Annotated in this window: 50 protein-coding genes and 1 pseudogene (1 of these 51 running past the window's edge); 4 read left to right on the forward strand and 47 right to left on the reverse strand. The window is 40.9% G+C overall.

All coding sequences use genetic code 11. The annotated features are described in order from the left end of the window. Nucleotides 1-168 precede the first annotated feature (168 nt). The 10 genes from OVN23_RS06490 to OVN23_RS06535 all read right to left on the reverse strand — a co-directional run bounded on the left by OVN23_RS06490 (nucleotide 169) and on the right by OVN23_RS06535 (nucleotide 13,385). Nucleotides 169-726: a GNAT family N-acetyltransferase gene (locus OVN23_RS06490; protein ID WP_240149616.1), complete on the reverse strand. Its 558-nt coding sequence runs from the start codon at nucleotides 724-726 to the stop codon at nucleotides 169-171. Continuing rightward, the gene (locus OVN23_RS06495; RefSeq protein ID WP_173253301.1) at nucleotides 723-1,184 is read right to left on the reverse strand and encodes a GNAT family N-acetyltransferase; all 462 of its coding nucleotides are present in this window, start codon (nucleotides 1,182-1,184) and stop codon (nucleotides 723-725) included. The genes OVN23_RS06490 and OVN23_RS06495 overlap by 4 nt, the downstream gene beginning before the upstream one ends. Before the next feature lie 9 nt (nucleotides 1,185-1,193). Continuing rightward, nucleotides 1,194-2,528, reverse strand: a complete 1,335-nt coding sequence (gene murC, locus OVN23_RS06500) for a UDP-N-acetylmuramate--L-alanine ligase (RefSeq protein WP_173253300.1) — start codon at nucleotides 2,526-2,528, stop codon at nucleotides 1,194-1,196. 10 nt (nucleotides 2,529-2,538) lie between these two features. Then, complete coding sequence (locus OVN23_RS06505) at nucleotides 2,539-3,156, reverse strand: cystathionine gamma-synthase (RefSeq protein WP_173253299.1); 618 nt, start codon at nucleotides 3,154-3,156, stop codon at nucleotides 2,539-2,541. 47 nt (nucleotides 3,157-3,203) lie between these two features. Beyond that, nucleotides 3,204-6,302, reverse strand: a complete 3,099-nt coding sequence (locus OVN23_RS06510) for a DEAD/DEAH box helicase (protein ID WP_267240845.1) — start codon at nucleotides 6,300-6,302, stop codon at nucleotides 3,204-3,206. A gap of 91 nt (nucleotides 6,303-6,393) precedes the next feature. Next, nucleotides 6,394-7,560 (reverse strand): MalY/PatB family protein, encoded by a 1,167-nt coding sequence (locus OVN23_RS06515; RefSeq protein WP_267240846.1) that lies wholly within the window; start codon nucleotides 7,558-7,560, stop codon nucleotides 6,394-6,396. 7 nt (nucleotides 7,561-7,567) lie between these two features. Further along, a complete protein-coding gene (locus OVN23_RS06520; RefSeq protein WP_267240847.1) occupies nucleotides 7,568-8,662 on the reverse strand; it encodes a cystathionine gamma-synthase in 1,095 nt (364 codons plus the stop codon). 164 nt (nucleotides 8,663-8,826) lie between these two features. Next, nucleotides 8,827-9,282, reverse strand: coding sequence for a hypothetical protein (locus OVN23_RS06525; RefSeq protein ID WP_267240848.1), 456 nt, complete (start codon nucleotides 9,280-9,282; stop codon nucleotides 8,827-8,829). A gap of 317 nt (nucleotides 9,283-9,599) precedes the next feature. Continuing rightward, nucleotides 9,600-11,558, reverse strand: coding sequence for a peptide ABC transporter substrate-binding protein (locus OVN23_RS06530; protein WP_267240849.1), 1,959 nt, complete (start codon nucleotides 11,556-11,558; stop codon nucleotides 9,600-9,602). Between the two features lie 204 nt (nucleotides 11,559-11,762). Continuing rightward, nucleotides 11,763-13,385 (reverse strand): oligosaccharide flippase family protein, encoded by a 1,623-nt coding sequence (locus tag OVN23_RS06535; protein ID WP_267240850.1) that lies wholly within the window; start codon nucleotides 13,383-13,385, stop codon nucleotides 11,763-11,765. A 105-nt stretch (nucleotides 13,386-13,490) separates the two neighbouring features. On the opposite strand from OVN23_RS06535, the gene OVN23_RS06540 reads away from it, so the two are divergent. Then, nucleotides 13,491-14,936, forward strand: a complete 1,446-nt coding sequence (locus OVN23_RS06540; RefSeq protein ID WP_267240851.1) for a UDP-N-acetylmuramoyl-L-alanyl-D-glutamate--L-lysine ligase — start codon at nucleotides 13,491-13,493, stop codon at nucleotides 14,934-14,936. A 45-nt stretch (nucleotides 14,937-14,981) separates the two neighbouring features. Here the strand turns inward: OVN23_RS06540 and OVN23_RS06545 are convergent, their stop codons facing one another. From OVN23_RS06545 to OVN23_RS06625, 17 genes and pseudogenes are all read right to left on the reverse strand, one after another. Further along, entirely contained in the window at nucleotides 14,982-15,176 is a 195-nt protein-coding gene (locus OVN23_RS06545) for a CsbD family protein (protein ID WP_000051195.1), read from the reverse strand. 99 nt (nucleotides 15,177-15,275) lie between these two features. Continuing rightward, a pseudogene (locus OVN23_RS06550) lies at nucleotides 15,276-15,925 on the reverse strand (DUF1803 domain-containing protein). Continuing rightward, nucleotides 15,909-16,421 (reverse strand): YiiX/YebB-like N1pC/P60 family cysteine hydrolase, encoded by a 513-nt coding sequence (locus tag OVN23_RS06555; RefSeq protein ID WP_267240857.1) that lies wholly within the window; start codon nucleotides 16,419-16,421, stop codon nucleotides 15,909-15,911. The pseudogene OVN23_RS06550 and the gene OVN23_RS06555 overlap by 17 nt, the downstream one beginning before the upstream one ends. Nucleotides 16,422-16,509: 88 nt before the next feature. After that, nucleotides 16,510-17,445, reverse strand: coding sequence for a manganese-dependent inorganic pyrophosphatase (locus OVN23_RS06560; RefSeq protein ID WP_267240858.1), 936 nt, complete (start codon nucleotides 17,443-17,445; stop codon nucleotides 16,510-16,512). Between the two features lie 85 nt (nucleotides 17,446-17,530). Beyond that, nucleotides 17,531-17,815 (reverse strand): GIY-YIG nuclease family protein, encoded by a 285-nt coding sequence (locus OVN23_RS06565; protein WP_261011552.1) that lies wholly within the window; start codon nucleotides 17,813-17,815, stop codon nucleotides 17,531-17,533. Then, the gene (locus OVN23_RS06570; RefSeq protein WP_267240859.1) at nucleotides 17,805-18,554 is read right to left on the reverse strand and encodes a tRNA1(Val) (adenine(37)-N6)-methyltransferase; all 750 of its coding nucleotides are present in this window, start codon (nucleotides 18,552-18,554) and stop codon (nucleotides 17,805-17,807) included. Before OVN23_RS06570 ends, OVN23_RS06565 begins: the two co-directional genes overlap by 11 nt. Before the next feature lie 53 nt (nucleotides 18,555-18,607). Further along, a complete protein-coding gene (locus OVN23_RS06575; protein WP_016398574.1) occupies nucleotides 18,608-18,967 on the reverse strand; it encodes a S1 RNA-binding domain-containing protein in 360 nt (119 codons plus the stop codon). 1 nt (nucleotide 18,968) lies between these two features. Then, a complete protein-coding gene (locus tag OVN23_RS06580; RefSeq protein ID WP_267240860.1) occupies nucleotides 18,969-20,369 on the reverse strand; it encodes a bifunctional Cof-type HAD-IIB family hydrolase/peptidylprolyl isomerase in 1,401 nt (466 codons plus the stop codon). 272 nt (nucleotides 20,370-20,641) lie between these two features. Then, nucleotides 20,642-20,881 (reverse strand): 30S ribosomal protein S18, encoded by a 240-nt coding sequence (gene rpsR, locus OVN23_RS06585; protein WP_267240861.1) that lies wholly within the window; start codon nucleotides 20,879-20,881, stop codon nucleotides 20,642-20,644. A gap of 31 nt (nucleotides 20,882-20,912) precedes the next feature. After that, on the reverse strand, nucleotides 20,913-21,383 hold the full coding sequence (ssbA, locus tag OVN23_RS06590) for a single-stranded DNA-binding protein SsbA (RefSeq protein ID WP_261026331.1): 471 nt from the start codon (nucleotides 21,381-21,383) through the stop codon (nucleotides 20,913-20,915). Nucleotides 21,384-21,394: 11 nt separating this feature from the next. Further along, nucleotides 21,395-21,685 carry a 30S ribosomal protein S6 gene (rpsF, locus tag OVN23_RS06595; RefSeq protein WP_267240862.1) on the reverse strand — a complete coding sequence of 97 codons (291 nt, stop codon included), beginning with the start codon at nucleotides 21,683-21,685 and terminating at the stop codon, nucleotides 21,395-21,397. 163 nt (nucleotides 21,686-21,848) lie between these two features. Further along, on the reverse strand, nucleotides 21,849-26,948 hold the full coding sequence (locus OVN23_RS06600) for a YSIRK-type signal peptide-containing protein (RefSeq protein ID WP_267240863.1): 5,100 nt from the start codon (nucleotides 26,946-26,948) through the stop codon (nucleotides 21,849-21,851). 441 nt (nucleotides 26,949-27,389) lie between these two features. Then, the gene (asnS, locus tag OVN23_RS06605) at nucleotides 27,390-28,733 is read right to left on the reverse strand and encodes an asparagine--tRNA ligase (RefSeq protein ID WP_084923122.1); all 1,344 of its coding nucleotides are present in this window, start codon (nucleotides 28,731-28,733) and stop codon (nucleotides 27,390-27,392) included. A gap of 18 nt (nucleotides 28,734-28,751) precedes the next feature. Then, nucleotides 28,752-29,117, reverse strand: a complete 366-nt coding sequence (locus OVN23_RS06610) for a VOC family protein (protein WP_267240864.1) — start codon at nucleotides 29,115-29,117, stop codon at nucleotides 28,752-28,754. Further along, complete coding sequence (locus OVN23_RS06615; RefSeq protein ID WP_267240865.1) at nucleotides 29,110-30,297, reverse strand: pyridoxal phosphate-dependent aminotransferase; 1,188 nt, start codon at nucleotides 30,295-30,297, stop codon at nucleotides 29,110-29,112. Before OVN23_RS06615 ends, OVN23_RS06610 begins: the two co-directional genes overlap by 8 nt. Next, the gene (locus OVN23_RS06620) at nucleotides 30,294-30,782 is read right to left on the reverse strand and encodes a DUF5590 domain-containing protein (RefSeq protein WP_049512551.1); all 489 of its coding nucleotides are present in this window, start codon (nucleotides 30,780-30,782) and stop codon (nucleotides 30,294-30,296) included. Before OVN23_RS06620 ends, OVN23_RS06615 begins: the two co-directional genes overlap by 4 nt. A 292-nt stretch (nucleotides 30,783-31,074) precedes the next feature. After that, complete coding sequence (locus OVN23_RS06625; protein WP_267240866.1) at nucleotides 31,075-32,271, reverse strand: MFS transporter; 1,197 nt, start codon at nucleotides 32,269-32,271, stop codon at nucleotides 31,075-31,077. A gap of 427 nt (nucleotides 32,272-32,698) precedes the next feature. Here OVN23_RS06625 and OVN23_RS06630 point away from each other — a divergent pair, with 427 nt between their 5' ends. Then, nucleotides 32,699-33,247 carry an NADPH-dependent FMN reductase gene (locus OVN23_RS06630; protein ID WP_173274628.1) on the forward strand — a complete coding sequence of 183 codons (549 nt, stop codon included), beginning with the start codon at nucleotides 32,699-32,701 and terminating at the stop codon, nucleotides 33,245-33,247. A 121-nt stretch (nucleotides 33,248-33,368) separates the two neighbouring features. Here the strand turns inward: OVN23_RS06630 and yaaA are convergent, their stop codons facing one another. The 7 genes from yaaA to OVN23_RS06665 form a co-directional block, all read right to left on the reverse strand. Next, a complete protein-coding gene (yaaA, locus tag OVN23_RS06635; RefSeq protein WP_267240867.1) occupies nucleotides 33,369-34,097 on the reverse strand; it encodes a peroxide stress protein YaaA in 729 nt (242 codons plus the stop codon). A 184-nt stretch (nucleotides 34,098-34,281) separates the two neighbouring features. Beyond that, complete coding sequence (locus OVN23_RS06640; protein ID WP_173234764.1) at nucleotides 34,282-34,446, reverse strand: DUF3953 domain-containing protein; 165 nt, start codon at nucleotides 34,444-34,446, stop codon at nucleotides 34,282-34,284. Nucleotides 34,447-34,627: 181 nt separating this feature from the next. Beyond that, complete coding sequence (locus OVN23_RS06645) at nucleotides 34,628-36,223, reverse strand: hypothetical protein (protein ID WP_267240868.1); 1,596 nt, start codon at nucleotides 36,221-36,223, stop codon at nucleotides 34,628-34,630. Nucleotides 36,224-36,234: 11 nt separating this feature from the next. Further along, nucleotides 36,235-36,645: a peptide deformylase gene (locus tag OVN23_RS06650; RefSeq protein ID WP_173234768.1), complete on the reverse strand. Its 411-nt coding sequence runs from the start codon at nucleotides 36,643-36,645 to the stop codon at nucleotides 36,235-36,237. Between the two features lie 113 nt (nucleotides 36,646-36,758). Beyond that, nucleotides 36,759-39,455, reverse strand: a complete 2,697-nt coding sequence (locus tag OVN23_RS06655; protein WP_267240869.1) for a cation-translocating P-type ATPase — start codon at nucleotides 39,453-39,455, stop codon at nucleotides 36,759-36,761. A 234-nt stretch (nucleotides 39,456-39,689) separates the two neighbouring features. Further along, a complete protein-coding gene (locus tag OVN23_RS06660) occupies nucleotides 39,690-40,661 on the reverse strand; it encodes a glycosyltransferase family 2 protein (protein WP_173253277.1) in 972 nt (323 codons plus the stop codon). Nucleotide 40,662: 1 nt separating this feature from the next. Further along, nucleotides 40,663-42,096: a hypothetical protein gene (locus tag OVN23_RS06665; RefSeq protein ID WP_240149615.1), complete on the reverse strand. Its 1,434-nt coding sequence runs from the start codon at nucleotides 42,094-42,096 to the stop codon at nucleotides 40,663-40,665. A gap of 159 nt (nucleotides 42,097-42,255) precedes the next feature. Between OVN23_RS06665 and mntE the strand changes: the two genes are divergently transcribed. After that, nucleotides 42,256-43,440, forward strand: a complete 1,185-nt coding sequence (mntE, locus tag OVN23_RS06670; protein ID WP_112445507.1) for a CDF family manganese efflux transporter MntE — start codon at nucleotides 42,256-42,258, stop codon at nucleotides 43,438-43,440. A gap of 37 nt (nucleotides 43,441-43,477) precedes the next feature. Here mntE and OVN23_RS06675 read toward each other — a convergent pair whose 3' ends face one another. The 8 genes from OVN23_RS06675 to cdaA form a co-directional block, all read right to left on the reverse strand. After that, nucleotides 43,478-45,349 carry an ABC-F family ATP-binding cassette domain-containing protein gene (locus OVN23_RS06675; RefSeq protein WP_173253276.1) on the reverse strand — a complete coding sequence of 624 codons (1,872 nt, stop codon included), beginning with the start codon at nucleotides 45,347-45,349 and terminating at the stop codon, nucleotides 43,478-43,480. Further along, nucleotides 45,346-46,545 (reverse strand): CCA tRNA nucleotidyltransferase, encoded by a 1,200-nt coding sequence (locus OVN23_RS06680; RefSeq protein ID WP_319946284.1) that lies wholly within the window; start codon nucleotides 46,543-46,545, stop codon nucleotides 45,346-45,348. The genes OVN23_RS06675 and OVN23_RS06680 overlap by 4 nt, the downstream gene beginning before the upstream one ends. Further along, on the reverse strand, nucleotides 46,542-47,309 hold the full coding sequence (gene dapB, locus OVN23_RS06685; RefSeq protein ID WP_173253275.1) for a 4-hydroxy-tetrahydrodipicolinate reductase: 768 nt from the start codon (nucleotides 47,307-47,309) through the stop codon (nucleotides 46,542-46,544). Before dapB ends, OVN23_RS06680 begins: the two co-directional genes overlap by 4 nt. A gap of 276 nt (nucleotides 47,310-47,585) precedes the next feature. Continuing rightward, entirely contained in the window at nucleotides 47,586-48,434 is an 849-nt protein-coding gene (locus OVN23_RS06690) for a DegV family protein (protein WP_173253274.1), read from the reverse strand. A gap of 1 nt (nucleotide 48,435) precedes the next feature. After that, nucleotides 48,436-48,810 (reverse strand): DUF1149 family protein, encoded by a 375-nt coding sequence (locus OVN23_RS06695; protein ID WP_001050087.1) that lies wholly within the window; start codon nucleotides 48,808-48,810, stop codon nucleotides 48,436-48,438. A 73-nt stretch (nucleotides 48,811-48,883) separates the two neighbouring features. Continuing rightward, on the reverse strand, nucleotides 48,884-50,236 hold the full coding sequence (gene glmM, locus OVN23_RS06700; RefSeq protein ID WP_173253273.1) for a phosphoglucosamine mutase: 1,353 nt from the start codon (nucleotides 50,234-50,236) through the stop codon (nucleotides 48,884-48,886). Nucleotides 50,237-50,260: 24 nt separating this feature from the next. Next, nucleotides 50,261-51,040: a YbbR-like domain-containing protein gene (locus OVN23_RS06705; protein WP_173253272.1), complete on the reverse strand. Its 780-nt coding sequence runs from the start codon at nucleotides 51,038-51,040 to the stop codon at nucleotides 50,261-50,263. Continuing rightward, nucleotides 51,027-51,884 carry a diadenylate cyclase CdaA gene (cdaA, locus tag OVN23_RS06710; RefSeq protein ID WP_050089436.1) on the reverse strand — a complete coding sequence of 286 codons (858 nt, stop codon included), beginning with the start codon at nucleotides 51,882-51,884 and terminating at the stop codon, nucleotides 51,027-51,029. Before cdaA ends, OVN23_RS06705 begins: the two co-directional genes overlap by 14 nt. A gap of 135 nt (nucleotides 51,885-52,019) precedes the next feature. Between cdaA and OVN23_RS06715 the strand changes: the two genes are divergently transcribed. Continuing rightward, on the forward strand, nucleotides 52,020-52,988 hold the full coding sequence (locus tag OVN23_RS06715; protein ID WP_173226792.1) for an NAD(P)/FAD-dependent oxidoreductase: 969 nt from the start codon (nucleotides 52,020-52,022) through the stop codon (nucleotides 52,986-52,988). A gap of 1,058 nt (nucleotides 52,989-54,046) precedes the next feature. Here the strand turns inward: OVN23_RS06715 and whiA are convergent. The 5 genes in view from whiA to yihA are tightly spaced (at most 51 nt apart) and all read right to left on the reverse strand, a layout consistent with a single transcriptional unit that may run on beyond the window. Beyond that, nucleotides 54,047-54,958 (reverse strand): DNA-binding protein WhiA, encoded by a 912-nt coding sequence (whiA, locus tag OVN23_RS06720; protein ID WP_267240871.1) that lies wholly within the window; start codon nucleotides 54,956-54,958, stop codon nucleotides 54,047-54,049. Further along, on the reverse strand, nucleotides 54,955-55,932 hold the full coding sequence (locus OVN23_RS06725) for a YvcK family protein (RefSeq protein WP_001231075.1): 978 nt from the start codon (nucleotides 55,930-55,932) through the stop codon (nucleotides 54,955-54,957). Before OVN23_RS06725 ends, whiA begins: the two co-directional genes overlap by 4 nt. Continuing rightward, entirely contained in the window at nucleotides 55,929-56,819 is an 891-nt protein-coding gene (gene rapZ / locus OVN23_RS06730; RefSeq protein ID WP_166736759.1) for an RNase adapter RapZ, read from the reverse strand. Before rapZ ends, OVN23_RS06725 begins: the two co-directional genes overlap by 4 nt. Before the next feature lie 51 nt (nucleotides 56,820-56,870). Next, on the reverse strand, nucleotides 56,871-57,251 hold the full coding sequence (locus OVN23_RS06735) for a RidA family protein (protein ID WP_001140420.1): 381 nt from the start codon (nucleotides 57,249-57,251) through the stop codon (nucleotides 56,871-56,873). Between the two features lie 10 nt (nucleotides 57,252-57,261). After that, nucleotides 57,262-57,671 carry the 3' portion of a ribosome biogenesis GTP-binding protein YihA/YsxC gene (yihA, locus tag OVN23_RS06740; protein ID WP_267240872.1) on the reverse strand. It continues 178 nt past the right edge of the window, so the window shows 410 of its 588 coding nt (coding positions 179-588); the start codon falls outside the window, past its right edge; the stop codon is at nucleotides 57,262-57,264.

Below are 57,671 nucleotides of genomic sequence, written 5' to 3' on the forward strand. Positions count from 1 at the left end.
GCGATGAAATCAAGCATGTTTAAAACCAGTAGAACTTACCCTGACACGGATTTCCACTGGTTTTTACGATTTTTATCAGACTAACTTCCACTTGGATTAGCAGTGGAAGTTAGTTTGGGAATTTACCATTTTTTATACTCAATGAAAATCAAAGAGCAAACTAGGAAGCTAGCCGCAAGCTGTACTTGAGTACGGTAAGGCGACGCTGACGTGGTTTGAATTTGATTTTCGAAGAGTATTAGCTTCCCAGACCATATCATACCATGTTTCCCCTGCAAAGGTTGACTGAGACAAGCCTTCATTGACAAATCCATGCTTTTCATAGTAGACGATGAGATAGTCATGACAGGTTAGGTTAATGCCATCTCTCTTATCCTCAAGAGCAACTTCTTTCAAGGCTGTTAGTAATTTTTGACCCAGTCCTAGTCCCTGTGACTCCTTGGCAATAGAAAGACAGGTCACAGAGATATAACCACCAGGCTCATGACTATAGTCTTTTATTTCTTCTGTAAAAGACTGGTCTTGCAGATGACGATGGGGACCAACTGGCCCTTCAATATAACCCATGATTCTCCCCTCTTTTTCTGCAACCAGAAACGAGGTCTGAATTTCTCGCAAATGCGATTCAAAAACAGAATGAGGAATGGCTTCTTCAACCGAGAAATTTTCTAGTTCAATCTCAACGATACGTTCTAAATCTTCTAATCTTGCTTGTCTGATTTTCATTGTGCCTCCAGATAAAAGGGATTAAACCAAATCATACTAAATCCCTGGCTAGTTGCATAAAGCGAAGTTTCTTCATCAATAAAACCGTTCATTTCAAAATAGGAAAGCAGCTCATCAGGACTCTCCAAACGAATCCCTTTGTAATCCAGCTCAACTGCCATCTCTTTCAAGGCTGCAAGAAGAAGTGTTCCCAAGCCCTGTCTCTGATGGTCAGCCTCGATGACCAAAGAATGTATTTTTAGACATTGCGGATTGTCTGACTGCGGACTTGATAGAATATAGCCTAAAAGTTGATTTTCATCCCTAGCTAGAAGAAAGGTATCCGCACACTTACGGATACTTTCTTCTAAAATATGGGAAGGTTGCTGCTTTTCAGCTGGAAAAGATGAAGTTTGAAGTACCACTACCTCAGCCAAATCAGACTGACTTGCCTGAATGATCTTAATTGGAATTTCCATGAGAATAACCTATTGAACATTGCTTGTCAAGTTTGACAAGAGACGCTCAAATGAGTATTCATAGGTTTGGATGTCTCCTGCTCCCATAAAGACGTAGACAGCATTATCATGGTCTAGGAGTGGAGAAACATTTTCGACAGTGATGACTTGGTGTTTCTTGTTGATTTTATTGGCTAGGTCTTCTACCTTGACATCACCATTGTCTACCTCACGAGCAGATCCATAGATTTGCGCTAGGTAAACAGCATCTGCTTGGTTTAAAGCATGAGCAAAGTCATCTAACAAGGCAATGGTTCTTGTAAAGGTATGCGGTTGGAAGACCGCTACAATTTCCTTGCTTGGGTATTTCTGACGAGCCGCATCCAAGGTCGCAATAATTTCTGTTGGATGGTGGGCAAAGTCATCGATAATAACTGTGTCATTGACAATTTTCTCAGTGAAACGACGCTTAACACCGGCAAATGTTTTCAAGTGCTCACGCACCAAGTTCAAATCAAATCCTGCTGTGTAAAGAAGACCAATAACGGCTGTCGCATTCATGATATTGTGACGACCAAAGGTTGGAATGTGGAATTGCCCCAAGTCTTGTCCACGGAAATGAACGGTGAAGGTTGAACCAGTTGTTGAACGAAGAAGTTCACTAGCTACAAAGTCATTACCTTCTGCTTCAAAACCATAATAATAAATTGGTGCATCAGACGTAATTTTACGCAATTCTGCATCTTCACCATAGACAAAAAGACCCTTGGTAATTTGTTTGGCATAGTCATTAAAGGCATTGAAAACATCCTCGAGACTTGTGAAATAGTCTGGATGGTCAAAGTCAATGTTGGTGATAATAGAGTATTCTGGATGGTAAGGCATAAAGTGGCGTTCATATTCGTCAGATTCAAAGACAAAATATTTGGCATTGGCCGAACCACGACCTGTCCCATCCCCAATCAAGAAGCTAGTGTCTGTGATGTGAGACAAGACATGAGACAACATACCTGTCGTTGAAGTTTTTCCATGCGCTCCAGCTACTCCCATGCTAACAAAGTCACGCATAAAGCTACCTAGAAATTCATGGTAACGTTTGTAGCTGATACCATTTTGGTCTGCATAGGCAATTTCGACGTTGTTATCTGGACGAAAGGCATTTCCAGCGATAATTTCCATATCACCGTCTAGATTCTTTTCATCAAAAGGAAGAATGGTAATTCCTGCCTGCTCAAGACCGCGTTGAGTAAAGTAGTACTTTTCAACATCTGATCCTTGAACCTTGTGCCCCATTTGGTGCAACATCAAGGCCAAGGCACTCATCCCTGATCCCTTAATTCCGATAAAATGATATGTCTTTGGCATGTTTTCTCCCCTATTCTGTAATTCTGGTCAGATTCAACTCTTGGGCAACCCGACGTTCTTGTTCTGTTTGTTTACTTTTTTTATTATAGATTTGGCTCTTCTTTAGAAAATCATAGTTGTTTTTCTTTGGAGCAGGTGCTGACACTTCTTCATTCTTGGTAGAGATAGATTTGACTTCTTCCGCCAAGATGTAATGAGACTGGGTCAATTTTTGGCTATATTTGACAAATTCACCAGGATTTTCCTTTTGGAAAGGAGCTGTCGGTTGGTTGCCCTGTCTAACAAGGCCTGATTTAGAATGACGTCTCGCACGGCTGAAATCCTGAGTTAGATAGTTAGCAGAGCGTTTCTTCTTCAAGTCTGCACGCGCTTCTTCACGCGCCACCTCTGCATAGCTCTTTCCTTCTTTTTTTACCCCTAAAGGAGCCTTTTTAGGTTTCTCTACTTGCTTTTCAATTGGTTTTACTGGCGCCTCTTCAGTAATAGGAGCCCATTCTAAATAATTTTTATCTCGATACTCACCCTTGATATTACTGATCAGATCAGACTCATCATAGAGATTCATGACTGGCATTTCAGTCAACATGACCTCGTCATCTGACACCAATGGAAATCGTTCTTGTTTCATTTTCTATTTCCTTTCAACACTTCATTATAGCGTATTGTCTTGATTTTTCAAGTACTGGCTTCAGAAATTCCCAAAATTTCTCTAATTTCTGCTAGGGTCAGACTGCCACGTGACTCTGTGCCATCCAATACTTGTGACACCAGATGTTTCTTCTGTTCTTGGAGTTCCTGAATTTTTTCTTCAATGGTTCCCTTGGTCACCAAGCGATAGACCTCAACCGTTTCTTCCTGTCCCATCCGATGGGCACGGCCAATGGCTTGCGCCTCCACCGCAGGATTCCACCAAAGGTCAACCAAGATAACGGTATCAGCACCTGTCAGATTCAGACCGACACCACCAGCCTTGAGGGAAATCAGAAAGGCATCTCTTTCTCCTTGGTTAAAGGCCTTGGTCATGTCTTGTCTTTCCTTGGCTGGGGTTGAACCTGTGATTTTAAAGGAAGTTAAGCCCAAGTCTGGCAATTCTTGTTCAATTTTCTCCAACATTCCCTTGAACTGCGAGAAAATCAAGACACGGTGTCCGCCGTCTGCTACCTGTACCAACAGGTCACGAAGACTATCCAGTTTGCCACTGGCTCCCTGATAATCTTCCATAAAGAGGGCAGGGGTATCACAGATTTGACGCAAGCGCATCAAACCAGACAAGATTTCCACTCGACTACGCTGAAATTCCTGATCTGACACCTGAGCTAAACGGTCTCGCATCTGTTGCAACTGGGCTAGGTAAATAGCCTTTTGCTGGTCTTCCAGTTCATTCTTATAAACCACTTCAATCAAATCTGGCAATTCAGTCAGAACTTCTTCTTTCTTGCGCCGCATCACGAAAGGTTTGATAAACTGAGCAACGCGCTCAGCTGGTAATTTCATAAATTCTTTCTTGCTTGGCAAAAGTCCTGGCATGACGATTTGGAAAATAGACCACAGCTCACCCAGATGGTTTTCAATAGGAGTTCCTGACAAGGCAAAAACTGACGGCACCACAAATTGTCTCAAGGTCTGAGCTATCTTGGTCTGGGCATTTTTCATGACCTGAGCCTCATCTAAGAAAAGGAAGTCAAAGGCCATCCCCTGATAAAGCTCACTGTCCTGACGGAAGGTAGCATAGCTCGTCACATAGATTTGATGGCTCTCAGCAAGAATCTCTTCACGACTAGCCTTTAATCCATGAACAACAGCTACATCCAACTGTGGAGCAAACTTCTGAAATTCATCTGCCCAGTTGTAAATCAAACCAGATGGAGCTAGAATCAAAACCCGACTTTCTTTTGTCACTTGACTGGTCAAAAAAGCAATGGTCTGAAGGGTTTTCCCCAATCCCATATCATCAGCCAAAATTCCACCAAAACCATAATGATGGAGCATCTGCAACCAGCCAATTCCCTTTTCCTGATAATCTCGTAAATCAGCCTTGACCTGAGTTGCTTGTCTAGGGAAGTCCTCTGGATGCGTCAAGTCATGGGCCAGATTCTGGAATTCTTGTGAAAAAGAAACACGGTCTCGCCCTTCAAAGAGATGAGCTAAACTGTAGGCCAAGGATTTTCGAGCCTGCAAAGAGCCATCTTTTAGTTCAAACTGCCCCAGTTCCTGTAAATTTTGACGAATTTTCTTAGTCTCTTCATCAAAAAAGTAGACTTGATTAGACGCACCAATGTAAAAATCTTGATTGACAACCAAGGCCTGCATGGCTTGGTCAATTTCCTCTTGGGCAATATCTTGAAAATCAAACTGGATTTCCAAGAGACCTCCCTTGGAAGCAATCTGCACTTGAGGGCTTGCCAGACTATAAAGTTCTTCTAGCTTGTCTGATAGGTCAACATTTCCGAGTTTTTCAAAGCCTGGAATGATTTCATGAAAGAAATGATAGACAGACTCCGCTTTTAAGGCCTGACGCCAAGATTGAAAATCTGCTTCAAAGCCCGCAGCCAAACAGGCTTGGAAAATTCTTTCTTCTAAGTCAGCATCACTCGAAAATGGTAATTCTTCTAGCTCTTGTCGGCTTGATACCTGCCTATCCCCATAATCAAACTGAATTTCTAAACGAATCCGATTATCCTCTTCCCTGTCAAAGTAAAAAGAGGGCGCAAAAGTTTTGATATGTAGACGTTCTGGAGCTGAAACGGTGCCCATTTGGCCAAAGAGCGTTAGGCAGGAAGCTAACTTATCTCGGTCACTACTATCAAATTGCAGGTATTTCTTTCCTTGTTGATCCACAGGCAACGCTTTGATTTCTTTGAGAAGACGCATTTGCTGGTCTGTTAGAAAATAAATCTGTCCTTTATGGAAAAGCACAGCTCCCTGATAAAAGACATTGACCCTTGGACTCTCACTGATTTCCATTTCAAAATAATCCGAGTATGCTGTTACTGTAAAGGCAAATAAATTGGCATCAGCATGCATATCCTGAAAAAGTAAGGTCTGGTAGCTATCCACTTGATGGTCAAATTGAAAATGAGGCAAGGTCATCAGTAAATTCACACCCTGCTCAAAAAAAGTTAGAGGGAAAAAGAGATGCCGACCTTGATTTTGAAAAAAGAGCTCTGGAGTCAATCCTTCCTCCATTAGTCCGCGCAAGAAAGTCAGAAGTTCTTGACTAGCCTCATCAAAGGATTCCCAAGATAAGGACTCCTCATAGGTTTTCCCAATCATATAAGGCTTTCTCTTCTCGACAACTTTTAAAAAGAGTGGAATATCCCGAATGACATAGTATTTTTGACTATTGACTTGCCCGATTCTTAGAGTCCACAATATATGATTGGTTCCTGCTTCCACCTGACCCACAGCCGACAACTCATAGGAGCAGTCTGATTTTGGAGACAAGATTCGTTCTAAAAATTTGCCACCCAAGGTCACCTTGGTTTCAACAGCCTCTTTTTCTTCATGACCTTCTTCCAGCCCCTGCAAGATTTCCTGACCACGCTCATCATTTTTTAGAAAATGCTCCAGCGCTGCCAAATGCACACAGTAGCCCCTCTTTTGGAAAAAATCGCAGGCACAAAAAACCAAATCATCCTCTAAACTATAGCGCAGTTCTTCTTCTGCAACGCGAGCGTAGAGCCGATTGTTCTTTTCCTTGATGATGTCAACCTTACCAGTTTCATAAAGGGCAACACCTTCGATACGGACTTTCCCCGGAATCAATTTAGCCATATTTTTACCTTTACCTTATCTTTTTATTATACCATATTTTCCCCTATGAAAATAGCCTCCTAGGAAGACTTTTCTCCCAGAAGGCTAGATTTTAAAGTTTGGCAAAAGTCGTCACAATCCGCTGACACACTTCTTGCAGCAGGGATTTAGGCATGGCTACATTGAGACGAGCATGGAGACTTCCTTCCTCTCCAAAATCCAAACCACGGTTGAGGATAACCTTGGCTTCATTTCTCAACAGCTCTTGCAATCTTTCATCAGTCAGGTCATAGGCTGAAAAATCAAGCCAAATCAAGTAGGTTCCTTGCGGTTTCATAACCTTGATTTTAGTCTCTTTTCCAAATAAATCCACCACATAATTAATATGGTCTTCAAAGACTTGCTTGAGTTCCTCTAGCCAATCCTTCCCATAGCGATAAGCAGCTTCTGTCGCCAAATAGCCCAAACCTGAAATTTCATGCTGGTTATTGGCTAACTGGCGTTTCTGGTAAGCCACTCTCAACTTAGGATTTTCAATGACTGCATAGGAATTTTTTGTCCCAGCGATGTTAAAGGTTTTAGTGGCACTGCTCAAGACGATTGCAAATTCTTTAAAGTCAGGGTTGATGGTATTGAAGGAATGATGTTTGTGACCAAAGAGGGCCAAATCTTGGTGAATCTCATCCGAAACCAAGACAACACCATGTTTTTGGCAGAGTAAACCAATCTTCTCCAACACTTCCTTTTCCCAAACACGTCCACCAGGATTGTGAGGGTTACAAAGAATATAGAGTTTGACCTCCTCTTCCACCAAATCCTTCTCTAGTTGATCAAAGTCAATCTCAAACAGACCATCCTTTTCCACCAAAGAATTAGTAATCAATCTACGATTATTCAACTTGACACTGCGAGCAAAAGGTGGGTAGACAGGTGTGTTAATCAGAACCGCCTCGCCTTCTTTTGTAAAGGCTTGAATAGCTGTTGAGATGGCTGGGACTACACCCTCGATAAAGACAAGAGCCTCTTTGTCAAAGTGGTAACCGTGTTGTGTGGCTTCCCACTTTTGAACTTCCTTAATTAACTCTTCACTGGCATAGGTATAGCCATAAACCAGTTGATCAGCGTAAGTCTGCACGGCTTGACGGATTTCAGGCAAAACCACAAAGTCCATATCCGCTATCCAAGCTGGTAGGACTTCACTATCCGTTTCTGCTTCTTTCCATTTATAGGTATGGTGACCTAAGCGATTGGGCAGGCTTGTAAAATCATATTTTCCCATCTTTGTCTTATCCTTCCAAGGATTGGCGCAAATCTGCAATCAAATCCCTAGCATCTTCAATTCCAATCGACAAGCGCAAGAGGTCATCTGTCAAACCATAAGAATGGCGCACTTCTGCTGGAATATCGGCATGGGTTTGCGTTGTTGGATAAGTGATAAGACTTTCCACCCCACCCAAACTTTCTGCAAAAGAGAAGACCTTGAGGCTGTTCAAGATATGAGGAATGCGTGTTTCATCCACTACTTTAAAGGAAATCATGCCCCCACGACCAGTATAGAGAACTTCCTTAACTGCTGGAGAGTCCTTCAAAAAGGCAACCACTTCTTGGGCATTGGCTGTTGAGCGCTCCATACGAAGAGACAAGGTCTTGAGACCACGAATCAATTGATAACTGTCAAATGGAGACAAGACTGCTCCTGTCGTATTGAGATTGTAAAAAAGCTTCTCGTATAGTTCTAAACTATTGGTCACAACCACTCCAGCCAAGACATCATTGTGCCCTGCCAGATACTTGGTTGCTGAATGTAGAACGATATCTGCTCCATCTTCAATCGGACGTTGGTAGATAGGGCTGTAGAAGGTATTGTCCACCACAACTTTGGCACCCTTAGCATGAGCCAATTTTGCTAGTTTTTCGATATCAAATTCCAACATCAAGGGATTGGTTGGCGTTTCGATATAGAGAACGTCAACATCCTTCTCCAACTCGACAATCAACTCTTCTTCTGTATTGGCATAGGTAAAATGGAAACGACCTTCCTGCTCCACTTGGTTGAACCAGCGGAAAGAACCTCCATAAAGGTCACGCACTGCCAAAACCTTACTTCCTACTGGAAAGACGCTAAAGGCCAGTACAATAGCTGACATTCCTGAGCTAGTAGCCAGAGCATAGTCTGCTGACTCAATAGCCGCTAAGACTTCTTCAGCTTTACTACGAGTTGGGTTTTTAGTGCGTGTATAGTCAAACCCAGTAGATCGACCAAACTCTGGATGCTGATAGGTCGTTGAAAAATGAAGCGGTGTCACCAATGCACCTGTCGCTTCATCTGACTTAATACCCGCCTGGGCCAAAATTGTGTTAATGTGTAATTCCTTGCTCATACAATTCCTCCAAATCTATAGTAACTATTGTACCACTTATTTTCATCAACTCATTTTCTTCTTTTCAAGAGCTAGTTATAGTTTCAAACTATAGACTTATAGAGTAAAGCTAAAAAGAATCCAGAAAACACTCCAGATTCTTTTGTGAAAATCCTTGCTAATGCTTACTTGGACCGAAAGAAATCCTGTTGAGCTAAATTGTCATAATGCTCTTTGTTAAATTGATACTGGCCCACATACTGACTAAGCTGACCGACATCCACGGAAAAAATATAGGCCTCATTTTGATAGTTCCAGCTCAGCCTGACCGTATTCAAGACTGGCTTATAAGTAAAATCTTTAACTTGTTTCCAAGGCATCTCAAGGACGTGATTAGAACGATTTTCAATTACATCACTGATGTCCATCAAGAAAATCCCCTTAGGTGTGAATGCCAGAATTTTAGGCTTCACACTCGACTGAACATAGTAGGAACCACCTATAATGAAAAAATCAATAAAGGATTTCAACCATGTCTTTTTCTTGAAGGCCATCAGAAAATTCTTTTGTCCTTCAATGTGGCAAGTTGAGAGAAATGATGCAATCTGTTTTTCTGTTGCAAACTCCATAATACCGCCCATAATGATACCTCCATAACTATTAGTAAATAGGCAGATAAGAACTCTTCACATAAAAGAAGAACTTATCATTTGTTGCGTTTTATCTTACTTTTCCAGTAGACGACATCCCTCCTATAAAATCATCCTAGCATGTGTATACTTCAGTTAACACTGGAAGAGGATTTAAAAAAATAACTTCTCACAACTTTTATTATATTCATTATATCATAAATTTGATAAACAATTTAAAAAATGTAAGCACTTTCCTTCAAAAATTCGCCATTACTCTATAAAAAAACGACAGTTTCCTTGAAACCATCGTTTTTATTGAAAAATCCTTATTTGACATGTTTTGCCAATTCTTCTTGGGCTTTTTTATTGGATTCTTCTTTTTCTTTCAGCCATTTTTCTTTAGCTTTTTCAAATTCGTCTTTTGTGACTGTTTTATCTTGTACTTTGAGGTATTTATATGATTCGATACCTTTATTACCAGCTAGTGAATATGGTGAAGAGAAAGGAACTGTTTTTCTCAATGTTGGTGTTCCACCCTTAGAAATATTTGGAATCGCTAGAGAGCTATCTACCAACCAAGCTTGGATCTCAGCATACTTTTCATAGCGTTTCGCAAGATCTTGTTCCTTATTAGCTTCTTCCAACATTTGAGTATAAATATCTAGTCCAACAGCCTTGGCCTTGTCATTAGCTTCCCCAGGCTCTAGGCCTAAGTCTCGTAGCGTTCCACCGCTCTTGACATTAAAGATATCAAGATAGGTTGAAGGATCTTGATAGTCTGCACTCCAACCACCATTGTAAAGATCATAGTCCTTCTGAGCTGCTGTTTGAGCCAAATAGCTTGTATTCTCATAATCTTCAGTAGAAAGTTGTTGAATATCAATTACAACATTTTCTGCACCTAAGGCTGCTTCAATAGATTGCTTCATAGAATTTGCCTCTTGGACATTCTTTTTAGCAGCTTGGTCAACTGTCATGTCCAGGTGGATAGGGAATTGAACTCCTTTAGCTTGGAGTTCTTTCTTAGCTTCTGCAAATTTGGCTTTAGCTTTATCAGCATTGTAATATGGATCCTGAGCATCCGCAAAGTTGATTCCTTGCCATTCTTTACCATAATTGACCATCTTAGAGGCTACTATTTCACCAAAGTCTTTTCCGTTGATACTTACGAAGTTTGGAGGAACAACCAAGTTACGCAAAATCTTAGTTGCACCCTCTTCTCCCTGAGATTGAGCCCCGTAGGCTGTACGATCATAGGCAAAGTTAATGGCTTGACGGAAGTTTTTATTGAGAACTGCTTCTTGAGTCGATTTCTTCTCAGCATCACTTGTCTTAGAAGTAAATTTATAAGATTTTCTATCCAAGTTGAAGTTTAAGAAGTAAGAAGTAGCATCTTGCAAGCTATAAATGATATTATCCTTATTCTTCTCTTTAATCCCTTCAAAACTTGAACTGTTTGGATAGAGACGAGCATAACTGTATGCCCCCTCGACAAAGTTACGAGCCAGTGCATCTTGATCACTACCATCATAATAAGCCAATTTCACATCATCTACAAAGACATTTTTAGCATCCCAGTAGTTAGGATTTTTCTTGAATTCGATAACTGATTTTGAAACAAAGGATTTCATCAAGAAAGGTCCATTGTACAAAATGCTAGATGGATCTACCTTGCCAAAATCATCTCCTTTTGATTTCAAGAAATCTGCATTGACTGGGAAGAGAATGGTTGAGGTTGTTTTTGAGTTCCAGTAAGGTTCTGGTCGTGTCAAGGTATATTGAACTGTTTGGTCATCAAGTGCCTTGACTCCGACAGTTGAAAAGTCGCTTGTTTTCCCGTTAATATAGTCATCCAAGCCTGCAACAGAGTCCTGCACTAGATACAAGGCTTCTGATTTTTTATCAGCTGCATATTTCAAACCTGTCACAAAATCCTGAGCAGTTACAGGAGCATATTCTTCTCCCTCAGAAGTAAACCACTTAGCATCCTTACGAAGTTTGTAGGTATAGGTTAAACCGTCCTTAGAAACACTCCAATCCTCTGCCAAGGATGGCACATAGTTCCCATACTGGTCATTTTCCATGAGACCATCTACCAGATTGGTCACAATATCATTGGTTGTTGCACGGTTTTCTGCTAGATAGTTCAAACTAGATGGATCACTTGAATAAACATAGTTATAGGTTTTTGACCCTGTGCTAGAATTTCCACAGGCGCTTAACAAAATACCTGCACTTAACATGACACCTGCAAGTGTTGCATACTTGGCCTTAGACTTTTTCATTTCCAGAACCTCCTGCTTTAAATATTTGTTTTATTATACAACATTTAGTTTGTTTAGTCAATGATTTTTTCCAAAAAAATCGAAAAAGACCTCATCTTCTACTTTCAAAAGATAATTTTAGCTATTTTGACGCTAAAAAAGGAATAAGTTTCAAGTTCTCCTAAAAGATTGTTCAACTTATTCCTTTTATTTATAAATGCTATCTTACGAAAGATTAAATTTTGCTCGCAGGCGATCTGCTTGGGCTTTTCCAATCACCTTATCCAATAAACGAGTACGGAGACTCATGACTCCGTATACTCCTCCACCCATGGCACCGACAAGAGCTACATAAAGGAAGCTCCACAAACGTCCACTCGGTTGGAAGAAAAATCCTAACAGCCACTGGATGGTTCCTATTAACAGAAACATGACTAGGGTCAGCAAACTGATTAAAATGGTTCGCTTCAAAATCACCTTGCGCTTGACACCCGTTACCTTACAAATATCCCGATACATCAAGACATTAGGAATGATGAGAGCAATGGTTGTGGAAATCAAAGGTCCGTAACTGTGGAAGAGAGCGATGGTAGGTAGTTGCAAGACTAGCTTGGCAATAGAACCATAGATAAAATAGAGAACGGCCTTGCGGTTGCGGAACATGGCCTGAAGCATTGGAGACAAGACCATGTACAAGCCTAAAATAATAGACTGCAAAACTGCAAAGACAAATAAGCCCAGAGCCAAACTATCTGGCTTACCATAGAAGACCGTATAAAGAGGTTCTCCTACCATGACCACTCCAACCGTTGCTGGTAGCAGGAACATAAAGAGTAAGGTGAGACTATCCTGAACGAGACGAGAAGCTGCTTTCAAGTCCCCCTTGACATAGTTTTCAGTCAAAAGTGGCAAACCGACACCCCCAATTGAAACTCCAACAGAAATCAAAATCATCGTGATTTTATTAGGATTGGCTGAGAAATAAGAAAACATGACAACCAAGTCCTCGTTGCTGTAGTTGGTAAACCAGCTCATACTATTGATAAAGGTCAGCTGATCCAAAATCTGGAAGAGCTGGATGGCAGACCCTGTTAAGATAAAAGGAATGGCTTCCTTAATAGTATCGACCAAAAGACGCTTGCTGTTAATCTTATCTCCTGTTTCAAGGACTCTTTTGAGTAATCCCTCTTTGGCAAGGAAATAAATCAAGACTGCAAAACTGGCGACCATGCCGACAAAGGCAGCAAAGGTGGATTGGGTAACCGCTGCTAGGTAATCTCCCGAACCGAGCTTCATAATGATAAAGGTTGCTAGGAGCATCCAGATAACACGAATGACCTGCTCAGCAATTTGACTCATGGCATAAGGTTTGAGGTTATTCATCCCTTGGAAAAATCCTCGGATAACACTCATAGATGGGAAAATCAAGACTCCCCAAGCCAAGCTTTGCATGATTGGGATCAAGTCTTTGCCCACGCCAGACAAGTCTGCTAGCCAAGGAGCAAAGACATACAAGATTAAAGTAAAAACCAAACCTAGTCCCGTCATAAAGCCTAAAAAGCTCCGAATCAGGGCAAAGCTATGCTCTTCTTCTCGCATGGTATTATACTTGGCAACTTGCTTGGCCACTGCAACCGGAATACCTGCTGTTGAAACCAGTAAGAACCAGGCATAGATATTGTATCCCATGGTAAAGAGTCCATTGGCTGTAGCCGCATAAGACCCCATCCAGATGTACCAAGGGATAATGTAAATAGCCCCAAGTAGGCGACTGATAAAGTTACTAGCCGTTAGCCAAGCAGTCCCCCGTAACATCTGGGCCTGCTGGTGATTGTTTTCGTGCGACATAGATTCCTCATTCAATTTTGATAACTAGGAAAAACTCCTTATCTTCCATTATAAACTTTTCCTTGTTACTTGTAAATTTACGACTTTCGGTTTACAATAGAAAGTATGATAAAGATTGAAACCGTATTAGATATTTTAAAGAAAGATGGTCTCTTCCGTGAGATTATCGACCAAGGACACTATCACTACAACTACAGCCATATCGCGTTTGACACCATCTGCTATGACAGCCACAAGGCCAAAGAAAAGAGCCTATTTTTCGTCAAGGGTGCTGCCTTTAAGAAGGAATTTCTGCTTTCTGCCATCTCTCAAGGACTCGGTTGGTATATAGCTGAAAAGGACTACGAAGTCGGTATCCCTGTCATCATTGTGAACGACATTAAGAAAGCCATGAGTTTGATTGCTATGGAATTTTATGGAAATCCACAGGAAAAACTCAAACTCCTCGCCTTTACTGGAACCAAGGGTAAGACAACAGCAGCCTATTTCGCTTATAACATCTTATCTCAAGGGCATCGACCTGCAATGTTGTCGACTATGAATACAACTTTAGATGGCAAGACTTTCTTTAAGTCTGCATTGACAACTCCTGAGAGTATTGACCTCTTTGACATGATGAATCAAGCTGTGCAAAATGATCGTACCCACCTCATCATGGAAGTTTCCAGCCAAGCCTATCTGGTCAAACGTGTCTATGGCCTAACCTTTGATGTGGGAGTTTTCCTCAATATCAGCCCAGACCATATCGGCCCGATTGAACACCCTAGCTTTGAAGACTATTTCTACCACAAGCGTCTCTTGATGGAAAATAGCCGAGCAGTCATCATTAACAGTGACATGGATCACTTTTCTGTCTTGAAAGAACAAGTGGCAGATCAAGACCATGATTTCTATGGTAGCCAATCTGATAACCAAATCGAGAATTCCAAAGCCTTTAGCTTTTCAGCTACGGGTAAACTGGCTGGAGACTATGATATCCAACTGATTGGTCACTTCAACCAAGAAAATGCCGTTGCTGCTGGACTTGCTTGCCTCCGTCTCGGAGCTAGTCTTGAGGACATCAAAAAAGGAATCGCTGCAACCCGCGTTCCTGGTCGTATGGAAGTCCTCACTCAGAAAAATGGAGCCAAGGTCTTCATCGACTACGCCCACAATGGGGATAGTCTGACAAAACTCATCAATGTGGTTGAAACTCATCAAACTGGAAAGATTGCTCTGGTTCTTGGTTCGACGGGAAACAAGGGAGAAAGTCGTCGTAAGGACTTTGGCCTCCTCCTCAATCAACATCCTGAGATTCAAGTCTTTCTGACTGCTGATGACCCTAACTATGAAGACCCAATGACCATTGCAGATGAAATCAGTAGCTACATCAATCATCCTGTTGAAAAGATTGCGGATCGCCAAGAAGCCATCAAGGCAGCAATGGCCATCACTGAACAAGAACTCGATGCTGTTATTATTGCTGGTAAGGGAGCCGATTGCTACCAAATCATCCAAGGCAAGAAAGAAGCCTATCCTGGGGATGCAGCCGTCGCAGAAAATTATTTATAAGAATAGAAAAAATCAAGGGAAAATGAAACCCTTGATTTTTTACTATTATTTAGTAAAAACGTTTTTCAAACCTTCAACGGCACCTTCTACAGCACCTTTAGCGTCTTCTACAACGTCTTTTGCCTTAGCAACTGTTTTTTCAACAGCTCCTTCAAGTTCTGTCTTGCTGTCTCCAGTAACTTTACCAAAACCTTCTTTGACAGCGCCTGTTGCTTGTTCTAATTTGTTTTCAAGTGACATATGATTGTCTCCTTTAGTTTTATTCCGATATGTGTTATCGGTTACATTAGTATAAACTTATCGATAGATAAAGTCAAACAATGTGCTCAGAAAAAGCAATCACACTAAATAGAAAGTTAATCTTTCCTTATCAAAATCGACAGCCAACTCATACTTTCCATCTTCATTTTGGACAATATAGCCCAAGATGACCAAACTGTCCACAAAGATGTCACGGCGTTTCTGCATAAGCTGGTCTTTTTTGAGAAATTTCAACAAAAAGTCGTCATGTATTTGAGAGCATACTCAGGATTAACATCCCCCAAAATGGCATAGAGTTCCTGCTGTTTTTCTGTCAAAGGATACTGATGTTTGACCTTGTAGAAATAATTGGACAGGGTCATTTTTGATCTCGCAAAGTCCGTCTTTTCAACTAAAATAGCTGCATTGGTTTGATTGCGCAATTCTGTCTCAAAACTCTTCTGCAACAAAGCTTGATAGGTCGGACTATCTTCTTTGACAAAAATCTCTTGATCCAGTTCAAGACTATCGAGTGATTCAAGCATAGGAAGACTAAGGTAATAGCGCTTATTTTCCCGTAGAATCAAACCTGCCTTTATATACTCTTCCATGAGTTTGTCAACTGCTAGATCTGGAAATTGAGCCTTGATTTCCCGTAAAATCACATCCTCATGCTGGTCCAGATAGCGGATCAATTCTCCAAAAAATGGCTGTCTCGTCAAACGAGATGGATTAAAAATCTGAATCATGAAGATTCCTTTCTTTACTTTCTAACAGAGGCGATGCTGCCAACTGACTGGGATTGGTACCAGCTTGGTTCAGAGGAACAGGCAGACCTAGTTCTCTATAATACTCTCTCCAAAAATCACTGATCTCCTGTTTACCATCACCAAATTTCATGGGAATGGTTTCAAAAATGGGGAGAATTTCTGCCATATACTGGGAACAGTAGAAACCAGCTCCATCTGGATAGAAAGAAGTATTATAAGGAGCTCCCAGATGTTTGCAAGCTCTTTCCTTCACAGATTGGATATCCATTTCTGGGTAAACATAGATGTCGTACAAATGATTGGGCTCAAAGAAGGCTGCAGGTTCTTGACAGACAACACCATCCTGTCCACTAGCATGATAAATCATCCCATCCAAATAAATGGCAACATGGTTATAGTTGCCTGTGGAAGTCTGGATGGCCTGTCCCATATCTGACCCATCTCTCACAAAAATCAAATCGCCATTTTCTAACATGCTTCACTCCTAGAAAAAAAGGAGTCGAAACTCCTTTCGATATAAGGCAAACTAGCCTTTCCTAATTTGAACTTTAACACTCAAAATCTTAAGCATTAAAGCTTTCAGTCAATTGAGGTACCACTTGTTTCTTACGTGAAACAGCACCAGCAAGGAAGGCATGATTGTTTTCAAGTTTGAAGTTGAAGGCTGCTTCAACCTTGTCCATGTTAGCACCAAGTGCTAGGATTTCTGAGTTTGAGTTGACGATGTCTGTAATCATCAAGACAAAGTCAGAGTAACCGTTTGCTTCGTTAGCAGCCTGCATTGCAGTTTCAATTTCTGCTTGGCGTTCCAATACTTCAGCGATGTCAACTGTGTTTACTTGAGCAACACGGACATTATTTCCGTTCAATTCAAAAGTCTTAGCATCGATGTCAATCAATTCTTCAGCAGATTTGCTGGCCAAGTTTGTACCAGCTTTCAACATAGCCAAACCATACTCTTCCAAGTTGACACCAGCCAATTCAGCCAATTCAGGAGCAATGACTGTATCTGTTGGGTGTGTTGTTGGCGATTTCAAAAGAAGGGTATCTGAAATCAAACCTGAAAGCATCAAACCAGCAATCTCTTTAGGCACAGCTACACCATGTTCTTTGAACATACGGTAAACGATTGAAGACGCTGATCCAACTGGCTCCAAACGCATGTAAAGTGGGCTTGCAGTTTCAAAGTTAGCAACACGGTGGTGGTCCACAACACCATAAACTTCTACTTCAGCGATATCTGATACAGATTGTTGGAATTCATTGTGGTCAGTCAGGATAACTTGCTCTGCACCTTCTGCTTTGGCAGAAGTGATAACACGCGGTGCTTCTACACCAAAATAGTTCAAGACAAAGGCTGTTTCTTCATTTGGAGTTCCAAGGGCAACAGCTTCCGTATCCAAACCGTAAGCTTCCTTTGCAAGGTAGGCAAAGGCTACAGATGAACCGATGGCATCTGAGTCTGGATTTTGGTGACCAAATACTAGAATCTTAGACATGATAATACCTCATTTTGTTTATTCTCTTTATTGTAGCATTTTTTTCGCTTTTTGACAAAAGTAAGAGGAGTCAAAGGACTCCCCTCTACTCTTCAAAATAACTGAGTAAATTTCTATCTTGATTTTCAGATAAAAATCTTTCCTTCTGTGGTCTCTTCTTGCGCTTGAGAAGGGCTTCAGCTGACATGGCTTCTTCCTTACTGGCAAAACCTTGAGCATAGATAAGTTTGACTGGCAAGCGTGCTCGTGTGTATTTGGCTCCCTTCCCACTATTGTGGACAGCGAGACGTCTTCTCACATCAGTCGTATAGCCTGTATAGTAAGATCCATCACGACACTCCAGCACGTACATGTAAGCCTTATGATCCATAATAAATCTCTTCGAGTTCCGGCGTATAGGAACCATCATCATTGTGGACAATGAGAGGTGGCAAGACCTTAAAGCCACTTGTAGAGCCATCCTTGATAGCCTCAATCAAGAGCATATTGGCTTCCTTTTCTCTTTTTGGATAAACAAACTGCAGGCGCTTAGGGGCTAGATTATGCCGTTGCAACATATCCAGAATGTCCAAGAGTCGGTCAGGACGATGAACCATAGCCAACCGTCCATTGGATTTAAGAATACTCTGGGCACTACGACAGATTTCCTCCAGATTGGTCGTGATTTCGTGGCGAGCCAAGAGATAATGTTCGCTCTCGTTCAGGTTTGAATGAGGATCCACCTTAAAATAGGGCGGATTACACAAAATCATATCCACCTTACTTCCCTGTAAACGAGAAGGCATATTTTTCAAATCATCACAGATGACCTCCATCTGCTCCTCTAATCCATTCAAACGGACAGAGCGCTCAGCCATATCCGCCAAACGCTCCTGAATCTCAACAGCCAAAATCTGTGCCTGAGTACGAGTGCTAGCAAATAGCCCCACTGCTCCATTCCCAGCGCAGAAATCCACTATCAAGCCCTTTTTAGGAAAACGTGGAAAGCGTGACAAGAGAACACTATCCACCGAATAGCTAAAAACCTCTCTATTTTGAATAATTTTGATATCTGTTGAGAAGAGCTGGTTAATGCGCTCCCCTGATTTTAATAATTGTTCTTCTTCCATGGTTCTATTATAGCAGATTTATATTAACATTACAAAAAATATAAAATTCTAAACTACTTCTTCTTTTTTAAATAGTGCAAGGCTTCTCTAGTCCAAATTGGCATCATTCGTTTAAGAGGCGCAAAGCCGTAGTTAAAGCGGTCGCTTGAAAAGCGTCTCCGTCTCGGAAACTGGTGCTTTTCTTCCTCCAAAGTGCGGATAGAAAGACTAGCTTTCCCTGTAAATTCATCTAAATCCACTACCTGAACCTGAACCTCTTCATCGACTTTCAAGGCGTCATGAATATTTTCAATAAATCCTGTTCGAATCTCTGAAATGTGAATCAGCCCTGTATCACCTGTCTCTAGCTCAACAAAGGCACCATAGGGCTGAATCCCTGTAATACGCCCCTTTAGCTTATCACCGATTTTCATCTTAGTCCTCGATTTCAATTGTTTCAATCACAACATCTTCAACTGGCTTGTCCATAGCCCCTGTCTCAACAGCAGCAATGGCATCCAAGACAGCGTAAGAAGCTTCATCAGCTAACTGACCAAAAACCGTGTGACGGCGGTCTAGGTGAGGTGTCCCTCCTTGGTTAGCATAGATTTCCGCAATCGGTTCTGGCCAACCACCACGAGCAATTTCTTTCTTAGAATAAGGCAAATGCTGATTTTGCACGATAAAGAACTGGCTGCCGTTGGTATTTGGACCAGCATTGGCCATGGAAAGAGCACCACGGATATTGTAAAGTTCTTCTGAGAATTCATCCTCAAATGATTCCCCGTAGATTGACTCGCCTCCCATACCAGTTCCAGTTGGATCTCCACCTTGAATCATAAAGTCCTTGATAATACGGTGGAAAATAACCCCATCATAGTAGCCATCTTTTGAAAGAGCTACAAAGTTAGCCACTGTTTTAGGAGCATGTTCAGGGAAGAGCTTGATACGCAAGTCTCCGTGATTGGTCTTAATAGTCGCGATAGGACCTTCTACTGTTTCAATGTCTACTTGTGGGAAATGCAATTCTTTTTCTACCATACCAAATCCTTCTAAGGCATCAAAAATGCCATCTTCTTCTAATGTTTTTGTAATATAATCTGCTTTTTCTTTGATCTTATCATGAGAAATTCCCATGGCAACGCTGATTCCAGCATAATCAAAGAGTTCCAAGTCATTGAGCCCATCTCCAAAAACCATGACGTTGACTGGTTTCAAGCCAAGGTGTTCCACAACCTTTTCCACCCCCGTCGCTTTGGAGCCTGAAATCGGCACAATATCAGACGAATGTTGATGCCAACGAACCATGCGAAGTTTATCTGAGAGACTGTCAGGCAAGTGCAAGTCATCTCCCTTATCTTCAAAAGTCCACATCTGATAGATATTTTCTTTCTCGTGGAAATCGGGATCCACATCCAAATCAGGGTAAATTGGATTAATCGCTTCACTAATCATATTGGTGCGAGTCGACAACTTGGCATCATGACTCCCAACCAAACCATACTCAATTCCCTCTTGCTTGGCCCAAGAGATATATTCCTCAACATCTGATTTCTCAATCTGATGTTGATAAATAACCTGACCTTTTTTATCTTCAATATAGGCACCATTTAAGGTCACAAAAAAGTCAGGCTTGAGGTCACGAATCTCCGGAACGACACCAAAAATCCCTCGTCCAGAAGCAATACCTGTCAAAATTCCTTTCTCACGTAATTGCTTAAAAACAGCTGGGATTGAAGACGGAATAAAACCAGTCTTTGAATTCCGCAAGGTATCATCAATATCAAAAAAGACAATCTTAATCTTTTTTGCCTTGTATCTTAATTTGGCATCCATCTCACTACCTCTTTCAATCTAACTCTTTCCATTATACCATAAAGTAACTAAATCCCCTATTTTCAAAAAATTTCCCATTTTATTTTAATTTTTTGGATAAGAAAAGAAGAAATGTTTATGAAAAAGCGGTCCGTCGGGGTCTTAATTCGCTTCCTTATTTCCGAACTCATGAAAAAGAGGTCCACCCAGACCCAACTCGCTCTCTCATTTCAAAGCTCGTGAAAAAAAAGACCCAACCGGGTCTGAAAAAGAGGTCCACCCGGACCTCTTTTTTAATCTTCGTTTACGAAAGGCATCAAAGCCATTACGCGAGCGCGTTTGATAGCTGTTGTTACTTTACGTTGGTTTTTAGCTGAAGTTCCTGTTACACGACGAGGAAGGATTTTCCCACGTTCTGAAACGAAACGGCTAAGAAGCTCAGTATCTTTGTAATCAACATATTCAATTTTGTTTGCTGCGATGTAATCAACTTTTTTACGGCGTTTGAATCCGCCACGACGTTGTTGAACCATGTTTTTTCTCCTTTATAATTTTAGTTGTCCATTAGAATGGTAAATCATCATCTGAAATATCCAATGGATTTGTTGCTCCAAATGGATTTTCATCACGTGAAAAGTCTGGTACTGAATTTGTAGGTGCTGAATAGCTTGCAGTTGGGGCAGAGTAAGCTCCACCTGTATGACCTTCACGCACACTACGGCTTTCCAACATTTGGAAATTCTCAGCCACGACCTCTGTCACGTAGACACGTTGTCCTTGCTGGTTATCGTAACTACGAGTCTGGATACGACCTGTCACCCCGATGAGTGAGCCTTTTTTAGCCCAGTTAGCAAGGTTTTCAGCCTGTTGGCGCCACATAACGACATTGATAAAATCAGCCTCACGTTCGCCATTTTGACTCTTAAATGTACGGTTTACTGCAAGAGTAAAAGTCGCAACTGCTACATTTGATGGGGTATAACGCAACTCAGCGTCACGTGTCATACGCCCTACAAGTACAACATTGTTAATCATAGTTTACCTTCTTACGCGTCAATTTTGACGATCATGTGACGAAGAATGTCAGCGTTGATTTTTGAAAGACGGTCAAACTCTTTAAGAGCTGCATCGTCGTTTGCTTCAACGTTAACGATGTGGTAAAGTCCTTCACGGAAATCTTTGATTTCGTATGCAAGACGACGTTTTTCCCAAGTTTTTGATTCAACAACAGTTGCACCGTTGTCAGTCAAAATAGAGTCAAAACGTGCTACCAAAGCGTTTTTAGCTTCTTCTTCAATGTTTGGACGAATGATATAAAGAATTTCGTATTTAGCCATTGATATGTTCCTCCTTTTGGTCTAATGACCCCAAGACTTTGCAAGGGGTAAGTGAGGTTCGCTCACAATAAACTATTATACTAGAAAAAATTTTTTTACGCAAGTAAAAACACCTAAATAAAAAAAGAAGATGACGAATCATCTTCTCAAAAACTATGAGTTTTTAGTCTTCTTTTTTCTTGAGAGCAAGAAGTCCAAATCCACCTAGGACTCCAAGAAGTCCAAGCGCTGCGAGGCTAGCGTTAGCTTCTGTACCTGTGTTAGGCAATTCTTTTTGACCATCAACATATTTAGGTGTTGGAACAGCAGGTTGGCTTGGAGTGCTTGGTTGAGCCGATTGGGAGTGCTGAGACGGAGTTTCAGGAACTTCTGTATCAAAATGTTGCGGTGTCACCACTCTCTTATAATGATGAACTTTATTGCCATTTTCATCTATCGTAGTTTTTGTAAACTCATATCCTTCAACAACTTTAGGTTTTTTTACACCTTCCTCTGATGTTGAAATATCTTTACCATTTTCATCAATAAAACGAGTCACTATTTTAACGTTTGGAGTTAATGGTGACGGTGTTAGATTTTGTTCAACAACTGTAACAATTGCTGGTACTTCCACCAAGACTTTATCCCCTCGCTTAACAACAACAATAACTTTTTTATCTCCAGTTGTACTTGTGTCTGGATTATCTTTATATTCAAATACCACACCTTCTGGATAATCAGATGGATTGATATTCTTCTCAGGATTTGGCACTACACCTTTAGATACCACTTGTTCTTTTCCTTCCACTACTTTAACTTTAGCTGGTACTTCAACAAGTGTGTCATCTCCGTCTTTAGCAACAACGACTACATCTTTTTCACCTGGGGTTGTGGTATCTACAGGAGTTTTATACTCAAATGTTGAACCCTCTGGGTATTCCGTTTTATCAATACTGTTTTCTGGATTTGGTTGTTTATTGTTTTCATCCACTGGAACTATTTGAGGAACACCCTCTACAACAGTTACAGGGACTTTAACAACCGTTCTTTTTTCTTCCCCGTCTACCGTATATTTCACAGTCACATTTACATCCGTATCATCTGATAAATCTGGATTGTCTACATTATCATCAATACTTACATTAGTAACATTTTCTGGAAGTTTTCCTTTGAAAGTATCGTCTGTGATAGCTTCTTTCGCTTTAGCAAGAGCTTTTTCTTTTGCTTTCTCCTTATCGCTATCTTTGGCAACAAAAATTCCTTTTGGTGTTGGTTTTGGAAGAACTGTTACTTTAACTTTTACTGGTTCTGTTAAAGTTTCTCCATTTTGATCCGTATAAGTCACCGGCACAGTCACTTCTTTGACACCTGATTTAGCTGTAATATCTTTAGCTAAATCTTTAGGCTCGCCTTTGGTTCCATTTTCCCCTGGAGTGACAGCATCAGTTATATCCTTAGCAGTCAATTCATCTCCCTCAAATACAACTTTAGATTTTGGAGTTGAACCAACTACATTTACTGGAACATCCACATTCACAGAAATATCATCGATGATTTGTCCAGTAGCCTTATCTCTGTATTTAACTGTAACAGTAACTGGAGTTTGTTGCCCATTTTGATCCGTTTTCGGAGTAACAATGGCATCATCTGTTACAAATGGAGTTACCCCTTCAGGCACATTTGTGAGTCCAGTAATTGCTTTATTAACATTTTCGCGAATCGCATCGATTAATTTCTCGTTTGATGTACCATTTAAGACTATAATGCCTTTTGGTTCTGGTTTTGGTAATACTGTTACAGGGACATTTACAGTTTCATCTCCAGTTAAATATTTAACTGTAGTTGGTACTACTACGTCTGTTGCTCCAACTTTTCCTGTTGTATCTGGTAAATTCGCATCCGTTGGATCTTGTACTGTTCCACCTTTACCTGGTGTAACTGCTTCTTTTACTTTAGCTGGATCTGGTTTTTGACCTTCTACAACGTAGACAGATTTAGTTTCAGAACCTTTAACGTTTACAGTAATTTCAGCATCTTTTGTATATTCAACGCCATCTACTGTGTAAGTTACTGGAACTTTTACTGTCCCTCTTTTTGTTCCTGTTTCTGCGGTGATTTTTGCTAAAACTTCTTCTGTAATCTCACCAACCACTACATCTTTAAAACCTTCTGGTAATTTAGCCTTGAAATCATCTGATGTTGCTACTTCTGTCGCTTTTGTTTTAGCAACTTCTTTTACTTTATCTACTGATGCTCCTTTGTGTACTTCTACTTCACCAGTTGCTTTTGGTAAGACAGTTACTGGAACTTCAACAGTTTCATTAATGTTTGTACCATTTATTTCATGTGTGACAGTTGTAGAAATCTTAAGTCCTGCTTCCCCAGCTTTTCCTGTTGTATTAATCACATCTGCTTCGTTAGGATTATTTACTACCCCTAGATTATTATCAATAGTAGCAGGCTTAACTGAAGATTTAACCTCTTCATTTGTAATCTTATCACCTTCAAATACTACTAACTTATCTGTAGTTGATTTTACAACACTAACTTCGATATCTACAGTATTTTTATAATTTTTTCCATCTCGACTATGAACTACTGGCACTTTTATAACACCGGCATTCTCTTTCGCTACGTCAGTAGCAACAACTCCCGTAGACATTCCTTGATCATCTAGAGTAGCCGTAGCATTAGTTTCATCCAGTTTTCTCTTGTATTCTTCTGATTCAATCGTTTCTTTCGCTTTTGATTTAGATAGCTCCTTGATCTTATCTAAACTAGTTCCGACTGGAACAGTGATTTTATCAACATCAGTAAATGAATCGATATACAAGGTCTTTTTATATTTGTAGTTCGGTTCATTTGAATATTTAAGACTTGGAGCATTGACATTTTCTGAAACATCATAAAAATTGGAATCATTATTTCCATATCTATGGAGAACATTTCCCAAACTATCATCTCCTGGAAATCCATTTTGACCTGAAACTTCAAAGGTAGAACTACCCACATAATCTGCTGTTGTTTCAAATGGAATTTTAACAATAAAGTCTGATTTACGATTATCTCCAGCTATAATCCCTCTTTTTGAAGAATCAACAAGAAAACTTAGCTCTGACTTAATTTTATCAAATCTAAAATCACTTGTCCATGTATTATTTAGTTCCCAAGCAGACTGTCCGTTAGCAGTATTCAAATCTAGCCTACCACTTGGCGTACCTAGTGAGCCAAGTACAACACCTTTCGGTACTTTAATCGTTACTTTATATTTTGTTTGGAATCCAGTGATAGACGCTCCACCTAAGTTTCGTATGTTTAAATCAATTGTTCCTGTTTGTTTTTTACCATATATAGCATCATCGGTAAACCCATATTTCCCAGATTTCTTTTCACTAGTGATATTAGTTGAAATATTAACGGCTGGACCTGTAGCAATCCCGATACCTCCAATGATATAACCATCTTCGATAGGGTTATTGCCAAGTGTTTTGTTGGTTTGTCCTGGACTTCCTGCTTCAACAATCACACGAACTTTTGTGGTTCCCTCTGGGATATGGACAGCACGAAGTAAATTTCGCCAACCATTTCCGACACTGCCAGGATTTTGCTCAAACTCCGTTTGTGAATTTCCACTTTTACGCTTCAATTCCGTTAGTTTTTGACCAGTATAAGCATCTACTATTGTTAATTTAACATTTTCTCCTTCTGATGGTAGAGCAAGTGGTCCATAAGCTCCATTATGTAAAACATTCACAAAGAGCAGAGAGTTAGGGTTAACATCCACATCTCGATAAATTCCATTACCTTTCTTCCCTAACTCTAAGTAATAGTCTCTATCAACCCTTCCTAATCCCACTTTTTTCATGTCCTCTGCAGAAATTAACCCAGATAACATACCACCACCTGCATTAGGTCTATTTTGTCCACCAGTGGCTGTTACTTTATCATTATTGCTATATAGCTTAGCAGATTTCGGAGTGTAGGTTTGGTTAGGTTTAGGGGTGATATTGGTAGGGGATTCTCCTTTTACTAGAGTCACCTTTTCTGTATTATTTGTTAATTTCCAACCATTTAGCTTGGTGCCATCTGCTGCCTGTTCTCTGGTAAGTTCTAGTTCCTTCCAATGATATGTAGCTGAACCAACATTCGGACTATTAGTATCTGGACCTAATTGTTGATCCCCACTATCTTTTTGTTTACTAATAGCACTAGAGAAGTTCTGTTCACCAAAACCTTCCTTTAAATTTGCAAAAACACCTGTTTCATTATTATTCCCAAATCTAACAGCATTATTATTGATTGGTGCACCCCAATCAACTTTACCTGATTGATAATAACGAAGAGTATCTTTTTGAGCTTTTAGCTTTTGGAGAGCAGCATGCTTTTCTTTTTCAGTTGTTAGACTAGCTATTTCTACGTTATAAATAGTTTCTGACTTAGTCTTAATCGTGTTCAAAAGTTCAACAAATTCTTTATCTATCTCACCCTCTCCCTTTGCTTCCTCAGTAGAGATTTTAGCCGTAAGTTTTGTAATTTCACCTTGTAATTCTTGTTTAGCTTTTGTCAGTTCATCATCTGATACTCTTGCTACATCTGCAAGCGGAGTTTCTTGAGCACCTGTAGCCTCTCTAAACCCACTTTCCCCGTTTCCAGGAATCACTTGTCCATTACGCGAGTCTTGATTATTGTTTGCTTCCTTCTTTTCTGCTTTTGGCATACTTTCAATAACGAAAGCTTTGTTTTTTAATTCTCGCGTAGCTTTATCTACTTCTTCTTGTGTTGCTTTTTCATTTGATAGGAAGGTTTGAGCCTTAGCTAGTTCTTCCTTAGCATTTTCGATGGTTGCGGCAGTCTTTTCAGATACGCCTGCTTTTTCAAGAGCTGATTGCATACGAGCAATAGCAACTCCCAATTTGCTTGTATCAACCTTTGTAACTTCTGACGCTTCAATTGCTGTTTCTGGTTGTGGTTCCACAGTTGCTGGCACCTCTGGAACTGATACCGCCGGTTCCATTTCTGAGTCTGTCGAACTTTCACTAGCTAGTGTATTGTCATTCACTTTTGAAAGTGAGAGCGATTCACTCTCTCCCTGTACTCCTCCTTCAGCACCTACTTCTGGTCTAGCTGGAACTACTGGAGAATTAGCTTGAACGTTGCCCCCACCTAAGAAAAACAATCCTGTAGCTACAGCTACACTAGCTACCCCAAAACTAACCTTACGAATGCTATAACGTGTAAATTTTTCCACTTGTGAACGAGCATGTACGCCTTTATTATTAAACATTGCTACACTCCTTTTGTAATGATTATCTGTTAATATGTTTTGAGAAGGCAAATAAAAAGCCCCCCCTAAAATATCTTAGCATATTTTAAACGGGCTTAATTTATTATACTCTTTTTTTATCTACAAATCAAACATTATGACGTAACTAAAAATCTAAAATTTTCGTCTTATACTCAATGAAAGTCAAAGAGCAAACTAGGAAGCTAGCCGCAAGCTGTACTTGAGTACGGCAAGGCGACGCTGACGTGGTTTGAAGAGATTTTCGAAGAGTATTATTTGTTAAAACATTCAGAAGATTAGCTATGACTCGAACTCTAAGAGCACTAAAGGCTGGGCAAAAACCCGCTTTTGTCTTATTTCAATCCACTATACCTAATAATATTTCCTTTCGTTTCCAGAGCTTTCTATAGAAAAAAACGCCACAATGGGCGTTTCCTATTCTTACGGTTTGATACGGTGCAACATACGTGGGAATGGGATAGCTTCACGGATGTGTTTTGTTCCTGCTGCAAAGGTTACCATACGTTCAATACCGATACCAAATCCTCCGTGTGGAACTGTACCGTATTTACGAAGGTCAAGGTAGAATTCATACTCTGTACGATCCATACCAAGTTCATCCATCTTAGCGACAAGGGCATCGTAATCTTCCTCACGCATAGATCCACCGATGATTTCTCCATAGCCTTCTGGAGCAAGCAAGTCTGCACAAAGCACGCGCTCTGGATTTCCAGGAACTGGTTTCATGTAGAAGGCCTTGATTGCTGCTGGATAGTTCATGACAAAGGTTGGCACACCAAAGTGGTTTGAAATCCACGTTTCGTGTGGTGAACCAAAGTCATCACCATGCTCAAGATGTTCGTAGTCAGCGTCTTCATCATTCTCATGCTCTTGCAAGAGGTCAATGGCTTGATCGTAAGTAATGCGTTTGAATGGCTCTGCAATGTATCGTTTCAAGAGTTCTGTATCACGTTCCAATGTTTCCAGGGCTTGAGGAGCACGGTCAAGAACACCTTGAAGAAGAGCTTTTACATAAGCTTCTTGCAAGTCAAGCGACTCATCGTGTGTCAAGTATGAGTACTCAGCATCCATCATCCAGAACTCAGTCAAGTGACGGCGTGTTTTTGATTTTTCAGCACGGAATACTGGACCAAAGTCAAAGACACGACCAAGAGCCATCGCACCTGCTTCTAGGTAAAGCTGACCTGATTGGCTCAAGTAGGCTGGCGTTCCAAAGTAGTCCGTTTCAAAGAGTTCAGTTGAGTCTTCCGCTGCATTTCCTGAAAGGATTGGGCTATCAAACTTCATGAAGCCGTTCTTGTCAAAGAACTCATATGTTGCATAGATGATAGCGTTACGGATTTGCATCACCGCTACTTGCTTACGAGAACGGAGCCACAAGTGACGGTTGTCCATCAAGAAGTCTGTTCCGTGTTCTTTTGGTGTGATTGGGTAGTCTTGAGATTCACCAATCACTTCGATGTCTGTAATGTCCAATTCATAACCGAATTTAGAACGTTCGTCTTCTTTGACAATTCCTGTCACATAAACAGAAGTTTCTTGGCTCAATCGTTTGATGACATCAAACTTTTCAAGTCCTACTTCTTCACCATATTTTTCTACAAAGTTTGGTTTAAAGGCCACACCTTGGAAGAAGGCTGTTCCATCACGCAATTGCAAGAAGGCGATTTTCCCTTTTCCTGATTTGTTGGCAACCCAAGCACCAATCGTCACTTCTTGACCAACATAGTCTTTTACATCGATAATCGTTACACGTTTTGTCATTATTTTTCCTTTTCTTTTTTATTCTTTATGGCAAACTACTTCTATACTGTTCCCATCTGGGTCAACCACAAAAGCAGCGTAGTAAATCGGTTGCTCACTGCGATAACCAGGAGCTCCATTGTCTCGCCCACCTGCCTCTAAACCAGCCTCATAACAAGCTTGAACCTCTTCCTTATTTTCTGCTAAAAAAGCAAAGTGAATAGGATTTTGCTTCCCCTGAGCCAGCCAAAAATCACCACCAGGATGAGGGCTGTTTGGGGCAAGAAAACTGATTAGAGAAGTGGTCTTAAAAGCCAATTTATAGCCCAAAGGAGCGAGAAAACTCCTATAAAATCCTTCTGAAATTTGTAAATCCTTTACCTTAATTTCAAAATGATCAATCATTCTCACTACCCATAAATGCTTTCAAGCGTTTAACTGCTTCTTTAAGCGTGTCTAGGTCTGTCGCATAGCTGAGGCGGACATTTTCTGGCGCTCCGAATCCTGCTCCTGTAATCAAGGCTAGACCAACTTCTTCAAGAATAGCCGTCGTAAATGCTGTTACATCGCTATAACCTTTCATCTCCATAGCTTTTTTGACATTTGGAAAGAGATAGAAAGCTCCTTGTGGTTTGACAACTTCAAAACCAGGGACTTCACACAAGAGTGGATAGATGGTATTGAGACGTTCTTCAAATGCTTGACGCATAACTTCCACAGAATCTTGCGGTCCAGTTAGGGCTTCGATGGTTGCATATTGTGAAACAGCAGTTAGGTTAGAAGTTGTTTGACCTGTCAATTTGCTCATAGCAGCAATGAGTTCTGGATCACCCACTGCATAACCTACCCGCCAACCCGTCATGGCATAAGCCTTAGATACACCGTTGATAACAATGGTTTGCTTACGAATTGCTTCTGATAGACTTGAGATTGGAACAAATTCATTTCCATTATAAACAAGGCGGCCGTATATATCATCTGCTAAAATCAGAATGTCATGCTCAACTGCCCAATTTCCGATAGCTAGTAATTCTTCACGAGTATAGATCATACCTGTCGGATTGGATGGCGAATTCAGCACCAAAACCTTGGTCTTGTCAGTACGAGCTGCTTCCAACTGCTCTACGGTCACCTTAAAGTGATTGTCTTCCTTAGCAGGAACAAAGACGGGAACGCCTTCTGCCATCTTGACCTGGTCTCCATAGCTAACCCAGTATGGGGTTGGGATGATGACTTCATCACCTGGATTGACCACAGCCATAAAGAAAGTATAGAGGGAGAACTTGGCACCTGTAGCAAAGGCAACCTCGTTACTTGCGACAGAATAGCCATAGTAGCGCTCGAAGTAGGTATTCACCGCAGCTTTTAATTCTGGTAGACCTGAAGCTACTGTATAGAAGGAAGCCTGTCCTTCTCGAATAGCTTTAACTGCTGCATCTTGAATATTTTTGGGAGTATGGAAATCGGGCTGACCTAAAGTTAAGAAAAGTACATCTTTTCCTTCAGCCTTTAACTTCTTTGCTCTTGCATCACTAGCCAGAGTCACACTTTCTTCCATTTCTAAAACACGATTGGATAGTTTCATAGGCCCTCCTTATTGACCAATGCTCCTGTTTCAAAATCTACTAGATAAAAATCAGATCCTGACTTGACTTCCCAGATTGGTTTGTCTTGATAACGGCCAAAGGTAATTTTGTCAATCTCGCCAGCTCCTTTTTCCTTAGAAACCGCTTCTGCTTTTTCTTGTGAAACACCTTGATTTAGCTGATAAACGTAAATCTTATGGTCATCTTTTCCAATCAGGACAGCAAGTGCTTCTTGTTTTTTATTACGACCAAGAACGCTATAATAGGATTCCAAGCCATTGTATAAGTCAACCTGATCAGCCTGCTCTAATCCTGCATACTGCTGAGCTAATTTTTCTCCTTCACTTTTAGCTGTTTGATAAGGTTTCATACTCAGAAACACTAGATACAGAAAGGAAGCACTGATAACCACAAACAAAATCGTCATCCCTAGACCATACTGCCACAGTAGATTATTTTTTGCTTTGTTTTGTCTTTTTTTCACTCGTCTATTTTACCATCTATTAAGCTTTATTACAAGTGAATATAAGAATACTCTGCGAAAATCCAATTCAAACTTTGTCAGCGTCGCCTTGCCGTACCCAAGTACTGTCTGCGGCTTGCTTCCTAGTTTGCTCTTTGATTTTCATTGAGTATAAGAAACCAATTCTATTTCTTCCTTCAAAGCAAACAGGTTTTTCCTATTTAAAACCGAGCAAGAAAAGTAAAGACAGCTCCAAAATCAACCTATTAAAAAACCTGAGCTTGACACTCAAGTTTTCGTAAGTTCTTTTACTTTATAAAATCACTGTATCATCCATTCTTTTAGCCAATTTTCCTAAAAATATAGGCAGTAGAAGGCTAATCATGACTAAAAAGAATCCTAGATAAAGAAATGTTACTACAAAGCCTAAATTGTCAATCAACCAGCCTGTCAGTGGGAAGAACACAATCATACTGAGGCTAAACATCATAGAGTAGACACTCAGCATGGTTGCCCTTACTTCACTTGGGAGCCGCTCTTGCAAATCATTATCAAAAATCGGCTGAAAAAGAGCATATAGAGCATTACTAATCAAATAAATCAAAATATAGATTAGAGGTGTTCCAAAGTAGGACAGCAGGTAGGTAACTCCAGTCAGCAGGACGAGGACAGGGAAAAGCTTCAAGGCAGCATAGTTCTTTCCAATCTTACTCGCTAGATAGACTGCGACGATATTCAAGAGACTACCAAGTAGCATAACTGCTGAAATTTGCCAACTACTTAAATCTGGTAACTGATTTTGATAGTAAAAATAAAACATGCACATGAGTACTCCGACAATCTGAGACAAAATCATCCAGTTGAAAAGCATGGGATTTCGCTTCAACTCATCCTTAACGGTCCAAATAATCTGTTTCATGGTCACACTATCAGCTTTTTCTAGCTTGACACTAGGTTCTTTCAGCATCCAAATCAGGAAAAGAACTATGATAGAAGTCGCAATCATGATATAGTAGGTCAGGTGCAATTGGCCATGGACAAAAAATCCCGCCAACACTGTCCCCAAAGACCGAGTTCCTTCTGACACTCCTGACATAAAGCTCGAAATGGATAAATAGTGCTCCTTTAGCCCAGCCTCTACAGCCGAGTCATAGACCATTGCTGCGCTTGTGCCTGAATCAAAATTATAAGACAAGGCACTTACCGCCATCGCTAGTGCATAAATCCAAAAATTTCCCTGTCCAGCCAACATAAGAATAGAAGACAGAATCCCTGCTATTCGACTTAAATAAAGGTTGGTCTTATAGGAATAGCGGTCAGCTAACATTCCAGATGGAATTTCACAGAGAAGACTGGTCGTATGAAAAATACTCTCCAGAAGTCCAATCTGCCAAAGAGACATTCCGTTTTGACTGAGAAAGAGAATCCAAAAACTGGTAATCCCTAGAAATGCAAAAAACTCAACTCCGGCCATCAGGCCAATATTTTTCCGATAATTTCTTATTAACATCTTTTCTCCTTAACAAGTGTATTATTATTTCTTTTGTCCGTCACTTGTTAATCTTTGCCTTACATGATCTCCACCCCTTTTTAGAAGCATCTTCAATGCCATTATTGTTCCTTTAATGATTTATGAAATGATACCGGAAAATAGCTGTTCTGCGGTTTCTATTGCGAGTTTTCTTGTTTATTTTAGCACTTATGTCATCATATTACAAGAGAATATAGGAACAATCGCACTTTATTTCTTCCTTCAAAGCAAACCAGAATCCAAAAAACAGTTCTTACTTTTCCAGTGGCAACTGACCAGAGCTTCTGTAATTTTATAATTTTCAAATAAACTCTGAGCAAATTTCTTGCAAGTCCTTTTGTTTTGTTGTAATATATTTCATAACAACGAGAAAGTTCTCGAGAATTTAAGAAAAAGGAGACACATCATGTCTAAAAAAGTATTATTCATCGTCGGATCACTACGTCAAGGTTCTTTCAACCACCAAATGGCTCTCGAAGCTGAGAAAGCACTTGCTGGTAAAGCAGAAGTTAGCTACCTTGATTATTCAGCTCTTCCTCTCTTCAGCCAAGATTTGGAAGTTCCAACACATCCAGCTGTAGCTGCTGCTCGTGAAGCAGTTCTCGCTGCGGATGCCATCTGGATTTTCTCTCCAGTCTACAACTTCTCTATCCCTGGAACAGTGAAAAACTTGCTTGACTGGCTATCTCGTGCCCTTGACTTATCTGATACACGTGGCGCTTCTGCTCTTCAAGACAAGTTTGTCACCGTATCATCTGTAGCCAATGCAGGTCACGATCAACTCTTCGCTATCTATAAAGACCTCTTGCCATTTATCCGTACGCAAGTCGTTGGCGACTTTACCGCTGCACGTGTCAATGACTCTGCCTGGGCAGACGGAAAATTGGTTCTTGAAGAAACAGTCCTAAACTCCCTTGAAAAACAAGCTCAAGACTTGGTCAATGCTATCAAGTAACTAACATAATAAAAGCGAACAAGACTACTTCTCTGACACTCAGAAGTCTAGCTTGTTCGCTTTTTTTCATTTATAAACTAAAATAGCTGATGATACATATTGTCCAATACAAAATATCTTTTCATACTTCCTTTACAAAAACCAATTCCTGTGGCTGTGACAAATCTTCTCGGTAGTTAAATCCTGCAAAGCTTAAGCGACGAGCTTCCTCCACCGTTTGTACTTGATTTTCTATCAGGGCTGTCAGGAAGGCACCACGCGCTTTCTTGGAAATAGTTGAATGAATCTTCAGCTGACCACCTCTATCCTCCATGAATTTGAAGGTCACCATTTTTTCTCTGATTTCCTTAGAAAATACAGTCTCAAACTCGGACGACAAGAGAGAGAAAATCACTTCTTCCTGCTTCACAGCTTCATCATAGGCTGCCTTCCAATGGCTCTTCAAAGTCTTACCAGCGACTTTTAACTTCATCAAAAAATCCAAACGGTGAGGAGCCATAGGTGACAAGGCTGGAACAACACCGTACAAGGCCGAGGTAATGAAGACATGATTTTCAAGATAGGCTTGTTCTACTTCGGTCATCTTATCTCTCTTGATATGGCGATACATAAGCCCATCAAAAAGTTTCAAGGCTGGGTAGTGTTGAGCAGTTTGCCTTTTCAAAGCTTGGATATTTTGAAATTCTTCCGCCGCCTTCTCAGCTGATACCTTGTAAAAACTCTCCAATTGACTAGCAGAATAGAGAGCCAAGGCATCCAGCACGGCCTGACTTTCTAGTTTTAAAGGAGCGGCTTCAATACTTGGCAAATCTGTGTTCATTTCTTTTGCTGTTGGGATTAAAATTTTCATATTGATAGTGTAGCATATTTTTTAGCCACAACCAAGAAATTCATCTGATACTCAATGAAAATCAAAGAGCAAACTAGGAAGATAGCCGCAGGCTGTACTTGAGTACGGCAAGGTGAAGCTGACGTGGTTTGAATTTGATTTTCGAAGAGTATGAAAAACCTCGGTTTAACCGAGGCTCCTCTATTTATTTGGGCCATCCTAACCAGACAGCCACGAGAACAAGGACTAGACCAGCCAAGCTTGTTAGGATAGATAAGAATTTATCTTTTTTCTCCTTGAACTGAGAAAAACCTATCTTCAAAGCAAGCAGTCCGAGTAGCATTGAAGCAACCATCAAATAAAAACCCATTTCTTTGTCCTCCATTAGTCTTAATTTACCTTATTATAACATATACTTTCTGAGAAAATCTATTTTTTATACTCAATGAAAATCAAAGAGCAAACTAGGAAGCTAGCCGCAGGCTGCTCAAAACACTGTTTTGGGGTTGCAGATAGAGCTGACATGGTTTGAAGAGATTTTTCGAAGAGTATTACTGTACTTTAAAGGTCTTGAGATAATTGTCTTTTCCTACTTGACCTTCGAAGGATTTACCATTTTCAAGGTAAGGGAGGTCATCTGATACAGAGGCCTTGACCTTGTATATCTTGCCATCAACTTTAAAGAAGTATACGGTGTCGCCCTTGATAACAGCTGATTTGAGGTCTGCTACCACACCCTTGATGCTTTCTGTTGTTTCATTATCAATTTCAAGGTCGTTTTTATTGGCGTACTTGCTGAGCAGTTCTTCCACTGTAGTAGCTACGATGACATTCTGGTACTCGACTGCGTCTACCAAAGCATACTCTTTGACCAAACCAGCATTGTCCTTCAAGCCCATGATGTAGAGAGGCTTGTCATTGAGGTTGATGAGGATTGGGAAGGTTGCCTTGTAGGATTTCTCCTGAACAGCACCTTCGGCTGATTCACGGGCTGATTCTTCGGTCGCAGAAGCCAAGTTGTACTTAGTGATTTCTCCTGTTCGCATATTTTCAAGAATGAAACCAAGATTACTTTCATCTGCATTGGCCGATGTCACACCTGTGTAGAGGTAGATGTCATTACCGATAGACAAATAATTATATCCCTTGGTAGTCTGGGTCACGTTTTTCTTGGAAATCATAGCATTCCAGAAACCATCCTTGTACTTGCCGTTGTAGTTGATTTGCTCAATGGTTTCCTCAGCTGGATAGACCCTGTCCACCCATTCTGGAACATCTGCCAAGCTGTATTCCTTGGTGTCTCCATTTGTGGCATCCAAGATAATGACTGAAACAGGACGAGGAACCGCAAGCCCAAATTGCTTTTGGTAAACTGTAGCCACATAGAAAGGATTGCCCTCATCGTCCACCTCAAAAGATGGAGTCTTGAAGATTTTAGTTGGGTACTTCAAGCGCAGGTGACGCTTGACATCGCGGTTAAAATACTCCGAGTCCGAATACTTGATTGGTGTCTTCAAGTCCACCAAGTCCGCATTCCCGGTTACCATATCCACCTTGATATACTCACCGATTCCCTTGGCTTGATTGTTAAACCATTTGATAGGGTCTGCATATTCTAGTGGCGTAACTCGATAAGGTTTCCCATCAATTGTCAATTGGGTATAGGTATCTGCCGCTACGTACTGCGACACCTTATCCGTTAGGGAACCCAAGTAGCGGTCACCAATTTTCTCAGCAGTACTTCTATCTAGAATAGGAACCTTACTGGTATCAGTCTTAGGAAATTCAGTAAAGTCTTTTTCCGTAACCGTGACTACATTGGCATAATTTTTAGCCTGAAAAATGCTGGAAGTCAGCAAGGAAACCAAGGCTGCCAAGAGAAGAATCCCTCCAATGGAAGCTAAAAGAACTTTCCCTAACCGATTGATTTTAAAACCCTCAAGATTTAAGGCAGCTTCTGCCTTGCCGTGGCGCACATGAACTGTTTTGACAAGGTTTATCCCCTTGCCAAAGCCAAATAAGATTGCTACAAGCAGCAAATGCCCACAGAGGAAGAAGATAAATTCCCAGCTGGTTAAGTTAAGGGGAGGTAAAAAGATATACCAGGTCGTTGCGATAAAAATAAGTTCAAAGATTATCCGTTTCATTTGCTGTCCTCCTAAATGATTCGTCCTTCCAAGTGATCCAGTTCATGCTGGCAAATCTGGGCTGGGAAGCCTGTCAAAGTAATGGTCTGTTCCTGCCACTTGCTGTCACGATAGGCAACCCTTATGGTTTCATAACGCTTAGTAGGTCTCACACCTACCAAGGACAAACATCCTTCTTCTGTCTCATAAGGTCCTTCAGAGGACAGGAGCACTGGGTTAAACATGACCACAGGAACCAAGCCAAGATTAAAAATAATCACGCGCTTCTGCACCCCAATCATATTGGCAGCCAGACCGACACAGGTCTCACGATTTGCTAAGAGTGTATCCTGCAAATCTCTGGCAAGATACAGATCCTCCTGACTTGCTGGCTGAGACACCTGAGATAAAAACAAAATATCCTTTACAATTTTCTTCTCCACTTCCTCACACTCCTCTTACTTTTTACTATATTATAGCAATTATAGCACAAAAGCCGATAACTGCAAGCCCTTTCCCTCAACTGTAGCAAAAAGTCATCCGAAGATGACTTTTTTTATATCGCATTCTTGTCAAAGCCGAGTTTACGTTGAACAAACTTAACAATTTCGACAATGATAATCATTGAGAAGCTTCCAGCCATAACAATTCCCCATTGAGACAAGTCTAGTTTGGTTACGTGGAAGATTCCTTCAAGCGGTTCTACGACGATTGTTGCCATAAGAAGGATGAAGGATACCAAGATAGACCAGTTGAAAGTCTTAGACTTGAATGGGCCAACTGTCAAGATGGATTGATAAACAGATTTCACATTGTATGCATGGAAGAGCTGAATCAAACCAAGGGTTGCAAAAGCCATAGTAAGGGCATCTGCATGAATGGCATGATTATCACCCAGATGAACTGGGTAAGCAATCGCAAGACCATAAACACTCATAACAATAGCTGCTTGGAGTACACCTTGATAGATGATAGAACTCAAAACACCGCCTGAGAAGAAGCTTGCCTTGCGTCCACGTGGTTTATGGTTCATGACACCAGGCTCAGCAGGTTCAACACCAAGAGCGATAGCTGGGAAGGTATCGGTTACCAAGTTGATCCACAAAAGATGAACTGGCTGCAAGACATCCCAACCAAACAAGGTTGATAGGAAGATGGTTAATACTTCAGCAGTATTGGCAGAAAGTAGGTACTGGATCGTCTTTTGAATGTTTGAGAATACCTTACGTCCTTCTTCAACTGCGACGATGATAGTCGCAAAGTTATCATCTGCAAGAATCATGTCAGAAGCCCCCTTAGAAACCTCTGTACCAGTGATTCCCATACCGATACCGATATCTGCTGTTTTCAGAGCTGGCGCGTCATTGACCCCATCACCTGTCATGGCAACGACTTTGCCTTGTTTTTGCCAAGCCTTTACGATACGAACCTTGTGCTCTGGAGACACACGGGCATAAACAGAGTATTGACCAACTACTTTTTCAAAGTCTTCATCTGACAGTTCATTGAGCTCAGCACCAGTTAAAACGTGGCCTTCTGTATCATTTGCATCAATGATTCCCAAACGTTTGGCAATAGCTTCTGCAGTATCTTGATGGTCACCTGTAATCATGATTGGACGAATTCCAGCTTCCTTAGCCACATAAACAGCCTCAGCAGCTTCCGGACGTTCAGGGTCAATCATTCCAATCAAACCAGTAAAGATTAAATCATTTTCAAGCTCTTCAGAAGTGAGATTTTCTGGAATGCTATCGATAATCTTATAAGCACCTGCAAGGACACGCAAGGCTTGATGAGCCATTTCAGAATTGTTTGTATGAATGAGGTTTGTAACCTTCTCATCAATTGGAGCAATATCCCCAGCCTTATCACGAAGAACACAGCGTTTTAAGAGTTGGTCTGGCGCACCCTTGACTGCTACAAGGAAACGACCATCTGGCAATGGGTGAATCGTTGACATGAGCTTACGGTCAGAGTCAAATGGCAACTCAGCTACACGAGGATACTTCTCTAAGAAACCTTTGACATCGTAACCCTTGTCCAAGGCATACTGGATAAAGGCTGTTTCGGTTGGATCACCAATCAGGTTGCCTTCCACATCGATTTTCGTATCGTTGGCCAAGACAACTGAACGAAGTAATGGCATTTCAAGACCCAGTTCAATATCATCAGCTGAGTCATGTAGGACTGCATCGTAGAAGATTTTTTCGACTGTCATCTTGTTCATAGTCAGCGTACCAGTCTTATCAGAAGCGATGATTTCTGTTGAACCAAGGGTTTCTACTGCTGGCAACTTACGAACGATGGAATGTCGTTTGGCCAAAACTTGAGTACCAAGGGAAAGAACGATGGTAACGATAGCAGGAAGTCCTTCTGGAATGGCTGCAACGGCAAGGGCAACAGAAGTCAACAACTCACCGAGTGGATTTTTACCTTGAATGAAAACACCAACTACAAAAGTAACAAGTGCAATAACCAAGATAGCATAGGTCAAGACCTTAGAAAGGTTGTTCAAGTTTTGTTTAAGTGGTGTGTCTGTCTCATCCGCATCTTGAAGCATACCAGCGATATGACCAACTTCCGTGTACATACCAGTATTTACAACAACACCAAGACCACGACCATAAGTCACATTTGAGTTTTGGAAGGCCATGTTGACACGGTCACCAATACCAGCATCTGTCGCAAGCTCGACTGTCAAGTCTTTTTCAACCGGCACAGACTCACCTGTCAGAGCAGCTTCTTCAATTTTAAGAGAGTTGGCTTCTAGCAAACGTAGGTCCGCTGGTACCACATCACCTGCTTCAAGGGCAACGATGTCTCCAGGCACCAATTCTTTTGAATCAATCTCCGCCATATGTCCATCACGAAGAACGCGGGCAGCTGGACTAGACATGGATTTGAGGGCTTCGATCGCTTCTTCTGCTTTCCCTTCTTGGTAAACACCAAAGGCAGCATTGATGATAACCACGGCTAGGATGATAATGGCATCTGCGATATCTTCCCCACCAGAAGTCACGACTGACAAGATTGCTGCCGCAACTAGGATGATAATCATCAAATCCTTAAATTGCTCGATGAATTTGACCAGGATTGATCGTTTCTCGCCTTCTTCGAGTTCATTGTGGCCAAATTCGGCAAGGCGCTTTTCCGCCTCACTTGATGACAAACCTTGCTCGGTCGCATCCACAGCCTGCAAGACCTCTTCAGGACTCTGAGTATAAAACGCTTGGCGTTTTTGTTCTTTTGACATGTGTCTCCTCCTTGACATTGTGTGCAAAACAGACTCTCTTTCTGTCATATCTTTTCACGACAAACAAAAAGAGACCTGTTAATCATAACAAGTCTCGCTGTTTAAGATAGTGCCGGAAAGCATACTTTTCAGTATAAAATTCGGAATGACGACACTATCACAGGTTTCTGCCAGCTACTCCCTTGAGTAGTACTATTATACCAAATTTTGAAAAATTTTCAAAGAGTAAAGATTCTATAAAATTCTATCCTTATCAAAAGTACGTTCACTGATAATATATCTAGGACGACGTTTCGTTTCTAGGTAAATCTTTCCAATATACTCACCAATTACTCCCAAACTAATCAATTGTACTCCACCAAGTAGGCTAACTATTGCATAGGTGCTTGCCCAGCCTGCCACAACCGTACCAGCAAACTTACTCCATAAAACCCAAATAATCAACAGAAAGCTAAAGAGTGATGTCAAGACCCCAAGACTTGTAATCAAACGAATCGGTTTGATTGATAAACTGGTAATACCATCCATAGCCAAACCAAGCATTTTAGATAGTGGATAGTGGCTCTCACCAGCAATTCGTTCATGGCGCTTATATGAAACGTAAGAATATTTAAAACCAACTAAAGGCATTAAACCACGAAGAAAAAGATTAACTTCTTGGAACCTCTCTAACTCCTGCAAAAATCTTTTTGATACCAATCTATAGTCGGCATGATTGAAAACAACTTCTGCTCCAAATAGGCGTAACACCTTATAAAACCCTTCGGCTGTAATTCGTTTAAAGGCAGAGTCCGTATCACGGTTATCACGTACACCATAGACAATTTCAGAACCACTTTTATACTCAGAAATCATCTTATCCATGCAGTTAATATCATCTTGTCCATCGGCATCAATGGTAATGATAATATCAGCAAACTGAATAGCCTCATACATCCCTGCAAGAACGCTACTCTGATGCCCCCTATTACGACTTTGTGACACGCCAACTACAGAAGGGATGGTTTTAGCATAACTTTCTATCAGTTCCCAAGTCTGATCCTTACTACCATTATTTACATACATGATTTTACTATGGGGATGTATTTCTTCTTTCTTTACTAATTGTTCAATTTTTTCAACAAACATTGGATTAGTATACGGTAAGACTTGCTCTTCATTATAACATGGAATAACTATATATAAAATTGGCTTTTTCCTGCTCATGCTATTCTCCTCCTTTTCTATAAATCATAGCTGTATCAATCTGTTTTTCTAAGTGATAATTTACTTTAATATAATCCTTAATAAAAGAGTCAGTCCTCTTACCATAATCCCATTCAGTATCAAATACAATATAGATAGGAGGATTTTCTTGTATAGATTTTTTAAACTCATCAATAATAACTCGATCATCTGTCACAGCTGGGATGAAGAAAAATTTTGTACTAGCTAGCCGTTCACTATACAAATAAATTGTTCCATTTTGACGGTGTGTATAAATTCGGTCATCCATCGACGTATTTTTCTCTATATAGCTAGCAACGCGTTGCTGTTTCTCAGATCTATTCAGATATCTTGTATTCATACTTTTCATGATGGATTTTACATCATTCTGGTATACAATAATAAATCCTAAGAATAAGACAAAAAATACTTGAAAAGACATTTTCTTGGATATGCTATGAAATAAATAGGAAATATATGGAATCAAAATCGGGAGCATTACTAAAATGTAATGACCATAGCTTCTTTTTGAGATAAGAGCCAGAAGTAAACAAACAATAAAAACAAAATGATAGAAGATTGATTTTATTCCAAATTTCTTCCACAGTGGTATCAAGGAAAATAACATCAATAAATTAAGACTTAAGAGATTTGTTTGAGAAATGTACCATCTGATAATCTCATACATCGAAACGTTATTAGACTCTGTAGTATAAATAAAATTAATTCCAATCGACTGGTATACCATTTCAATAAAGATGCCCTTTGATAACAGATATAAGCACAAAGGGATAGTTGGTATTAATATTCCAACGAAAAATAATCCTATCAAAGAAAACAAGTCCCTGTATGCTTTCTTAAGTATGAAATCAATCAATACATAAATACAAAATACAAGCCAAATCCCTATCATATTTGCTTTCGTAAAAAATACAATAGAGAAAAATGCACCTGATGCTATGATATCATTTTTGCTGAAATCATTTTGTATAAACAGTTTTAAAAAAATGTATAATGAATAAGCCAAAAAAGGTAAAATAAAACCTTCTAAACTCCAACCGCCATCAAAAAAATACTCATAAATTATAAAGATAATTGCTAAAGTTAAAATTGTTTGCTTATTTCCAGTAAATAACCTTGAAATCTTATAGCTAGCTATAAAGAATAGAAATGTGCAAAATAGGTATAAAAATTTAATTCCTAACGCACCACCAATAAGATATCCTAGGTAATTCAGTAAAAAAACGACTGGCCCCTTATGATCAAATAGGTTTGCATACATCAATTCTCCTCGATTCATTGCATACCCAAAATATTCAAAAATACTAGCATCTGAAAACGGTATCCCTTGTTTGACATTTGTTACCATCGAGAACCAGACTAAAACAGTAAAGAGCAAAGAAATACTCATCGCTAAAATACTCATTTTTTTCAATTTTATTCACCTCAACTTTTCACTTTATCAGTCTATCATATTTCCTAAAAAAAAAAGTATTTTCTGCTTTGTATTTTCTTAATTTTATCCATCCTATTTGAATTTTCCCTTGAAAACCAGTATAATGGTAGAATGCTATATGACTAGAAAGGAAGTTGAATGAAGCAATCTATCTCAAATCTCAAGTTAGCTGAGCGTGGAGCCATTATCAGCATTTCAACCTATTTAATCTTGTCTGCAGCCAAATTAGCAACTGGTCACCTCCTTCATTCATCCAGTTTGGTGGCCGATGGTTTTAATAACATCTCGGACATCATTGGAAATGTGGCCCTCTTGATTGGCATTCGGATGGCGCGCCAGCCTGCAGACCGGGACCACCGTTTTGGTCATTGGAAGATTGAAGATTTGGCTAGCTTAATCACTTCCATCATCATGTTTTATGTTGGCTTTGATGTGCTGAGGGATACCATTCAAAAGATTCTCAGTCGGGAAGAAACGGTCATTGATCCTCTGGGTGCAACTCTAGGAATTATGTCTGCAGCGATTATGTTTGTGGTGTATCTCTACAACACTCGCCTCAGTAAGAAATCCAACTCCAAGGCACTAAAGGCTGCCGCCAAGGACAATCTTTCTGATGCTGTTACCTCACTTGGTACGACTATTGCCATCCTAGCTAGCAGTTTCAATTATCCGATTGTAGATAAACTGGTTGCTATCATCATCACTTTCTTTATCTTGAAGACCGCCTATGATATCTTTATCGAGTCTTCCTTTAGTCTTTCAGATGGCTTTGACGATCGTCTGCTTGAGGACTATCAAAAGGCCATTATGGAAATTCCCAAGATCAGCAAGGTTAAGTCGCAAAGAGGTCGCACCTACGGTAGCAACATTTACCTTGATATTACGCTAGAAATGAATCCTGACTTATCTGTTTTTGAGAGTCATGAAATCGCGGATCAGGTCGAGTCTATGCTGGAGGAGCGTTTTGGCGTCTTTGACACCGATGTCCATATCGAGCCAGCACCTATCCCTGAGGATGAAATTTTAGACAATGTCTATAAAAAATTGCTTATGCGTGAACAATTGATTGATCAAGGAAATCAACTGGAAGAACTCTTGGCTGACGATTTTGTCTATATTCGTCAGGATGGAGAGCAGATGGATAAAGAGGCTTATAAAGCCGAAAAAGACTTGAATGCTGCTATCAAGGACATCCAAATCACTTCCATCAGTCAGAAAACAAAACTCATCTGCTATGAGTTAGATGGTATCGTTCATACCAGTATCTGGCGACGCCACGAAACTTGGCAAAATATCTTTCATCAAGAAACCAAAAAAGAATAGAGAAATCCCGTCCATGAGACGGGATTTTTCTATTCTTCTAGCTATCAAATTCACTTAGATACTCATAGCGTTCGTATTTTTCAAGGAGTGCTTCGTTTTTCTCATCCAGTTCTTTTTGGAGAGTAGCCAGTTTGCCAAAGTCGGAACCATTGGCCTGCATTTCCTCTTCAATAGCAGCAATACGATTTTCCAAGTTTTCAATATCGTCTTCAATGCTTGCCCACTCCTGCTTTTCTTGGTAGGTCATGCGTTTCTTCTCTTCTCGAACCTTGACCACTTTTTCCTTTTCAGCTTTTTGCACTTGATTGGCCATCTCTGTTTCAAAGGATTTTTCATCAAGATAGTCGGTGTAATGACCAAAGAAAGGACGAATCTTGCCATCTTCAAAAGCGAGAATCTTGTTCGCTACCTTATCCAAGAAATAGCGGTCATGGCTAACTGTCAAGACAGGACCTGCAAAGCCTTGTAAGAAATTCTCCAAAACTGTCAAGGTTGCAATGTCTAGGTCATTTGTCGGTTCATCCAAGAGAAGAACATTTGGTTTTTCCAAGAGCAGTTTGAGGAGATAAAGACGTTTTTTCTCGCCACCTGACAATTTCTCAATCAAGGTTCCATGCGTCGAACGTGGGAAAAGGAACTGCTCCAGCAACTCTGCAATCGAAGTCGTAGAACCACCGCTGGTCTTGACCTCTTCTGCCACTTCCTGCAGGTAATTGATAACTCGCTTGCTTTCATCCAAGCCCTCAATTTGCTGAGAGAAATAGGCAATGCGAACTGTTTCCCCAATCACAACTTGACCTGCTGTCGGCTCAAGACTGCCTGCAATCAGGTTGAGCAGGGTTGATTTTCCAACACCGTTATCCCCAACGATTCCGATGCGGTCTTTGGCCTGAACTAAGAGATTAAAATCTTGCAAAATAGGCTTGTTTTCATAGGCAAAGGAAACATCCTGAAACTCGATGACTTTCTTCCCAATCCGACTGGTTTCAAAGTTCATGGTCAAATCTGTTTCAGCAACGCCACCTGAAACTTCTTTCTTCAAATCGTAGAAACGATTGATACGAGCCTGCTGCTTGGTTGCACGCGCCTGCGGTTGTCTGCGCATCCAGGCCAATTCTTGCTTATAAAGTTGCTCTTTTTTGTGAAGAAGAGCCGCGTCGCGCTCGTCCTGTTCCGCCTTAAGGCGAACATAATCCTGATAATTACCCTGATACTCCGTCAATCCTGCTCGGTCCAACTCGAAAATACGTGTTGATAAAGCGTCTAGGAAATAACGGTCGTGGGTAATAAAAAGGACGGTCTTCTTGGAATTTTTCAAAAAGAGGGTCAGCCACTCAATAGTCGCAATATCCAGATGGTTGGTCGGCTCATCTAAAAGCAAAAGGTCGTGATTACCAAGTAAAACTTGCGCCAACTGGACCCGTCTTCTTAGACCACCTGACAATTCTCCAACTGGAGTAGATAAGTTCTGAATACCCAGCTTGCTAAGGACAGTCTTGACCTGACTCTCAATTTCCCAAGCTTGGAGAGAGTCCATTTCTGCCATGACCCGTTCCAAACGCGCCTGCTTGTCCTCACTATAGTTGAGCATGAGGAGTTCATACTCACGAATAAGCTGGATTTCCTTTAGGTCGCTGGAGAGGACCGTATCCAAAACTGTCTTGTTATCATCAAAATCAGGATCTTGAGTCAAGTAACCAATCTGGTAGTCATTCTTAGCTGAAAAGGGACTGACATCCCCATCAAAGCCAGAAACACCAGAAAGAACATCTAAAAGGGTGGTCTTGCCAGTCCCATTGACACCGATTAGACCAATTCTATCCAAGTCATGGATGATAAAGGAAATATCCTTAAAAACGGTCTTATCACCGACGGATTTACTTAGTTTTTCAACGATAAAATCACTCATTTTTTCTCCCTCAGGTAAGCATGGATGGCTTGACGGTCATTTTCCAATTCTCCATCGACAATGGCATATTCAATCTCTGTTAAAATCTCTCCCAAGTCTGGGCCCGGCTGATAGCCATATTCCTTGATCAAAATACCACCGTTGATTTGGATTTCTTTCTTGTCATGAATGGTCAAACTCTGATAGATTTCTGTGATGGCTTGTGGGTTAACTTCTTTTCCTTGAGCCTGACGAAGATTTTCAGCCTGTAAAAGCAAATCCAAGTCAAAGCGATAACAATCTCGCTTGCTCAATTCTCCCTTTTCACGCAATGCAAAAATAGTCAGCAAATCCTGAACTTGCTTAGCAAACTGGCGTGAGGTCTTCCAAGCCTTCAAAAATGGCTGCGCATTTTCAATCTCCAAAACCCACAGTAAAGCCGCCCAGGCTTGTTCAGAGGATTCAAAGGTAAAATCGGTCTCTAATTCAAATAGTCTGTTGATCTTGTCCTGGCTAGCTGCCATATCAGGGAGATAATCATAAGCTTGACTCTCAATCATGGAAGCCAAGCCCCTTCTCCAAAACGGAGACAGCAAGAGTTTATCAAACTCGACGAAGGTACGCTCTACAGAAATTTTCTCCAAAAGCGGTGTCAAGGTCTTCATAGCTTTAAATGTTTCTGGCTCAAGTTCAAAGCCAAGGCTGGCCTGAAAACGGAAACCACGCATAATCCGCAGAGCATCTTCGTTAAAACGCTCACTAGCTACTCCAACTGCTCGCAAGACTTGGTTTTCCAAATCCTCTAAACCATGAAACAAGTCAATGATTTCCCCTGTCTCATCCAAGGCAAAGGCGTTGACTGTAAAATCACGGCGCTTAAGGTCTTCTTCCAGTGAACGCACAAAGGAAACCGCGCTGGGTCTACGATAGTCCACATAGACATCTTCTGTCCGAAAAGTAGTCACCTCATACTCCTCGTCCCCATCTAAAACCAAGACGGTTCCATGCTCGATTCCGATATCGGCTGTTCGCGGAAAAATCTGCTTGGTTTCTGAGGGATAAGAAGAGGTCGCAATATCCACATCATGGATAGGACGATTGAGGAGGGCATCACGAACAGAGCCCCCAACAAAATAGGCTTCAAAACCTGCTTCTTTAATTTTTTCTAATACTGGTAAAGCCTTCTGAAATTCAGAAGGCATTTGCGTTAATCTCATAATAAGTGTTCTAATCCATAGACAAGCTCATGACGCTTGACAACTTCTTTAATTCCCAAATTCACCCCTGTCATGAAGGAGCTGCGATCATAGGAGTCATGACGGAGGGTCAATCCTTCTCCTTGATTGCCAAAGATGACTTCCTGATGGGCTACCAAGCCTGGTAAACGAACTGAGTGAATCCGCATGCCATCAAAGTCAGCACCACGGGCACCTGCAATGAGTTCTTCCTCATCTGCTGCACCTTGCTGAATAGACTCTCGAACTTCTGCCATTAACTCAGCTGTTTTAATAGCTGTTCCACTCGGAGCATCCTTTTTCTTGTCATGATGGAGCTCGATAATCTCCACATTTGGGAAATATTGGGCAGCCTGCATCGCAAATTGCATGAGCAAGACAGCACCCAAGGCAAAGTTAGGAGCAATTAAGCCACCCAGATCTTGAGCACGAGAAAATTCTTTTAGCTCTGCAATTTCTTCACTTGTGAAACCAGTCGTTCCAACTACTGGAGCAAAGCCATTTTCAAGAGCAAAGCGTGTATTTTCATAGGCAACAGCTGGAGCTGTAAAATCTACCCAAACATCCGCTTCAAAGCCTGCTAAATCAACCTTATCCTTGAAAACAGGAATACCCTGCCATTCTGACTCAGACTCAAAAGGATCCAAAACTGCTACCAAGTCCAAGTCTGGATCAGCCAAGACCATCTGACAAGCAGCTTGACCCATCTTTCCCTTAAAACCAGCAATAATTACTCGAATACTCATCTCTACTCCTGTCTAAGATACAAGGCCTGTAAGAACACAAAGTGAAAATAGGAATTCTGATCAAGAAGTGTCTACTCCTTGGAAGAACTATCTTTTTCACACAGGATCCCAGGCGTGTTCAATTATCAAGATACAAAGGACCTTAGCTGCCCATGAAAAATAGGGAATGACGCTGACTTGCCACGAAAGGCAAGACAGGCATCTTTTTTCAAGAGGCAGGTAGTCCGTGTTCAATTGCTAAGATACAAGGCATCTTGACTAGTCTAAAAGTGCCAACTAAATCACTGGAATATAACCTAGAGCAATACTTCCTGCTCCTAGGTGGGTTCCAATGACACTACCAAATGTAGCTAGTGAAATATCCGTACCCACTCCAGATTCAATCAAGTGGTGACGCAATTCTTCAGCCTTTTCAGGAGCATTCCCATGAATGACAATGACCCGATATTGGCCTGAAGCCGTTGTTTCCTTGATGATTTCAATCAAGCGCTTGGTTGCTTTCTTTTCCGTACGAACTTTTTCGTAAACTTCAATCACACCTTGATCGTTAAAATAAAGGATTGGCTTAATGCTAAGCAAATTGCCCAAAATGGCAGCCCCATTTGAAAGGCGCCCACCTTTTACCAAATGATCCAGGTCATCTACCATGATAAAAGCTGACGTACGGCTGATTTGAATAGCTAGCTTATCCTGAATGATAGCAAAATCATCGCCCTGATCTCGCCAGTTAAAGACGCTTTCAACCATGATGCCTAGGGGAGCGCTTGTAATCAAAGTGTCTGGGAAAGCAATGGTTAAACCTTCATAGTCATCCACCATATACTGAATATTTTGGTAAAAACCTGAAATTCCAGAAGATAGGAACAGTCCCAAGGCATGTGTATAACCTTGTTCTTTGAGCGAAGTTAAGATCTCATCTAACTTGGCAATACTTGGTTGACTGGTCTTAGGCAATTCAGAAGCCTGAGCCATTTTTTGGTAAAATTCCTCAGCAGTCAGATTGATGCCTTCGACATACTCCTCACCATCAATATTGACAGGAATATCCAAGACAAATAAATCTTCTCTTTGCAAGGTCTCTGCACTGAGATAGGCAGAAGAATCTGTGATAACAGCTAGTTTCATATTAGAACTCCAAATTGATTCCTGGTAAGTCTAATGCAATTTCAGTTACTTCGTAAGTCAAACGGTTGAGCATATTCAAACATGGACGAGCCAAAGTTTCCACTTCTTCTTGGCTCAATTCACTTGGTTCATTAACAATACGGCCATCGATGTGGTTTACCTGTGAAATGGTTCCACTGATGACAAACTTATCAAATACAATCATAAAGGTCAAGATGACAATCAAGGAAGTCACTTGATTTTCTTGATCATGTTGGAGCAATTGGAAGTTCACATCCACCTTAGTTTCAGGAGCTCCATTTTCATTTTCCCATTCAAAATTACGCGCATCAAAATGATACTGACTAACAAATTCTTGTTCACGTTTAAGATTCATGTCTTTCTCCCTTGGCTACAATATTATAAGCTATTGTACCATAATTTTTTATTTTCATCTAGTTTTCTAGGATTTAGTCAATCCCGATTTCAGATCGAACTACATCTGCGATAGTATCAACATAGTAGTCCACTTCTTCTGTTGTAGGCGCTTCTGCCATAACACGCAAGAGAGGCTCTGTTCCACTTGGACGAACAAGGATACGGCCATTCCCTGCCATTTCAGCTTCCATCTTCTCGATAATTGCCTTGATAGCTGGCACTTCTATAGCCCTTTCCTTCATGACATTTTCCACTCGGATATTGACTAATTTTTGTGGATAGATGGTTACTTCTGCTGCCAACTCTGACAAGCTCTTACCAGTTTCCTTCATGATTTTTGTCAATTGGACAGCAGATAATTGACCATCACCTGTTGTATTGTAATCCATCAAGATGACGTGACCAGACTGTTCACCACCGAGGTTGTAGCCTGATTTTCTCATTTCTTCAACAACGTAGCGGTCGCCAACTGCAGTAACTGCCTTGTTAATACCTTCACGGTCCAAGGCCTTGTGGAAACCAAGGTTGGACATCACAGTCGTCACAATTGTATTTTGGGCCAATTGTCCTTTTTCAGAAAGGTATTTCCCGATAATGTACATGATTTTGTCACCATCAACGATCTCGCCATTTTCATCAACCGCAATCAAACGGTCACTGTCTCCGTCAAAGGCTAAACCGATAGCTGACCCACTTTCTTTGACCACTTCTTGAAGGGCTTCTGGGTGCGTAGAACCAACATTAAGGTTGATGTTAAGCCCATCTGGCGTTTCTCCGATAACCGTCAACTGAGCACCGAGATCAGCGAAAATTTGACGGGCACTTGTAGACGCTGCTCCATTAGCTGTATCCAAGGCAACCTTCATTCCATCAAGAGGAGTTCCAGTTGAAACAAGGTAGCCTTCATACTTACGCAAGCCTTCTGGGTAATCTACCAAGGTTCCCAAGCCTTCTGCACTTGGACGTGGCAGAGTGTCTTCTGCAGCGTCTAGCAAGGCTTCAATTTCTGCTTCTTTTTCGTCATCTAGTTTGAAACCATCCCCACCAAAGAACTTGATTCCATTATCAAGGGCTGGGTTGTGGCTAGCAGAAATCATGACACCGGCGCTTGCTCCCTCTGTTTTGACCAAGTAAGCTACTGCTGGTGTTGCCAGAACACCTAATTTATATACGTGAATACCAACTGAAAGGAGACCTGCTACCAGGGCAGATTCTAGCATTTCCCCTGAAATACGTGTGTCACGTCCCACAAAGACTTTCGGTGCTTCCGTTTCATGTTGACTGAGAACATAGCCTCCAAAACGTCCTAGTTTAAAAGCTAATTCTGGAGTAAGTTCTACATTAGCTTCTCCACGGACTCCATCAGTCCCAAAATATTTACCCATTTTTATAAAATCCTTTTTCTATTTTTAATTCGTTTTTGAACCAGTTGCTTTCGTTGACGAAGATGTCTCCGATGAACTGCTTGTGCTTGAATTTGATGTGCTTGAACTTGATGCTACTGGTTTTGTAGTCACCTTCATTATTGTATCAAAGGGAGTGATAACTGCCGGTAAGACAACACCATTGCGGTCGATTGCCTGCAAAGGTACTGAACCACTGTAATTACCTGTTATGCGTTCGCTGGTTGGCAAGACAGCGATAATCTTATCAATTCTATCCAATGTCTCTTGGTCACTCGTAATCGACACTTCTTCATCTGACAGCGTGACATTTTCAATCTGTACCCGACTATCAATTTGACTAGGGTCAATCTCTGGTACAACCTTTACCTTATTCTTCTGAGCCTTCTTACCAATCTTGACTGTAATTTTTTGCGGAGTCGCCACAGCGGTCAGCCCATTGGGTAAATCTTCAATGCTCAAAGGAACTTCAATCGTTCCAACACTGGCATCTGTTAGGTCAGCAGTAACCTTGAATTTACGTGTGCTTTCTTGCATTTCACTAGCTAGCGATAGGCGATTTGCACCAGTCAAGACCACTGATACTTCTGAAGCAAAACCGCTAATAAAATACTCATCACTATTATAGCGTATGTCAATAGGGACATTTGTTACTGTATTCGTATAGGTTTCCGTTTTTACCTGCCTAGCACTGGTACTGTTTTGAAAATTCGTCGCCGTAGCATAGACAAATAAGACACAAGCAAAAAAGAGTGAGGATATGATATATAAACTATTTTTTCTCATGTTTCCATCCTCCTAGCAATCGTTCTTTAAAACTAAGACCTGCTTCCTCTTTTGGAAGTAAGATTTCACGTAATTCTGTTTCAAATTCATCAAGTGTTAGGTTGTGCTTAAAGCTTCCATTATAGGTTATCGAAATTCCTCCCGTTTCCTCTGATACGACAAAAGTCAAGGCATCTGAGACTTCTGATAAACCAATAGCCGCCCGATGTCTGGTTCCAAATTCCTTGGAAATTCCTGTACTTTCTGTCAAGGGCAGATAGGCAGACGTCACAGCGATACGTTCTTCTCTGATAATCACCGCACCATCATGTAGGGGAGTGTTGGGAATAAAAATGTTAATGAGAAGTTCTGCAGAAATCTTAGCATCTAAGGGAATTCCTGTCGAAATATACTCCTGCAAGGTACGTACACGCTGAATAGCAACCAAGGCCCCGATTTTACGAGGACTCATGTATTCAACAGACTTAACAAAGGCACGAATCATCTGTTCCTCAGCACTAATAGGGGCATTGGAAAAGAAATCTGTCGCTCTTCCCAAACGTTCCAAACCAGTCCGAATCTCTGGAGAGAAGATAACAACCGCCGCAATAACCCCATAAGTAATAATTTGATTGATCAACCAAGAAATCGTAGTCAAGCCAATCATATTTGCAAGGATTTGAGCTAAAATAAACACCAAAACTCCACGTACCAAAATCATAATCTTGGTTCCTGCAATAGCTTTTGTAAAATGATATAAAATATAAGCAACAATCAAAATATCAATCAGATTGATAGCTATCGTCCATGGACTTGCAAACAAACTGGTCCAATATTGCAGATTGGATAATTGTTGAAAATTCATCCCTGATATCCTCCCTATCAAAACACTTTCGTCCTATTATACCATTTTCTGGCATTTTTTTCCCTATCCTAGTCCATTTTACATTGAGCAAAAATATGATACAATAAACTGACTAGAAAAAACAAAGGAGAAACCATGTCTCAACTCTATGATATTACCATTGTAGGTGGTGGTCCTGTCGGGCTTTTTGCAGCCTTTTATGCCCACCTACGCCAAGCCAAGGTTCAAATCATCGACTCTCTTCCCCAACTGGGTGGACAACCTGCTATTCTCTACCCTGAAAAGGAAATCCTAGACGTCCCAGGCTTCCCAAATCTGACTGGAGAAGAGTTGACTAACCGCTTGATTGAACAGCTAAACAGCTTCGATACCCCTATTCATCTTAATGAAACGGTTCTTGAGATTGAAAAACAAGAAGAAGGATTTACCATCACGACTTCTAAAGGAAGTCACCTGACTAAAACAGTTATCATCGCTATGGGTGGCGGTGCCTTCAAACCACGTCCTTTGGAACTAGAAGGCGTTGAGGGCTATGAAAATATCCATTACCACGTTTCCAACATCCAGCAATACGCTGGTAAGAAAGTGACGATTCTTGGTGGGGGAGACTCAGCAGTGGATTGGGCTTTGGCTTTTGAAAAAATTGCACCAACCACCCTTGTTCACCGCAGAGATAATTTCCGTGCCTTGGAACACAGTGTTCAAGCCCTGCAAGAATCATCTGTATCCATCAAGACACCATTCGTTCCTAGCCAACTCCTTGGAGATGGAAAAGCACTCGATAAACTTGAAATCACAAAAGTCAAATCTGATGAAACCGAAACGATTGACCTAGACCACCTCTTTGTCAACTATGGTTTCAAATCTTCGGTCGGTAATCTTAAAAACTGGGGGCTCGACCTCAACCGCCACAAGATTATCGTCAACAGCAAACAAGAATCTAGCCAAGCAGGTATCTATGCTATCGGTGACTGCTGCTACTATGACGGAAAAATTGACTTGATTGCGACAGGTCTCGGAGAAGCTCCAACTGCTGTCAATAATGCTATCAACTACATCGACCCTGAGCAAAAAGTACAACCAAAACACTCTACTAGTTTATAAAAAAGAACCACGAGTCACATAGGATTCGTGGTTTTAAAATGAACTACACCTCAAAAGTTAGACAGAAATACATCTAACTTCTGATATGCAGCCCACCTTCTCTTTGCTCTTGTTTGAATAAGAAATTTTTTGAAGAATCATTAGATTATACAAAGTATTCATATCAGCCTTTTAAAGCTATATAAAAACTCTCCAACTATTCTATTATACCATATAAAAAAATAAATAAATAGACTTGTTTTTTTCTTTTTTTGACGTATACTAATAATAGAAAGCGCTTTAAATAAAATAAAAGGAGGTTTTATGAGGAAAGTAAATAAGGACATTTTATTCTTAACTGGAATCATAGTTTTATGTTTTGGTTTTTTATTATTTCACATCAACCCCTATTATGCCGAACCCTATGCGACACTGAAAGAAAGAATAAATTTATTCTTTTGGCAACTATATTGGAGACCTGTAGGAACTCTCAGTATTATTTCGGGTTGCATTATAACTTTCAAAGGATTGAAAAAATAATCTTTTGATCATGAACTTGGACTTATGCTCAGTGAAAATCAAAGATTGGACTAGGAGGCTAGTTATAGGTTGTTCAACGCACAGTTTTGATGCTTCAGATAAGGCGAAGTTAAGATACTTTAAGGAGAGTTTCGAAGAGTATTTGTTTAAATCACTGAATCTGCCACATCCTACTCCCCTACACTTATAGTTATATTAGACTAAAAGCATCTTACACAGTAAATGTTCGTAAACTAGAAGTTAGATACTTAGGCACCAACAAATGGGTTCCAGCTGGTGAAACCTCTACTATATCGAATGTTAGCGTTTGAAGCGAACTGGGCACTTGGAAATAACTAATTAGAGACTGGGTAAAAACTCAATTTCAGGAGAAAATGAAATAAATTTTCTCACAATAAAACGCATAGTATCACGGTTTTCAATACCTGATATTATGCGTTTTTGATTTTAAAGAGCCAAATTTCTTAACTTAATGACATTGCTTTTTGCCCAACCTCTTTTTATTTCAAAAAAGAACCTCGCAAAACAAGAGCCTGGTTTTATAGTTCATCGGCTAATTTGTTTATCTTTCTGAGTCTGTGGTTGACACCACTTTTGGTCAGAGGGGTGCTGAGGCTATCTGCTAACTGCTGGATAGAGTAGTCTGGATGCTGAATCCGCAATTGCGCTACCTCCTGCAAATCCACTGGCAGGTTTTCTAAGCCCATGATATCTTTGATTTTACTGATATTGTTGATAGTCTTCATGCTGGCAGAAACTGTCCGAGCGATATTAGCTGTCTCGGCATTATTGGCACGATTGAGGTCATTACGGGTTTCTCGCAAAATCTTAACCCGCTCAAAATCATCACGCGCCTTCATGGCTCCGATGACTATCAAGAAGTCCATAATATCTTCGGCACGCTGGAGATAGGTCACAGCCCCCTTCTTGCGCTCAAGCACCTTGGCATCCAGTAAAAACTGCTGAAGAAGGGAGGCAATCCCTTGCGCGTGGTCCAGATAAACAGAACTGATTTCCAACTGGTACTTCCCTGACTCAGGGTCACGAATACTTCCATTTGCCAAGAAAGCGCCACAGAGATAGGCACGGCCTGCTTCCTCGTCTGATAAAATCTCCTCATCAATACCTGTTTCCAAACCAAAAAAGGAGTCTGCCAAGTGCAAATCACTCAACAAGTCCTGCACCTTTTCATCTGTAAAAACGGTATAGACCCGATTCTTGCGAAGATTGCTCCGTTGGTAGTGACGAATTTCCGATTTGATTTCATAGAAATGGAGAAAGGATTCATAGAGGTGACGAGCCAGTTTGGCATTTTCTGTCACAACTGACAAGGTCAGGCCCGAAGTCGAGAGACCGATGCTACCAGACATCTTGATAATGGCAGATAATTCATGCCGGCTCAGATGGTGTTGACCTAGAATTTCTTCTTTTACTGCTACTGTGAAACTCATTTTCTCACCTGTATAATCCGCATCAATTCATCCACAATCAAATCTCCATCGTGAAAGGCACCCCCATTTTCCAGACGAAGGAAGTTGGATGAAATCACACGCGGAACTTGCTTACAAAGACCAGCAAAATCATGTTCCACCTGCACCAAATATTCATCAAAACGATTGGAATTCATGTATTCCTGTGGCACTTTTTCGATATTTACCAAGACCGTATCGATAAAAGGTCGGCCAAGGTGGCGATGCAAGACTTCCACGTGGTCGCTATCTGTAAAGTGTTCCGTCTCCCCACGTTGGGTCATGATATTGCAGACATAGGCGATTTCTGCCTTGGTTTCCAAAAGCGCCTGCCCAATTTCCTTAATCACGATATTAGGTAAAATAGAGGTAAAGAGGGAACCAGGTCCAAGGACAATCATATCACTCTCAAGAATGGTCTGCACTACTCGACGGCTAGCCAGAGGCGTATCATCGTTGAGGGTATTGGTTACATAGACATGGTCAATCATACCTGGATGGTCTGCAATATGACTCTCTCCAGCCACTTCTGTCCCATCCTGAAAGACCGCATGAAGAGTCAAAGGATGGTCACTGGAAGGATAAATCTTCCCTGTTGTGTGGAAAAATTTGCTCAGCAACTGCATGGCATTATAGGTCGAACCCTGCATTTCTGACAGACCTGCAATAATGAGATTGCCCAATGGATGGCCAGCAAAGGCTCCGGCATCCTCAGAGAAGCGATACTGAAAGACTTTCTCATAAAACTTAGGCATATCCGACATGGCCACAAGAACATTTCGAAGATCGCCTGGCGGTGTCAACTGCTGCATATTTTTTCGGAGTTCACCTGACGAACCACCATCATCTGCCACCGTCACTATAGCAGCGATTTCCACATCTTTTTCCCGCAGACTTTTTAGAATGACAGGGATCCCAGTTCCTCCACCAATCACCGTTATCTTTGGTTTTCTCATGAACGGTTTACCGTTTCCTTTCTTCGGTCTTTGTCGCGATGCCCTTCATTGACAGGCCACTTCTTGGATAAGTCCTGCGCCAAGCGTTTAGCAAAGGCCACACTACGGTGTTGTCCGCCCGTACAACCCATGGCAATGGTCAAAACAGACTTCCCCTCCTTTTGGTAACTTGGCAAAATCGGCTCAATCAAAGCCAATAAATGTTGATAAAAGTCTTCGGACTCTGGATGGTTCATGACATAGTGATACACTGGTTCATCCACACCCGTTTGATTACGCAGTTCTGGAAGGTAATAGGGATTTGGCAAGAATCGGACATCAAATACTAGGTCTGCATCAATCGGGATCCCATATTTAAAACCAAAAGACATGACTTCAATACGGAAAGACTGGGCTTGTTCCTGATCCGCAAACTGCTCTGCAATGGTCTTACGCAGCTCACGAGGTGTGAGTTCTGTCGTATCTACCACATTTTGACTCATATTTTTCAAAGGCGCCAAGAGCTCACGTTCCAACTTGATTCCATCCAAAATCCGACCATCTGCAGCTAGAGGGTGACTCCGTCTTGTTTCCTTATAACGAGCGACCAATTCCTTATCTGCTGCATCCAAAAAGAGAATTTTGAAGTCCAGTTCTTCCTTGTTCTCCAACTCATCCAAAACAGTTTGAATCTCTGAGAAGAAAGAGCGGCTACGCATATCCACTACCAAGGCCAACTTATGGTCATCATCTTTGGTTTCCACCAACTGTAAAAATTTAGGCAAGAGAGCAGGTGGCATATTGTCAATAGTGAAATAACCTAGATCCTCGAAAGACTGAATTGCCACGGTTTTCCCTGCACCACTCATCCCTGTCACAATTACCAAGTGAAGTTGTTTCTTTGTCATCTTTTTCTCCTTATATCAAAAGAAGTTTGGCAGAACCAAACTTCAACTAGCTTATCCAATCTCTGCGATGACTTCGATTTCGACTTTTACATCACGAGGAAGACGAGCTACCTCTACAGCTGAACGAGCTGGAAATTCCTCTTTAAAGGCCGTTTGGTAAACCTCGTTAAAAGGAACAAAGTCGTTCATATCGCTCAAGAAGCAAGTTGTTTTGACCACATGGTCAAAGTCTGTTCCTGCTTCTGCCAAAATAGCACCAATGTTTTTCAAGACTTGTTCTGTCTGTTCTTGGATGGTTTCTCCAACGATTTCCCCAGTTTCAGGAGAGAGAGGAACTTGACCGCTAGCAAACAAAAGGTTGCCAACGATTTTTCCTTGAACATATGGTCCGATAGCCTTTGGAGCTTTGTCTGTATGAATTGTTTTTGCCATTTTCTTTTCCTCACAATTTTTCTAAGATTGCATCCCAAGCTTGGTCCATCCCTACCTTGCTGACAGATGAAAAGAGGATGAAGTCATCACTTGGGTCAAAGTTTAATTTCTTTTTAATTGCTGATTCATGCTTGTTCCATTTACCACGTGGAATCTTGTCTGCCTTGGTCGCAACGATAATAACCGGAATCTCATAATACTTGAGAAATTCGTACATCTGTACATCATCTGCTGACGGGTCATGACGAAGGTCAACTAAATTGACTACCGCACGGAGATTTTCCCGAGTTGTCAGATACTCCTCAATCATGCGCCCCCACTTTTCACGTTCCTTTTTAGAAACACGGGCATAACCATAACCAGGCACATCCACAAAGCGCATCTTGTCATCAATGTTAAAGAAGTTCAGGAGCTGGGTTT

It is taken from the genome of Streptococcus sp. Marseille-Q6488 (assembly GCF_946902925.1).
Classification (GTDB): Bacteria; Bacillota; Bacilli; order Lactobacillales; family Streptococcaceae; genus Streptococcus.

Bases quoted from the DNA above. Each gene is read 5' to 3' on its own strand.
- OVN23_RS06615 (WP_267240865.1), bottom strand. From the start codon at position 30,297: ATGAAACTATCCAATCGTGTTTTAGAAATGGAAGAAAGTGTGACTCTG.
- mntE (WP_112445507.1), top strand. From the start codon at position 42,256: ATGAAGCAATCTATCTCAAATCTCAAGTTAGCTGAGCGTGGAGCCATT.
- OVN23_RS06660 (WP_173253277.1), bottom strand. From the start codon at position 40,661: ATGAGCAGGAAAAAGCCAATTTTATATATAGTTATTCCATGTTATAAT.
- asnS (WP_084923122.1), bottom strand. From the start codon at position 28,733: ATGACAAAACGTGTAACGATTATCGATGTAAAAGACTATGTTGGTCAA.
- OVN23_RS06690 (WP_173253274.1), bottom strand. From the start codon at position 48,434: ATGAAACTAGCTGTTATCACAGATTCTTCTGCCTATCTCAGTGCAGAG.
- OVN23_RS06545 (WP_000051195.1), bottom strand. From the start codon at position 15,176: ATGTCACTTGAAAACAAATTAGAACAAGCAACAGGCGCTGTCAAAGAA.
- OVN23_RS06580 (WP_267240860.1), bottom strand. From the start codon at position 20,369: ATGGATGCCAAATTAAGATACAAGGCAAAAAAGATTAAGATTGTCTTT.
- OVN23_RS06610 (WP_267240864.1), bottom strand. From the start codon at position 29,117: ATGATTGATCATTTTGAAATTAAGGTAAAGGATTTACAAATTTCAGAA.
- OVN23_RS06565 (WP_261011552.1), bottom strand. From the start codon at position 17,815: ATGGATCATAAGGCTTACATGTACGTGCTGGAGTGTCGTGATGGATCT.
- OVN23_RS06515 (WP_267240846.1), bottom strand. From the start codon at position 7,560: ATGGGAAAATATGATTTTACAAGCCTGCCCAATCGCTTAGGTCACCAT.
- yaaA (WP_267240867.1), bottom strand. From the start codon at position 34,097: ATGAAAATTTTAATCCCAACAGCAAAAGAAATGAACACAGATTTGCCA.
- OVN23_RS06535 (WP_267240850.1), bottom strand. From the start codon at position 13,385: ATGTCGCACGAAAACAATCACCAGCAGGCCCAGATGTTACGGGGGACT.
- OVN23_RS06530 (WP_267240849.1), bottom strand. From the start codon at position 11,558: ATGAAAAAGTCTAAGGCCAAGTATGCAACACTTGCAGGTGTCATGTTA.
- ssbA (WP_261026331.1), bottom strand. From the start codon at position 21,383: ATGATTAACAATGTTGTACTTGTAGGGCGTATGACACGTGACGCTGAG.
- dapB (WP_173253275.1), bottom strand. From the start codon at position 47,309: ATGAGTATTCGAGTAATTATTGCTGGTTTTAAGGGAAAGATGGGTCAA.
- OVN23_RS06540 (WP_267240851.1), top strand. From the start codon at position 13,491: ATGATAAAGATTGAAACCGTATTAGATATTTTAAAGAAAGATGGTCTC.
- OVN23_RS06560 (WP_267240858.1), bottom strand. From the start codon at position 17,445: ATGTCTAAGATTCTAGTATTTGGTCACCAAAATCCAGACTCAGATGCC.
- OVN23_RS06520 (WP_267240847.1), bottom strand. From the start codon at position 8,662: ATGAGCAAGGAATTACACATTAACACAATTTTGGCCCAGGCGGGTATT.
- murC (WP_173253300.1), bottom strand. From the start codon at position 2,528: ATGCCAAAGACATATCATTTTATCGGAATTAAGGGATCAGGGATGAGT.
- glmM (WP_173253273.1), bottom strand. From the start codon at position 50,236: ATGGGTAAATATTTTGGGACTGATGGAGTCCGTGGAGAAGCTAATGTA.
- whiA (WP_267240871.1), bottom strand. From the start codon at position 54,958: ATGAGTTTCACAGTAGCAGTAAAAGAAGAAATTCTAGGTCAACACCAT.
- OVN23_RS06490 (WP_240149616.1), bottom strand. From the start codon at position 726: ATGAAAATCAGACAAGCAAGATTAGAAGATTTAGAACGTATCGTTGAG.
- OVN23_RS06525 (WP_267240848.1), bottom strand. From the start codon at position 9,282: ATGGGCGGTATTATGGAGTTTGCAACAGAAAAACAGATTGCATCATTT.
- rpsR (WP_267240861.1), bottom strand. From the start codon at position 20,881: ATGGTTCAACAACGTCGTGGCGGATTCAAACGCCGTAAAAAAGTTGAT.
- OVN23_RS06600 (WP_267240863.1), bottom strand. From the start codon at position 26,948: ATGTTTAATAATAAAGGCGTACATGCTCGTTCACAAGTGGAAAAATTT.
- OVN23_RS06705 (WP_173253272.1), bottom strand. From the start codon at position 51,040: ATGAGAAAAAATAGTTTATATATCATATCCTCACTCTTTTTTGCTTGT.
- OVN23_RS06495 (WP_173253301.1), bottom strand. From the start codon at position 1,184: ATGGAAATTCCAATTAAGATCATTCAGGCAAGTCAGTCTGATTTGGCT.
- OVN23_RS06575 (WP_016398574.1), bottom strand. From the start codon at position 18,967: ATGAAAATCGGTGATAAGCTAAAGGGGCGTATTACAGGGATTCAGCCC.
- OVN23_RS06555 (WP_267240857.1), bottom strand. From the start codon at position 16,421: ATGTTAGAAAATGGCGATTTGATTTTTGTGAGAGATGGGTCAGATATG.
- OVN23_RS06655 (WP_267240869.1), bottom strand. From the start codon at position 39,455: ATGTCAAAAGAACAAAAACGCCAAGCGTTTTATACTCAGAGTCCTGAA.
- rapZ (WP_166736759.1), bottom strand. From the start codon at position 56,819: ATGACAAAGAAACAACTTCACTTGGTAATTGTGACAGGGATGAGTGGT.
- OVN23_RS06715 (WP_173226792.1), top strand. From the start codon at position 52,020: ATGTCTCAACTCTATGATATTACCATTGTAGGTGGTGGTCCTGTCGGG.
- OVN23_RS06570 (WP_267240859.1), bottom strand. From the start codon at position 18,554: ATGGAAGAAGAACAATTATTAAAATCAGGGGAGCGCATTAACCAGCTC.
- OVN23_RS06630 (WP_173274628.1), top strand. From the start codon at position 32,699: ATGTCTAAAAAAGTATTATTCATCGTCGGATCACTACGTCAAGGTTCT.
- rpsF (WP_267240862.1), bottom strand. From the start codon at position 21,685: ATGGCTAAATACGAAATTCTTTATATCATTCGTCCAAACATTGAAGAA.
- OVN23_RS06695 (WP_001050087.1), bottom strand. From the start codon at position 48,810: ATGAATCTTAAACGTGAACAAGAATTTGTTAGTCAGTATCATTTTGAT.
- OVN23_RS06680 (WP_319946284.1), bottom strand. From the start codon at position 46,545: ATGAGATTAACGCAAATGCCTTCTGAATTTCAGAAGGCTTTACCAGTA.
- cdaA (WP_050089436.1), bottom strand. From the start codon at position 51,884: ATGAATTTTCAACAATTATCCAATCTGCAATATTGGACCAGTTTGTTT.
- OVN23_RS06735 (WP_001140420.1), bottom strand. From the start codon at position 57,251: ATGGCAAAAACAATTCATACAGACAAAGCTCCAAAGGCTATCGGACCA.
- OVN23_RS06510 (WP_267240845.1), bottom strand. From the start codon at position 6,302: ATGGCTAAATTGATTCCGGGGAAAGTCCGTATCGAAGGTGTTGCCCTT.
- OVN23_RS06505 (WP_173253299.1), bottom strand. From the start codon at position 3,156: ATGAAACAAGAACGATTTCCATTGGTGTCAGATGACGAGGTCATGTTG.
- OVN23_RS06725 (WP_001231075.1), bottom strand. From the start codon at position 55,932: ATGAGAAAACCAAAGATAACGGTGATTGGTGGAGGAACTGGGATCCCT.
- OVN23_RS06640 (WP_173234764.1), bottom strand. From the start codon at position 34,446: ATGGGTTTTTATTTGATGGTTGCTTCAATGCTACTCGGACTGCTTGCT.
- OVN23_RS06675 (WP_173253276.1), bottom strand. From the start codon at position 45,349: ATGAGTGATTTTATCGTTGAAAAACTAAGTAAATCCGTCGGTGATAAG.
- OVN23_RS06645 (WP_267240868.1), bottom strand. From the start codon at position 36,223: ATGAAACGGATAATCTTTGAACTTATTTTTATCGCAACGACCTGGTAT.
- OVN23_RS06625 (WP_267240866.1), bottom strand. From the start codon at position 32,271: ATGTTAATAAGAAATTATCGGAAAAATATTGGCCTGATGGCCGGAGTT.